The organism is Paracraurococcus lichenis (genome assembly GCF_030657435.1).
Lineage (GTDB): Bacteria > Pseudomonadota > Alphaproteobacteria > Acetobacterales > Acetobacteraceae > Paracraurococcus > Paracraurococcus lichenis.
In genome coordinates this window covers 1-46,709 of the sequence record NZ_JAUTWS010000047.1, presented here as the reverse complement: position 1 = coordinate 46,709, position 46,709 = coordinate 1, and the positions used below count along the sequence as shown (strand labels likewise).

The window sequence follows — 46,709 nt, the reverse complement described above, 5'->3', positions numbered from 1 at the left end:
GCTTCGGCGGCTTCGGCGGCTTCGGCGGCTTCGGCGGCTTCGGCGGCTTCGGCGGCTTCGGCGGGCGCTGCCGCGACCGGCGCAGCCTGTCCAGCCTCGGCCTGCACCGTCACCGCCTCCGGCAGGTCGTTGGCCGGCGGCGGCAGGTCCTCGGCGCCCGGCTCAGGCGGCTCTTGCATCGGGCACCTCCTCCACCCCGGCGGCCCGGCGGCGGACCAGGATCGGGCCGAAGCTCTGCTCCTGCCGCAGCTCGATCGCGCCGCCGCGGGCGGTCTCGAGCGCCGCGACCAGGGTGCTGGCGATGGCGGCGCGGCGCTCCACCGGGTCCTCCAGCCCCTCCGGCAGGAAGCGCTGCAGCACCGCCCAGTCCGGCAGCGCCCCGACCAGCCGGCCGAGCCGCGCCAGCGCGTCCTGCACCGTCCAGAGCTTGCGCGGCTTCGGCGTATAGGGCCGCCGCGCCAGGGCCCGGCGGCGGGCGGCGGCATAGGCCTGCAGCAGCGCCGGCAGTTCGGCCGAGATGCCGCTGCGGTCCTCCACCTTCAGGGATTCCGGCGCGCCGCGGCCGAAGACCTCGCGGCCGAGCTGCGGCCGGGCGCCGAGCCAGGCCGCAGCCTCGCGCATCCGCGCCAGCTCGGCGATCCGGTCCGTCAGCGCGAGCGCCAGCGCCTCCGCATCCTCCTCCTGCTGCGGATCCTCAGGCACCAGCAGGCGGGACTTCAGCCAGGCGAGCCAGGCGGCCATCACCAGCCAGTCCGCGGCCAGCTCCAGCCGGACCTTCCGGGCCTGCTCCAGCACCGCCAGGAACTGGTCGACGAGCTGGATGATGGAGATCTTCGCCAGATCGACCTTCTGCGCCCGCGCGAGGTCCAGCAGCAGGTCGAGCGGACCCTCGAATCCTTCCAGCCGCAGGTGCAGGCTCGGGGTGGCGGCGGGCTCGGTCACGGCCCGGTCCCGTTGCCCGAGAGGCGCAGCACGAGGTCCAGCGCCGAGGGCAGCACATGGCCGAGCGCCCAGCGCACCGGATCGGCGCCCGGCGACAGTTGCGGCAGGATCACCACCGCGAAGAGGACCAGCAGGATCCCCCAGCGCTCGAGCCGCATATAGGGCAGCGCCAGCGACCGGGGCAGCAGCCCGGCGACGATGCGGCCGCCGTCGAGCGGCGGAATGGGCAACAGGTTGAACAGTCCGAGCACCAGATTCGCCAGGATGCTGAGCGCCAGGAAGCGATAGGCGATCTCCAGCGAGTCGGGCGAGAGCAGCATCCCCCAGTTCTCCGCCGGGTGGACCAGCAGGGCGGCGAGCCAGGCCAGGGCGAAGTTCATCGCCGGGCCGGCGGCCGCGACCAGCATCATGCCCTGGCGCGGGTTGCGCAGCGCCAGGACGTCCACCGGCACCGGCTTGGCCCAGCCGAACATGAACTGCACCCGGCCGGTGGCGAGCAACTGCCCGACCAGCAGGATGCCCGGCAGCAGCAGCGTCCCGACCGGGTCCACATGGCGCAGCGGGTTCAGGCTCAGCCGGCCCATCCGCTTCGCGGTATCGTCGCCGAGGGCGAGCGCGGCATAGCCATGCGCCGCCTCGTGCAGGGTGATCGCCAGCACCGAGGCGAGCACCGCGACCACAAGCTCGGGCAACCAGGTGCCGAGGTCGCTCACGCCGCGGCCAGCCAGGCGTCGCGCTGCGCGAGGAGCGCCGCGGAGTCGAGCGGCCGGCGCATCGCCTGCATGGCCGCGCGGGCCTCGGCGAGCCGCGCCTCGGCGGCCTCCGACAGCGCGGGGCAGCCGGCAAGCGCCGCGGCGGTCTCCTCCAGCACCCCGTTGCAGTGCAGCACCAGGTCGCAGCCGGCGTCGATCGCCTCGGCCGCCAGGGCGCCCGGGTCGCCCCGCAGCGCCTTCATGCAGAGGTCGTCGCTGACCAGCACGCCGGCAAAGCCGATGGCGCCGCGGATCACCCGCTCGATCACCAGGGGCGAGAGGGTCGCGGGCCGCTCCGCATCCAGCGCCTCGTAGAGGATATGCGCCGTCATGGCCCAGGCGCCGGCGGCGGCCAGGGCGGCGAAGGGGGCGCAGTCGAGCGCGAGGTCGTCCTTGCCGGCGGTGACCCGCGGCAGGTCGAGGTGGCTGTCCACCAGCGCCCTGCCATGGCCGGGGATGTGCTTGATGACCGGGATGCAGCCGGCCTCCTGCAGCCCCTCGATGGTGGCGCGGCCGAGGCGCGCGACCTCCGCCGGGTCCTCGCCGAAGGACCGGTCGCCGATGATGTCGTGCGCGCCGGGGATTCTGAGGTCCAGCACCGGCGCGCAGACCACGTCGAAGCCGACATCGGCGCAGGCGAGGCCGAGCAGCGCGGCATTGGCGCGCGCCGCCGCCTCCGGCCCGGCGGTGAAGCCGGCGGCGGGCGGGAAGGCCGGCCACAGCGGCGGCCGCAGCCGGGCGACCTGGCCGCCCTCCTGGTCCACCAGGATCGGCGCATCGGCGCCGAGCGCCTCCCGCAGCTCGGCGGTCAGGGCGCGGAGCTGGTCGGGATCGACGATGTTGCGGGCGAAGAGGATGGCGCCGAGCGGCGGTGCGGCGCGGAACAGCGCCGCCTCAGCCGCCGTCAGCCTCGGGCCGGAGACGCCGACGATGGCCGCGCGCGGGCGTGCCACCCGGTCAGCCCCCCACCGGGTTGCAGGCTCCGCCCTTGGCTTTCACCGCCTCGCACAGGGCCTTGGCGGCGGCCGGGTCGGCCAGGCCGCCGGTGCGCAGGCGATACAGCGGCGCCTGTCCCTCGCGCTCCAGCTTCGTGACCTTCGGCTGGAAGCCGGCGAGCTCCGGCACGCGCTTCGACAGCCGCTCCCATTCGGCGCGCGCCGCCTCCTCGGAGACCAGGGCGCCGAGCTGGACCAGCGCCTTGCCGTTCGCCACCGGCCGCGGGGCCACGGCCGCGACGGGGGCCGGCGTCGCCGGCGCGGCGGCGACCGGCGGCGGAAGCTGCGGCGCGGCGAGGGGCGCGGGCGGCTGCGGCGCCGGCTCGGCGGCCGGGACGGGTGCCGGCAGGGCCTCGATGGGGGCGGGCGGCGCCGTCTGCTGCCGCAGCAGGTCGAGCTGCGGCGATTCCGGCCCGGTGCCGAGCAGGGCCTGGCCGCGGCGAAGCTCCCGCTCCCGGCGCTTCTCCGGCGGCTCCAGCACGAGCTGGTCCTGGTTCGGCACGATGAGGCCGCCCGGATTCTCCGGGCGCACCTTCAGCGGCCTCGTATCGGGCTCGATCACCGGGACCGTGCGCGGCCCCATGCGCGAGAGGCCCCAGGTCACCGCGCCCGCCACCGCCACCGCCCCCAGCAGCCCGCCGGCCACCGCGAGCAGCCGCCAGGACGGCGCCTGCTTTTCCTGGCGCGGACGCCAGGAGGGAACTGCAAGATCGCTCACCGCATCTCCTCGACGGGCGTCACCCCCATGACCGCGAGGCCCGAGCGGATGACCGTCCCCGTGGCGGCGACCAGGGCGAGCCTCGCCCGCGTCGCCTCCGGCTCATCCGCCCGGATGAATCGCAGGGTCGCGTCATCGCGGCCCTTGTTCCAGAGTACATGAAAGTCGCCGGCCAAGTCATGGAGAAAAAAGGCTATCCTGTGCGGCTCGCGGGCCAGCGCCGCCCCCTCCACCACCCGCGGCCAGGTGGTCAGGCGGCGGATCAGCGCCATCTCCGCCGGGTCAGTCAGGGCCTCGAGCGGCGCCAGCGCGAGATCGCCCACCGGCGGGTCGCCGCCCTGCCGCAGCACGCTGCGGATGCGGGCATGCGCGTATTGCACGTAGAAGACCGGGTTGTCACGCGATTGCTCGACGACCTTGTCGAGGTCGAATTCCATCTGCGCATCGGCCTTGCGCGTCAGCATGGTGAAGCGGACGGCGTCGCGCCCGACTTCGTCGATCAGGTCGCGCAAGGTCACGTAGGTGCCGGCGCGCTTGCTCATGCGCACGGGCTGGCCGTCCTTCACCACATGGACGATCTGCGCCAGCACGACGTCGAGCGGGACCGTGTTGCCCGAGAGCGCGGCGACGGCGGCCTGCATGCGCTTGACATAGCCGCCATGGTCGGCGCCCCAGACATGCACGAGCTCGGCGAAGCCGCGTTCAATCTTGTACAGGTGGTTGGCAATGTCGTTGGCGAAATAGGTGCCCGAGCCATCCGACTTGCGCAGCGGCCTATCGACCTCGTCGCCGAAATCCGTGGCACGGAACAGGGTCTGCTCGCGCGGTTCCCAGTCCTCCGGCGTCTTGCCCTTGGGCGGTTCCAGCACGCCGCGATAGATCAGCCCGCGGTCGTTGAGCAGCGTCTCCGCCTGCTCGAGCTTGCCCTCGCGCACGAGCTGCGCCTCGGAGACGAAGACGTCCTGCACCACGCCGAGGGCGGCGAGGTCCTCGCGGATCGAGTCCATCATGCGCTCGACGGTGAACTCCCGCACGGTGTCGAGCCAGTGGTCGGGGCCGAGCATGCCGAAGCCATGCTCGGGGTCCTGCGAGGCGAGCGCATTGCCGAAGCGCTCGCGCAGCGCCTGGCCGACCGGGATCAGGTACTCGCCCCGGTACTGCAGCCCGCCGGGGACGAGCTGGGCATACTGGTCCTCGGTCATGGTGGTGCCGAGGGCCTGCAGGTAGCGCCAATAGGCGGCGTAGCCGAGCGCCTGCACCTGCGCCCCGGCATCGTTGATGTAGTATTCCTTCGTCACGTTCCAGCCGGCCTTGGCGAGGAGGTTCGCCAGCGCATCGCCCACCACGGCGCCGCGGCAATGGCCGACATGCATCGGCCCGGTCGGGTTGGCCGAGACGTATTCGACATCGACCCTGCGGCCGCCGCCGGTGCGGCCGTCGCCGTAATGCTCGCCGTCCGCCAGGATCACCGGCAGTTGGGCACGCACAAAGGAATCGCGGAGCCGCAGGTTGACGAAGCCGGGGCCGGCCGGGGCGGCGCTCTCGACCTCCGGCAGGGCGGCCAGCTTTTCCGCCAGCGCGGCGGCGAGCTTCGGCGGCGCCTGCCGCGCCAGCTTCGCCACGACGAGCGCGCCATTGGTCGCCATGTCGCCATGCGCCGGGTCGCGCGGCGGCTCCACCAGCACGCGGGCGAAGGCCTCGCCGGGCAGCTCGGGCAGGAGCTCGGCGAGGGCGGCGATGGTCCGGCCGCGCAGCGCGGCGAAGATGTCGTGGTCGGTCATGTCGGGCGGGGTGTAGCAGGCCCGCCGCGGCGGCGTAAAACCTCTCTCAACCCGGCCCAATTCGCCTGAAAGCGGCTAAGGCCGACTGAGTCCGGTCCGGCCTCATTCGGGAATCCGATTGGTTTTCCAATGGTTTGGCGCAGCCGGATTTTAGAATTTTAGAATTAAATCGGCCCGTCCCGGGATGCCGCACCCCGCAGGCGCAGCGGTCCCTGCGACGATAGTCCTAATACCACCCACCGATCCGGCGATGCAAGGGCGGGGTGCGGCCCCGCCCTGCCCCGGTCAGGCCGCCAGCAGCTCGTCCGCTGGTCCGAAGAACTCGTAGTGGATGCGCTGCGCCGGCACCCCCGCCGCGGCCAGCCCGCCCACCAGCACCCGCAGGAAGGGCTTCGGGCCGCAGAGGTAGTAGTCGGCCCGGTCCAGCGGCGTATGCGCGCGCAGCCAGTCCGGCGTGATCCGGCCCGGCTCCGCCCGGCCCCGGTCCTCCGGCCGCGGCGCCTCGTGGAAGGTCGTCGCGGTCACGCCCGGCGCCGCCTGCGCCAGCGCCGCCACCCGCTCGCCGAAGGCCTGGGTCGCGCCATCCAGCGCGCCATGCGCCCAGTGCGTCTCGAGGCTTGGATGCCGCGCCGCGATCACCTCCAGCATGGAGAGCAGCGGCGTCAGCCCGACGCCGCCCGAGAGCAGCACCACCGGCCGCTCGGGCGCCTCCGGCAGCACGAACTCGCCGGCCGGCGCCGCCGCCTCCAGCACCGTCCCCGGCCCCGCCTGGTCGTGCAGCCAGTTGGAGACGGCGCCCCCCTGCTCCCGCTTCACGCTGATGCGGTAGCCGCGGTCGTCCGGTGCGGAGGAGATGCTGTAGTTGCGCTTCAGCAGCGTATGGCCCGGCAGGCCGAGGCGGAAGGTCAGGTACTGCCCCGGCTTGTGGCGCAGGACCCGGCCGCCATCCTCCGGCCGCAGGCGGAAGGAGGTGATGAGGTCGCTCTCCCGCACCCTCTCCGCGACGACGAAGCGCCGCCAGCCCTGCCATCCCCCCGGCGCCGCGGCGGTCGCGCGGTAGATCTGCGCCTCCCGCCCGATCAGGATCTCGGCCAGCGCCCAATAGGCCTCGCCCCAGGCGGCCAGGATCTCCGGCGTCGCAGCCTCCCCCAGCACGTCGCCGATCGCGCCCAGCAGCGCCTCCGCCACATGCGGGTAGTGCTCCGGCAGGATCAGCAGGCCGGCATGCTTCTGCGCGATCCGCTCCACCGCGGCGCCGAGGACGGCGAGGTTGTCGATGTTCCGCGCATAGGCCAGCACCGCCGTCGCCAGCGCCTTCGGCTGGGAGCCGGTCTCGCCGTGGTGGGACTGGTTGAAGAGGTCGCGGATCTCCGGGTTGCGGAACATCCGCTCGTACATTCGCCGGGTGATCTCCAGCCCGTGCTGCTCGAGGGCGGGGACGGTTGCCTTCACGGTTGCCTTGGTCGCGTCGCTGAGGGGCATGAGGGGCTCCAAATGTGGAATCTTCAATACCACTTATCAGCCCGGACGCCCCGCTGCCAGGAAAACCCTATGATCGAGCCATGCGCCTGACGCTGCACACCGACCTCGCCTTCCGCACCCTCATGCACCTCGCCCTGCGCCCGGGCGCGCGGGTGCAGACCGAGGAGATCGCCACCGCCTGGCGCATCTCCGCCAACCACCTGGACAAGGTGGTGCAGCGCCTGGCCGCGGCCGGCTTCATCGAGACGCGGCGTGGGCGGGGCGGCGGGATGGTGCTGGCGATGGCGCCGGAGGCGATCCGCCTGGGCGACGTGGTGCGGCGGACGGAGGACGACCTTGCTTTGGTCGCCTGCTTCAGCCCGGGCGGCGATCCCTGCGGCGACGTCAGCGGGGAGCGCTGCGTCCTGGCGGGCGCCTGCCGGCTGCAGGGCGCGCTGGGCCGGGCCATGGCCGCCTTCCTCGGCGTGCTGGACGGGATGACGCTGGCCGACCTGCTGGACCGGCCGGCGCGGGCGGCGGCGGAAGCGCGGCTTGGACTCGCGTCACTCTCCGAAATGTGATTTCGGCAAGAGACTGGCCAGCGGCGCGTGCGAGGCTGCGCCGCATGACAGCTCTCGACCTCGCCGGGATCGCGGCCGGCATCACCATGGGCCTCTGGCTCGACCGGCTGGTCGTGGCCGCGGGCAGTCGCGTGCTGCTGCTGCTCGGCCTGGCGGCGCTGGGCGCCTGCCTGCTGGCGGGGCAGGACTGGGCGGGGACGGCGATCGGCTGCCTGCTCGGGGCGCAAGTGATCGCGGCGCTGCCGTCGCGGGAGTGACGGCGCGCGGCCGAGGCATGGCACGGGTGCGGCGCGCCGGCATGCCGCACCCGCCCGGCGTCCGTCCGGGCGCAGGCCGCGAAAGGCTTGCCCGGCCGCCCTCCCCGTTCAGGCGAGCAGGAGATCCTGGCTCGTCAGGTGGTGGACGCCGGCAAGCTCGATCTCGCCGTGGAAGCGCGTCTCGCCATCCGGCAGCGGCGCGGCCAGGGTCGGGCCGAGGAACTCCACGACCGTCCGGCCATGGGCGATGTCGTAGCGCACCTGCAGGGCGGCATCCTCGCCGCTGAAGGGCGCGGTGCCGAGGAAGACCGGCAGCGCCGGGTTGGCCGGCGCCCCGAAGCTGAAGTCCCGGGTGTTGTAGGACAGCAGGATCGTGTCCTCGCCCTGCACGAAATCCAGGATGACATCCCGCTTGCCCGGGCCGAACCCGGTATCGGCATCGGCCACCTGCAGGCGCGCACTCTCGTCGTAGATGACCGTCGGCGCGAAGAAGAACCGGTCGGCCCCGGCTCCGCCGACCAGCAGGTCCGCCCCGACATTGCCTTCCAGGATGTCGTCCCCGGGACCGCCGAGCAGCGTGTCCCGGCCATAGCCGCCGAGAAGCTCGTCATTGCCCGGGCCACCGATCAGCAGGTCATCGCCCGCGAGTCCCGAGAGGACATCCGCCCCGGCGCCGCCGATCAGGCTGTCGTCGCCGGCGAGACCGGTGAGGTGGTCGCTTCCGGCCAGGCCCGCGATGATGTCGGGACCCGGCGTGCCGCTGAGGTTGTCGTCGCCCGGCGTGCCACGAAGAAAGGCCATCGGTTCCTCCCTTTTCCAGGCAGAGGAATAATAACACCAGGCATATGCTTCTGCGGAACGCTTTCGGTTCTCGCCGGCCGCACGTTCCGGCGAGGGATCTTCCCCTCCCCGCGTGGCGCGCCGCCGGCCTCAGCCGAAGGCGCCGACCTCATGCGTGATCGCCGCGCCGCAGCCGCGCACCAGGCCGAAGAGCCGCGCCATGGGCGCAAAGATCTCGGCATGCTCGCGGGCATAGCTCAGCCCCTCCCGCTGCGGCGCCGGTTCCCGGAAGTCGAGCTCCACCAGCGTGCCCGGCGCCGCGGGGAAGACCTCCTCCAGCAGCCGCAACGAGGGCTCCACATCGAGTTGCAGGATGCGCAGTACCAGCATCTCCCGCGTCGCGCCGTGCCGCGGGCTGAACTCCGGCAGGCCGGCGGCCAGCAGCCAGATCCGGTGGATGAGCGCGAGGCGGAGCGCGTGCAGCAGCACGAGGCGGTCCGGCATGGTCGGCAGGTCCGGCCAGGCATGCCGCAGCGCGAGATGATCGGCCTGCAGCCGGCGGAAGAGCCGGCGCACCGGTGCATCCAGGTCCAGCCGCTCCACCGCCCCGGCGACGGAGAGCAGCTCCTCCCGCCGGCCGGGCCGGCGGGTGAAGCCGGCGCGGTCGAGCCAGGGGCCGGGATCGAGCGTATCGACGACCGCCCGCAGCACGCCGAGATCCGAGCAGGCCACCGCCCGCGCCGCCATGGCGAGCGCCCGCTTGAAGCGCGGCGAGCGCTCCCGCAGGTCGGCGAAGGCATCCGGATTGGCCGAGGCGGCGAGGCCGAGGCCGTGGATGGAATTCGCCATCCAGCCGAGCTGCTGCAGGATGGCGTTGTTCGGGATGGCGCGGAGCTGCGAGGGATGGCTGATGCGCAGCGGCCCGCCCATGCCGTCCGACTGTCGCACCGCCGGGCGTGACCCGGTGCGGTCCAGCAGGCCGGGGCCGAAGGCGCCAAGCAGCGCGGCATAGCCGGGATCGGCGACCAGCGCCTGCATCTCCCGCCGGACCGTGGCGAAGAAATCCGCGACATAGTCGGCCTCGGCATAGACCGGGTCGTCGACCGGCCCGACCGGCGCGAAGGCATGCGCGGCGATGCCGGCGACGGTGGCGGCGGCGAGCTGCGGCGTGCCGAAGAGCAGGTAGCCGTCGCCGCCCTGGAAGGCCGTCTCCTCCCGCAGCCTGAGGCCGGCACGGTCGAGCGCGGCGCGGGCCTGCGGCGGGGAGAGATAGGCGAGCCGGTCGGCGAGGCTGTCCGGATGCCCGCCGCGCCCGACGCTCTCGCCATGGGTGTCGAAGAGCACGACCTCGATGCCGTCGAGCTTGTGCCGCCGCAGCAGCTCCACGAGCCGCAGCTTGAGGCGTTCCGCGAGATAGGACCCGGCGAGCTGGCCGACATAGCGGCCGGAATCGGAATAGCCGAATTGCAGGCAGAGCCGCCCATGCTGCCGGACATAGTCGCGGTAGTGGGGGCTGCGCAGCGCCTCCTCCAGCACCCGCTCGCCGCGGTCGAGCGCCTCGGCCGTCTCGAAGAGCGGCGAGATCTCGATGGCCTGGTCCGCACCGAACCGCTTGGCCAGCCAGAGCGCGGCGAGCAGCGTATAGCCCGTCTCGGTCTCGGCGATCAGGAAGCGGATGGGCGCGCTGCCGTCCACATGTTTGGCGATCTGGGCGCAGATCAGCATCAGCCGCGCCGCCGAGGCCTGCTCGGCGATCAGCGCGCCGAAATCGACCGGCTGCGCCGCGACCTCGCCGAGGGCGGTGTTGATCTGCGCCAGCAGGCCGCGCCGCTGCGCCATGTCATCGGCCGAGGTGGTGAGGCTGAGCCGCTGGCGGACGGCATTGTGCACCTGCGCCGCGTTCAGCCGGACATGGGTATGGGCGAGCGAGAGGCCATGCGCGGCGAGCCCGCCGCGCGCGACGGCGAGCGCCAGGCGCGCCGCATCGTCCGGCGCGGCGGCGATGGCGGCGGGGAACATCTCCAGCAGCGGCCCGGTGCCGGTCAGCGCCGCCTCCCGCCGTCCCAGCATCTCGGCGGCCAGCCGCGCGACCGCCTCGGGCTCCGGCGCCTCCGGCACCGCCGCGATCTGCGCGGCGACCGCCTCCATCGCCGCCGCGACCCGGGCGGCGATGGGCGCCGCGGCCTCGCCGAGGGGGAGGAGCTGGGCATGCAGGCGCTCGAGTTGCAGGCGCTTCATGGTCAGGCGCAGCCGCAGCGTGTCCCACCAGCCGATATCGGTGCGGCCGTCGGTGTCGTAGCCGACCCAGGAGGAGAGCAGGACCGGGCGGGGCACCAGCGTGGTCCAGCGGTCGCCCCAGACGCCCTTGGCGGCCGTCAGCAGCGCCGCCGCGAGCCCGTCCAGCGCGTCGCGCCCGCGCTGGATGGCGGCGACCGCCTGGCGGAACTCCTCGGCGAGGGTCGGCGGGCTCGGCCGGTGGAGGAGGCCGGGGGGCAGCGCCGCGCCGCTCGCTGCCTCCGCCAGCGCCGTGCCGGTCTCGGGCGGCAGGGAGAAGGTCGGGTGGGCGGTGAAGACGGCGGCAAAGCGCGGCGTCTCGAGCAGGGCGCGGTAGCGCGCGAAGGGGATCGGGCTGTCCTCGGGGTCCGGCCGGACCAGCCGCTCGGCCAGCGCCGGCAGGTCCGTCGCGGTACCGAGGCCGACATAGGCGGCCAGCCGCTTCGCCCGCTCGGCCGCCGCGGCATCCGCCAGGCGCTGGACCATGTCGGCGAGGCTGTCGAGGTCGAGCTGCCCGTCATCCATCCGCCGGCTGATGGCCAGCGCGATCAGCAGGACGGGGTCGCCGAAGGGGTCCTGCGCGGCGGCGTCGCGCGCCTCCCGCAGGCGGGCCAGGAGTTCCTCGAGGGGGTCGGGCGCGACGTCGGGCATGCCGCCATGTTGCATGTGCGAAGGGCACAAGGCCAGCCTTTCAAACAGGCAGGCGGCGTGATGTTTCGGCGTTGGCGCGTCGGATTGCCTGCGCAACGGGCAGGGCGGCGAGGCAGAGCAGCGCCATGGCCCAGAAGGCGCCGGCACCGAAGCGGCCATAGAGCAGGCCGGAGGCCAGGGTGGCGACGGCCCCCGCGAGGCCGACGCCGAGCGTCGCATAGAGCGCCTGGGCCGAGGCCGCGAGGGCGGGCGGGACGCTGCGGCCGATCACCGCCATGGCGGCCAGGTGCTGCGCCGCAAAGGTCATCCCGTGCAGCGGCTGGGCCAGGACCATCGCCGGCACCGCGGCGGTCAGCGCCATGACGGACCAGCGCAGCACGCCGGCGGCGGCGGCCAGCCCGATCAGGGCGCCGGGACCGAGCCGCGCCAGCAGCCGCGGCCCGATCCAGGCGAAGACCAGGATCTCCGAGGCGACCGAGACCGACCAGAGCAGCCCGATGGTCTCCGCCCCGATCCCGGCCTCCCGCCAGCGGATGGTCGCATAGCCCGTCGCCACGGCATGGCTGCCGCTGACGAGGGCGGTCGCCAGCAGCACCAGCCGGAAGGCGGGCAGCGCGAGCAGCGGGCGGAAGGCGCCCCGCCGCGCCCGCGGCGCCGGCGCGGCCGGCGGCACCGGCAGGGCGAGCGTCGCCAGGGCGGCGAGGAGGAAGCAGCCGGCATGCAGCCAGAGCACCACGCGGAGGTCCGCCGCGGCCGCGACGGCCTGCCCCGCCAGTGCCGTGCCGGCGACGAAGGCGGCGGAGCCGATCCCGCGCAGCAGGCCGTAGTCGAGACGCAGGCCCGGGGCGGCAGCGGCCCGCACGGCCAGCGCATCCGGCAGCGGCCCGACCGGCCCGGTCGCGCCGTGCTGCAGCAGCCCGACCAGCAGCAGCGCGCCGAAGCCCGCCGCGGCGCCGTAGCCGAGCGCGGCCAGCGCCGCGAGCAGCAGGCAGGCGAAGAGGCAGGCCCGCGGCGCCGCCCGCCGGTCCGCCACCGCGCCGACCAGGGGCGTCGCCACCAGCCGCACCGCGATGCCGCCGCCGAGGATGAGGCCGATCTCCTCCGGGCTCGCCCCCTGCCCTTCCAGCACCGCGGGGAGGAAGGGGCTCAGCACGCCCCAGCCGAGGAAGAGCGCGACGTAGAGAAGGACGTAGCGGCCGGCGCCGCCCGCCGGCCACGGCGCCATGTCAGCGCTGCGCGATGCCGCCGCCGGCGGTCACCCGCCAGATCTTGTTGCCGACATCGTCGGCGACCAGCAACCCGCCGCGCCCGTCCGGCGCGACGCCGACCGGCCGCCCCTGCGCCTGGCCCTGGGCGTCGAGGAAGCCGGTGAGGATGTCGATCGGCGCGCCGTTCGGCCGGCCGTCGCGGAAGGGCACGAAGATCACCTTGTAGCCGGAGGGCGGGCGGCGGTTCCAGGAACCGTGCTGGCCGATGAAGGCGCCGTCGTTGTAGGGCGCGGGCAGGCCGCTCTGCTGCGGCGCGAAGGCGAGGCCGAGCGAGGCGGTATGCGGCCCGAGCGCATAGTCCGGCGGGATGGCCTTCGCCACCATCCCAGGATTCGGCGGCACGCGACTGTCCACGTGCTGGCCGTAATAGCTGAAGGGCCAGCCGTAGAAGGCGCCGTCCTTCAGCCCGGTCATGTAGTCCGGCACCAGGTCGCTGCCGAGTTCGTCGCGCTCGTTCACCGCGACCCAGAGAACCTTGGTGCCCGGCTCCCAGGCGAGGCCCACCGGGTTGCGGGTGCCGGAGGCGAAGATGCGGTGCTGGCCGGTGCGCGCATCCACCTCCCAGACAGCGGCGCGCTCGCGCTCGGCCTCCAGCCCGTTCTCGCCGACATTGCTGTTGGAGCCGACGGCGACGTAGAGCTTCGTGCCGTCCGGGCTGGCGATGACGTTCTTGGTCCAGTGGTGGTTGAGCGGGCCGCCGGGCAGGTCCGTCACCTTCTCGCCCGGGGCGGTGATGCGGGTCTCGCCCTCGCGGTAGGGGAAGCGCAGCAGCGCATCGGTATTCGCCACGTAGAGCGTGTCGCCGACCAGCGCCATGCCGTAGGGCGAGCGGAGGTCCTGGACCAGCGCGGTGCGGGTCTCGGCGCGGCCGTCATGGTCGGCGTCGCGCAGCAGGGTGATGCGGTTGGCACTCGTCGCCTTGGCGCCGGCCCAGCCCTGCACCATGCCCTGGACCCAGCCGCGGATGCCCTTGCCGTCCTCCGGCCGCGGCGGGCCATTGCTCTCGGCCACCAGCACGTCGCCGTTCGGCAGGACGACGACCTGGCGCGGGTGCTCGAGGTCCTCGGCGAAGGCGGCGACCCGCAGGCCCTGGCCGGGCACCGGCGTCGCGCCCTCCGCCCAGCCGCGGGCGGGGGCGATGTTGATGGTGGGGATCCAGCTTTTCGTCGGCGGCGGCAGGGTGGGCGACGGGCCCTGGCCCTCCGCGACGCTGTGCTTCGCCTCGTCGCAGGCGACGAGGCCGAGGAGGAGCAGCAGGGCAAGCGGGGTGCGGGACATGACGGGTCCTGGATGATCCGCCTGCCCAACGCCCGAGGCCGGGCCGGGTGCCCTGCCCGGACGCTGCCGCCGGCCCTTGCGCCGCGCAGGAGGCAGCCATGCGGCAACGGGCCGCGGCCGGCGGCATTTCATGCCCCATCGGCGGACGGCACGGGCGTGCCGGCCGCAGTCATGCATGGAGACAAGGCGATGCGCTACAGGGTGGGCTGCGACCTGGACTACGAGGTGAAGGCGGATGACACGCCCTTCGTCTTCAACATCGAGGCGCAGCGGCGGCCGGGCCAGGCGGTGGCGCGGGAGAGCCTGCGCTTCTCGCAGGACCTGCCGCTCGACCGCTTCGAGATGCCGGAGAGCGGCAACCGCTATGTCCGCCTCTGCGCCGACAAGGGAAAGCTGACGGTGCGCTACGAGGCGGAGGTGACGCTGGACCCCGCCCGCTTCGACCCGGCGCTGGTGCGGGAGGTGCCGGCCGGCCGCCTGCCGCTCGAGGCACTGACGCATCTCTACCCCAGCCGCTACGTCGAGGCCGACCTGCTGCGCCCCTATGCGCAGCGCGAGTTCGGCCACCTGCCGCGCGGGCATCAGCGGGTCACGGCCATCTGCAACTGGCTGCACGACAACCTGGACTACACCCCGGGCAGCAGCGACGAGCAGACCTCGGCCCGCGACACGCTGCTGCAGCGGCAGGGCGTCTGCCGCGACTTCGCGCATCTGGCGATCGCCTTCTGCCGGGCGCTCGGCATCCCCGCGCGCTTCGTCAGCGCCTATGCTTGGCGGCTCTCGCCGCCCGACTTCCACGCGGTCATGGAGGCCTGGCTGGAGGGGCCGGAGGGCGGCGCCTGGTTCCTCTTCGACCCCACGCGGAAGTCGGCGGCGGACGGGCTGGTGCGCATCGGCATCGGCCGCGACGCGGCGGAGGTCGCCTTCTGCTCCCCCTTCGGCGAGGTCGGCTACGGCAAGCCCGCGGTTCGGATCGAGGCGCTGGACCGGCCGGCGCGGGAGGCGCTGACGACCGAGGCGGTGACCGCGGCCGTCGCGTAAGGCGCTCCGGCGTCCCTTAGCGGCCCGCCGGGCCGCAAGGCAGTGAGGGGCACGCGGCCCCTCGCCCGCGCCGTCTTGTATGTTGGGCGAGCCGATTCAGACCTCCGGGCCATCCGGGGCACCCCACGAAGCGGCGCTTCGTGGGGACCCCTTCGGCCCTTCGGTCATCGGCACGTCTTGTATGTTGGGCGAGCCGATTCAGACCTCCGGGCCATCCGGCCCTTCGGTCATCGGCACGCCTCAGCCCGCGAGGCCCCGCAGCGCCGCGCAGATGCGCTCCACCTGCGCCTCGGTCAGCTCCGGATACATCGGCAGGCTGAAGACCTCCTGCGCCGCCCGCGCCGTCTCGGCGCAGCCGGCCGGGCCGAGCGGCACGCGGTCCTCATAGGCCGGCTGCAGATGGACCGGCACGGGGTAGTGGATGCCGGTGCCGATGCCCTCCGCCCGCAGCCGCGCCATCAGGTCGGAGCGGTGTGGGCTGCGGAGCACATACTGGTGGAAGACATGCTCGGCATCCACCCGCCGCTCGGGCGCGGCGAGCGGCCCGCCGGCGAGCGCCGCGTCATAGGCCGCCGCGATCTCCCGCCGCCGGGCATTGCCGGCATCGAGCGCGGTCAGCTTGACCCTGAGGATCGCCGCCTGCACCTCGTCGAGGCGGCTGTTCACCCCGACCATGGCGGAGACGTAGCGCTCCTTCCAGCCGTATTGCCGGATGGCGGCGATGCGGTCGGCCAGCTCGAAATCGTCGGTCGCCAGCACGCCGCCATCGCCGAGCGCGCCGAGATTCTTGGTGGGATAGAGCGAGAAGGCCGCGGCCGTGCCGAAGGTGCCGAGCTTGCGGCCGTGCAGCGTCGCGCCATGCGACTGCGCGCAGTCCTCGATCAGCGCGACGCCATTGGCCGCGCAGGCCTCCAGCATCGGGTCGAGGTCGCAGGCCTGGCCGTAGAGATGCACGGCGATGGCGGCGCGGATCGGCGGCAGGCCGGGCGGCGGGTCCTCGAGCACCGCGCGGAGCTCATCCGGATCCATGGTGTAGGTATCGGGGTCGATGTCGAGCAGCAGCGGCACGGCGCCGGCCATCTCGATCGCGGCGACGGTGGCGACCGCGGTGTGGGAGACGGTGGCGACCGTCATCCCCTCCCCGATGCCCATGCCGCGCAGCACCAGCGCCAGCGCATCGGTGCCGTTGGCGCAGCCGACGGCACGGGTGGTGCCGAGCCAGGCGGCGAATTCCCGCTCGAAGGCTTCGCCCTCCTTGCCCAGGATGTACCAGCCGGAGCCGAGCGCGCGCTGCACGGCGGCGTCGATCGCCTCCTTCTGCGCGAGGTAGCCGGCACCCGGATTGGCCTGCGGAATCATGCTCTCGGTCATGGCAGCGGTCCCGGAACGCCCCCCTCAGACATAGTCCGCCAGCCGCGCGCGATACCATTCGAGCGACAGCGCCAGCCCCTCGTCCAGACCCACCAGCGGCGCCCAGCCGGTGGCGGCGCGGAAGGCGCGGTCATCGGCGTGATAGCTGCCGATGTCGATGGGCGCGCGGTCGGCCGGGAAGCTCTTCACGGCATAGTGTCCCGCTCCGCCATTGGCCGCAATCAGCCGGTCCGCGAGCTCGATCAGCGAGGCCGGCGGCGAGCCGCCGAGGTTGAAGACCCGCCCCGCGACCTCGGGCCGCGGCGCGCATTCGGCGGCCAGCAGGAAGGCGCGGACCACGTCGTCCACATAGGTCAGGTCGCGGAGCTGCTCGCCGCCCCAGACCTCGAAACCCTCGCCCTCCAGCACCCGGCGCAGCCAGATGCCGAGGAAGGTCTGCTTGGCGTCGCGGATGCGGAGCCGCGGGCCGTAGCAATTGGTCAGGCGCAGCGAGACGACGGGGCGGCCGAGCACGCGCTGCTCCAGCAGCCAGTACTGCTCGCCGGCGAATTTGGAGACGCCGTTGGCGTCGGGCGGCTGCACCGGGTGGAATTCATCGACCGGCAGGCGCAGCGGCTTGCCGTAGAACTGGCGCGTCGAGGCGTGCACGACAGTCGCCTTCGGCGCCGCCTCCCGCATCACGCCGATCAGCCGGACCTGGGCGACGGCGTTGATGGCGATGTCGGAGACCGGGTCCTTCTGCCCGCCCATGTGGCTGGTCTGGGCGGCCATGTTGAACAGCACGTCCACGTCCTGGCAGAGCGAGTGCAACTCGACCTCCCGGATGTCGCCGCGCACCAGCAGGACCGAGGCGCCCTCGAGATTGGCGATGTTCGCCCCGCCTTCCGGCATCATGGCGTCGATGGCAGTCACCCGCGCGCCGAGCGCGGCGAGCCGGTGGCAGAGCGCGCTGCCGAGGAAGCCCGCCCCGCCGGTCACGAGGACGCGCTTCCCACGCCAATGGGCGGCCCGTTCCGCGTCGGTCATCTGCTCTTCATCCTTCCATGGGCCCGAGGCGCGTGCGGCACCCCGGCCCGCTGCATAGATGGCCGCGGAATGCGGCGGAAGCGTGCCCCAGACTTGTCCGGCGATGGGCGCGGCCGCAAGGGCGCACGGCGGCCTGCCGGCGCGAGCGGCAGCGGCGGCGGCGCATCGGCCGGCAGGATCCGCCGCCGGCCTGCTCTCATGCTGCCGGGGCCCTAATCCCCGGCGGCGCCGGGGCGGGCCTCCTGCGGCGCGGCATGCGACGGCAGCGGCGCTGCGCCCTGATGTTGGCTGCGCGAGGGCGTGGAGGCCTGCGCATCCGGGTTGCCGGCCCGGCTGCCGCGCATGATTTCGTAGAAGCCGAAGAGCAGCAGCAACTGGGCGAAGAGCATCTGGATGCTGGCCAGCACGCGGATGCCGTCATCCACCGGCTGGATGTCGCCATAGCCGACGGAGGAAAGCGTGACGACGCTGAAATGCAGCGCGTCCGAGAAGTCGATGCGGATCGCGCCCTCCGGCCCGTGGAAGAGCGGGTGGGAGGAGAGCCCGTCGGCGATCCGGTAGAGCGAGCCGAAGATAACCACCAGCAGCGCCCAGAGCGAGGAGAAGGCGGCGATCGGCACCGCGAGGCGGCTGAGGCGGAGGGTGACGGCGCGGAAGATGACCGCGACATCGACCAGCAGCCGGACGACATCGGCCACCGCGGTGACGCTGATGACGGTGATCGCGCCCATGGCGGCGAGCAGCGCGGCGCCCTGCTGCGGCTCGCCGAGCCGGTTGATCGGCACGGAGAGGGAGACCACCCCGACCAGGCCGACCGCGACCAGCCAGCGGGCGAAGCGCGGCAGATGCGCGATGTCGGCCGCCTCCTCCCCCTGCGCCCAGGCGCGCAGCACGCCGCGCTTGACCCAGCAGGCCGCGACGAAGCCGGCGACCGGCAGCAGGAAGCCGATCATGCGGGCGGCCGGCGGCGCCTCCGGGAAGCCGGCGCGGCCGAGCACGGCATAGAGGCAGGCATACATCGCCAGCCCGTTGGCCGTGCCGAGGGCGAATTGCGGCCCATGCGGGTAGATCAGGTAGAGGGCGCCCACCGCCGCCGCCGCGCCGCCCAGCACCACCAGCGGGAAGACGCCGCCCTGGTCGGCGACGCCGCCCGCCACCAGCAGCATGAGCGCGAGCGACATGCCGAGCGAGGTGCCGAAGCCCTTGGGCGGCCGGCCCCGGCGGTGCGGGTAGGGCGCGATCACGCCGGCGCCGCCCCTCCGTCCAGCGCGGCGACGCCGGTGATCTCCACCTTCCAGGTGGGATCGACCAGCGCCGCCTGGATGGTCATGCGGGCCGGCTTCGCCGCGGGATCGAGCCAGCGGTCCCAGGCGCGGTTCATGGCCGGGGCATCGGCGATGTCGGCCAGGACGATCGTCACGCTCAGCAGGTTGCGCTTCGAGGTCTCGGCCTCGGCCAGCAAGGCATCGATCTGCGCCAGGATATCGGCGGTCTGCCCCTCGGCGTCCAGCGTGGCGTCGTCCGCCACCTGCCCCGCCAGCCGGACCAGCCCGCCATGCACCACCGCGCCGGAGAGCCTGCCCTCCTCCGCCAGCCGCCGGATCGCCATGGTCCCGACTCCCCTGCCCGTCTCGCGGTCCTGATAGAGCAGGCCCCGGCGGGCGGGAACCGGGTCCGCGGCGGCCCGGCGCCGCGATCAGGCGGCCGGGACGACCGCCGGCATCGCCGGCCCGGCGATCTCGATATGCACCCGCGGACGCTGGAAGGCGGGCACGATCCCGGCGACGCGCACCGTGGCGGCGTCGGGCGCGAGGCCGAGCGCCTCGAGCGCCGCCTCGTCCTCCCGCGGCAGCCAGCCGAGCGGCGCGCCCTCCGGCAGGATGACCTCGATCGAGAAGCCGCGCTGCGGCCGCCCGGCGCGGCGGAGGGCGAGCGTCAGGCCCGGGCGGAGCCTGGCCAGATCCGTGGGGGCGGCGCGCTCCCCGATGCCGGAGATGAAGCTGTGAAAAAGGGCGGGTACCGCGGCCGCGATGCCGATGGGCATGGGTGTTCCTCGCTCAGCCCCGGTGACCATCACGCGCCGATGCCTGGCCGGGCGCAACCGGATGATGGCGCCGCTGCGCCCCTTGTCTGTCTTCCATGGTCTCCTTCCCCCGCCGCCGGGCTGCCCCGCGACCCCGCCGCGCCCCATGGCAGGCGAGATATGCGTCCCGAACCATCGGTTGAACTATCCTTCGAAAATGTGAATGGCGGTGCGCCGGAGGTGCCTCAGCCTGTCCTTCGCCGCGCCGCCGTTGCGACTCCGCTGCCCGAAACGGTGCGGCGGTGGCTCGGGTGCCGCTCAAAGACTGGCGATAGTGTTAACGAGGTGCGGCGGCGGATATGCGGCCGGCACATGCCAGGATGGATGGGATGAGCACCGCCCCGATCCGCGTGAACCGCGCCCCCGTCCTCACCCTCTGGGCCGCCGTGGTGGCGGAGCGGCTGGGCCATGCGCCGGACACCGCGCTCAGCCTGGCCAGCGCCGTCGCCGGCACCGCGGCGCGGGCCAAGGCGCGGCGGCTGGGCCTCGCCGAGGAGCACGAGGCCGCCGCCCCGAAGGAAGGGCGGCCGGCGCCGCGCCGGACCGTCCGGCTGCTCGGCCGCGAGATCCCGCTGGCCGAGGGGCCGGAGGGCCCGCTGGCCGCCGAGCCGGACGGCAGGCCGGCCAAGCCCGGTGCGGTGCGGGCCTATGTCGCCCGCGCTTTCGGCGAGCGGCTGCCGGAGGTCCGGGCGGCGATGGAGGACCTCGCCGCCCGCTTCGAGCCGGAGGAACTGAACCGGATCGGCTTCCGCCTCTACGAGGCCTTCCGGCCGGAGGTCCCGCCCGATGTCAGCGGCTGGGGCGCCAGGGCGGCGCTGCACCTGGAGCGCATCCGCGCCGCCGCCGACTGACCGCGCCGGCCGCATTTCGGTTGTGCCGCCCGGCGGAAAGCCGCAGCCTGGGCGGCAGGCGGCAGGAAGGAGAGCGCGCATGCGGCACCGGATCGGCCTCGGGGTCGCCCTGCTCTGCGCAGCCCTCGCCGGGCAGACCCGTGCCGCGGAGCCGGCCGCCTCCATCCGGCTCTTCCGCTCCGACATCCTGGTCGAGGCCGATGGCCGCGCCGTGCAGACCACGCGGACGGAGATCGCCGCCGGCAACGACGCCGCTGCGCAGCGCGAGGCGCAGCAGGCCATGACCTACAGCGAGGGCGTCGAGCGCATCGACCTGGTCGAGGGCTATACGCTGAAGCCCGATGGCCGGCGCCTGCCGGTCCCGCCCGCCTCCGTCCGGCGGCAGATGGCGCCCGGCCAGGCCAACCTGCCGCAATACGCCAACCGGGTGCAGGTCATCGCCATCCTGCCGGAGGTCGCGGGGGGCGACGTCCTGGTCACGACCTGGAAGCGGACCATCGTGCGGCCGGTCTTCCCCGGCCGCTTCGCGCTCACCACCCTCTTCGCCCGCACCGCGACCTGGGAGGATGCGGAGGTGACGATCCGCCTGCCCAGGGGCATGCCGCTCGTCACCGAGGAATTCGGGCCGGCGCATGCCGTGGCGGCGGAGGGCGGAATGCAGGTGCATCGCTGGCGCTGGCGGGCGCCGGCGGTGGCGACCGATATCGCCGTCCTCGCCCCGCTCGACCGCCTGCCGCGGATCTTCGCCTCCAGCTTCCCGGACTGGCCGACCTTCAGCCGCGAATACGCGGCGCTGGTCGCGCGCAAGGTCCGCGTCACGCCGCGCATCCAGGAACTGGCGGACAGCCTCGCCGCCGGCAGCGCCGACCGGCGGGAGGAGGCGCGGCGGCTCTTCGACTGGGTCGCCCGCAACATCCGCTGGGTGGCGATCTATGTCGGCGACGGCAATTTCGTGCCGAACGATGCGGAGCTGGTGCTCTCCCGCGGGCATGGCGACTGCAAGGACCAGGTGGTGCTGCTCATGGCGCTGCTGCAGGCCCGCGGCATCGCGGCCGAGCCGGTGCTGGTCAATCTCGGCCCCACCTATCGCCTGAGCGGCCCGCCGACCCTGACCGCCTTCAACCACGTCATCGCCTGGCTGCCGGACTGGGACCTCTATGGCGACAGCACCGCCGCGGGCACGCCGCTCGGCATCCTCGCGGGCGGCCTCTACGGCAAGCCGATCCTGCACGTGACCGCGGCCGGCGCCGCGCCGCGGCGGATGCCGGCGGTGCCGCCGGGCTTCAGCACCTCGCGCCTCGTCACCCGCATGGCGCTGGACGGGGAGGGCCGCATCGCCGGCGAGAGCCTGACGGAGGCGACCGGCGCCTATGTCCCCTGGCTGCGGCGCATGGCAGCCGCGGCGCAGGCCCAGGGCGGCGAGCGCGCCGCGGCCGAGCAGTTGCGCGCCATCGGCCAGATCGGGACCGGCCTGGTCGTCCCGGCGCCGCTCGGGGCCACCGGCCCGGGCTATAGCGTCTCCGGGCGCTTCAGCCTGGAGGCGCGGCCGGGCCTGCTGGAGGGCGACGGCTTCCAGGTGCCGAGCGGCATGCGGCTGCTGCCGCGGGCGGGCGACGGCCTGCTGGGCCCTGCCCTGCTGCGCGGCCTGCCGGCGACGGAGCCGACGCCCTGCCAGGCCGGCGAGCAGGCGGAGGACCTGGAACTCACCCTGCCGCCCGGCTTCCGGCTCGCACGCCTGCCGCGCGACCGCAGCCTCAAGGGCGAGGCCTGGAGCTTCGAGGCGCGCTGGTCCCTCGAGGGCGGCACGCTGCGGGTCGCGCGGCGCATGGCCTCGCGGGTCGAGCAGCCGCTCTGCGAGGGCCCGCTGCGCACCGAGGCGGCGAAGCTGCTGGAGGAGGTGCGGCGCGACATCGACACGCGGATCGAGCTGGAGCGGGTGGACTGACGGCCCGCTGCGGCGCACCCGGGGACGGGCGCGCTGCCCGGCCGGATCCGATGCCGGCCGGGCATCGATGTGGGCGCCCTCAGTCCGCCCCGGCCGCCCGTGCCCCGGGCGGCGCGACGGTGCGCCGCGCCTGCTCGACCCGCTCCTCGAGCCAGACGCTGTGGTGCTCGCGGGCGTAGTTCACGTCCACCTCGCCGGTCTGCATGGCCTCGAAGGCGCCTTCGGTGCCGATGGTGCCGATGTAGATATGGCCGAGGATGACGGCGATCATCACCATGGCCAGCGCGGCGTGGACGAAATGCGCGACCTGCTGGTCCGTGATGTTGTCGAGGATGGCCGGCGCCATCAGCAGGTAGCCGGTGATGGCGGCCAGCACGCCGCCGCCGACCTGGAACCAGAACAGCGCCTTCTGCGCGGCATTGAAGCGGCCCGCCGGCGGATGGCCCTTGGCCGCGGGACCGCCCGCCTTCACCCAGGCGACGTCGACCCGCGTCGGCCAGTTGTCCCGCGCCCAGAGCGCGGCCATGACCAGGATGCCGAGGATGAAGGGGAAGGACAGGAACTGGTGCGCCGCCTGCCCCCACCAGGTCAGCGCCGTGAAGGCCTCCGCGCCGATGATGGGGCGGAGGACATAAACGCCGAAGGTGATGTTGAGGCCGCTGAGGCCGAGCACGACGAAGCTGGTCGCCACCATCCAGTGATTGAACCGCTCCAGCAGGTTGTAGCGGTGGATCCTCAGCCCGGCGCGCCCGGCCTCGATCGGCGTCGGCCCCTTCCAGAGATAGAGCGCGGCGAGCAGGCCGATGGTGCCAAGGACGATGAGGCCGCCGGCGATGGTCAGCACCGTGGTGCGCCAGCCGCGCCAGTCGCGGCCCTTCGGCTGGATCAGCACGCCGGCCGCCTGGTTCGGGATGCTGACGAGCCCCCGGACCATGCCGAGGCGGCGTGCCTCCTCCAGCTCGACCTCGGCCGCGACCGGCCCGCCGCGGGCGGTGAAGGGCGGCGGCGCGACCTGCGGCTGCACCGGCACCGGCGGGCGCGGCGCGATGCCCTCGGGCGAGGCGCTGCGCGGCTGGCCGGTCGCCGAGGGCCGCTGCGCCGGCTCCGGCGGCTGGGCATTCGGGCCGCCGCGCCCGGCGCCAACCTCGGGCGCGGCGGACTGCACGTCCGGCGAGGCGGCGGAGACGCCGGGCGCCTGCTGCGGCTGCGCCAGCGCGCCGCCGGCGAGCAGCAGGACGAGGCCGAAGGCGGCGAGGCGACGCGCGGTCATACCGTCAGCTCCTGCTTGTAGGCGGTGCGCCAGCCCCAGGCGCCGGAGCCGAAGCCGCGCATCTGCACGCGCTCGCGGTAGATGTCGGCGATGATGTCGCCATCGCCGGCGAGCAGCGCCTTGGTCGAGCACATCTCGGCGCAGAGCGGCAGTTTGCCCTCGGCGATGCGGTTGCTGCCGTATTGCAGGTACTCGACGGGCGTGCCGTCCTGCTGCGGGCCGCCGGCGCAATAGGTGCACTTGTCCATCTTGCCGCGGCCGCCGAAATTGCCGATGCGCGGGTATTGCGGCGCGCCGAAGGGACAGGCGTAGAAGCAGTAGCCGCAGCCGATGCAGAGGTCCTTGTCGTGCAGCACCAGGCTGTCGGCGGTGCCGTAGAAGCAGCTCACCGGGCAGACCGCGGCGCAGGGCGCATCGGTGCAGTGCATGCAGGCCATGGAGATGCTGCGCTCACCGGGATTGCCGTCGTTCAGAGTCACCACCCGGCGGCGGTTGATGCCCCAGGGCACCTCGTGCTCGTTCTTGCAGGCGGTGACGCAGGCATTGCACTCGATGCAGCGGTCGCTGTCGCAGAGGAACTTGAGTCGTGCCATGATCATGCGCTCCGGATCTGGCACAGCGTGACCTTGGTCTCCTGCATGAAGGTGACCGGGTCGTAGCCATAGGTGGTAACGGTGTTCGCGCTCTCGCCCAGCACGATGGGGTCGGCGCCGGGCGGGTAGTATTTCCGCCGGTCCTCGCCCTGCCACCAGCCGCCGAAATGATAGGGCATGAAGGCGACGCCCTTGCCGATGCGCGGGGTGACCATCGCCTTCACCTTGATCCGCGCGCTGTTCTCCGGCCCCAGCACCCAGACCCAGGCGCCGTTGCGGATGCCGCGATCGGCCGCATCGGCGGGGTTGATCTCGATGAACATCTCCTGCTGCAGCTCGGCCAGCCAGCGGTTGGAGCGCGTCTCCTCGCCGCCGCCCTCGTATTCCACCAGCCGGCCGCTGGTCAGCACGATCGGGAAGTCGCGCGCCACGCTGTGCGAGCGCATCTGCACGGAGAGGCCGAGATGCGGCACGCGGAAGCCGCGGCGGTCGCGCAGCGTCGGATAGGTGCCGGGCGGCGACGGCGCATTGGGGTCGGAGGCCATGACCGCCGCCTGGTCGATGCTCGGGATCAGGTCGGTCCGCGGGGTGTAGATCGGCTCGCGGTGCATCGGCACCGCATCCGGCAGGTTCCAGGCGACCGCGCGCGCCTTGGCATTGCCGTAGGGCACGCAGCCATGCTCCATGGCGACCCGGATGATCCCGGCCGAGAGGTCGGTCGACCAGGAGACGCGGTCGATGTTCTCGCCGCCGACGCGCGCGATCGACTCCTTCTCATGCGCCGTCAGCTCGTCGAACCAGCCGAGGCGCTTGAGGACGGCGACGGTGAACTCGGGATAGCCGTCCTGGATCTCCGAGCCCTTGGACCAGCTCCCCTCCGCCAGCAGCGTCTGGCCATTGCGCTCGACGCCGAAGCGGGCGCGGAAGGTGCCGCCGCCCTCCTTCACGTGCAGGGCGGTGTTGTAGAGGATATGGGTGCCGGGATGCTTCATCTCCGGCGTGCCCCAGCAGGGCCAGGGCAGGCCATAGACCTCGCCCGCCACCGGCGTGCCCTCGGCGCCGCGCAGCGTGGTGATGTCGAAATGCTGCTGGTTGGCCATGTGCAGCCGGAGGCGTTCCGGGGACTGGCCGGTATAGCCCAGCGCCCAGGTGCCGCGGTTGATCTCCCGCAGGATGTCCTCGACCAGCACCCGGCCGTCCTCGACCTTGATGTTCTTGAAGAGCTGGTCGGCGAAGCCGAGGCGCTTCGCCAGGTCGTACATGACGTCGTAGTCGTTGCGGCTCTCGAAGATCGGGTCCACCACCTTCTCGCCCCATTGCAGCGAGCGGTTGGAGGCGGTGCGGGTGCCCACCGTCTCGAAGCTGGTGCAGATCGGCAGCAGGTAGGTGCCGTTCCTGCGGTTCGAGATCATGGAATAGGTGGTCGGCACCGGGTCGCAGACCACCAGGAGCTCGAGCTGCTCCATCGCCCGCAGCGCTTCCGGCATGCGGGTGACGGTATTGCCGCCATGGCCCATCACGAAGATGGCCTTGCAGTTGCTGGGCTGGTCCACCTGGTCGCGCGGCAGCACGACGCTGTCGAACCAGCGGGTGCTCGGGATGCCCGGCATCTCCATCAGCTTCTTGCTGGCGAAGCGGGAGACCATCCAGTCGTAGTCCACCTGCCAGACGCGGCACCAGTGCCGCCAGGCGGCCTCGTCCAGCCCGTAATAGGCGGGCAGGGTCGAGATATCGAGGCCCATGTCCGTCGCGCCCTGGACGTTGGTATGGCCGCGGAAGATGTTGCAGCCCGTCCCGGCGGAGCCGACATTGCCGGTCGCCATGCAGAGGATGGAGAAGGCGCGCACGTTGGCGGTGCCGACGGTCTTCTGCGTCGCGCCCATGCACCAGATCAGCGTCGCCGGCTTCTGGGTGGCGAAGATCTGCGCCATGCGCTTGAGCTGCGCCTCCGGCACGCCGGTCACCCGCTCCACCTCCTGCGGGTTCCACTTCGTCACCTCGCGCCGGATCTCGTCCATGCCGTAGACGCGCTGGGCGATGAACTCCTTGTCCTCCCAGCCATTCTCGAAGATGTGCCAGAGCATGCCCCAGATGATCGGGATGTCGGTGCCCGGGCGGATGCGGACATAGTCGGTCGCATGCGCCGCCGTGCGGGTGAAGCGCGGATCGACGACGAAGAAGTTGGTCCGGTTCAGCTCTCGCCCGGCCAGGATGTGCTGGGTGGCGATGGGGTGGGATTCGGCGGGGTTGCCGCCCATGACGATGACGGTCTTGGCGTTGCGGATGTCGTTGTAGCTGTTGGTCTGCGCGCCGTAGCCGAAGGTATTGGCGACGCCCGCGACCGTGGTGCTGTGGCAGATGCGCGCCTGGTGGTCGGTGTTGTTGGTGCCCCAGAAGGCGCCGAACTTGCGGAAGAGATAGGCGGCCTCGTTGGTGAACTTCGCCGAGCCCAGCCAGAACACAGCCTCGGGCGTCGACCTCTCCCGGATCTCGAGCAGCTTGGCGGAGATCTCCGTCAGCGCCTGGTCCCAGGAGAGGCGCTGCCACTCCCCGTTCACCAGCTTCATCGGGTATTTCAGCCGGCGGTCGCCATGCGTCAGCTCGCGCACGGAGGCGCCCTTGGCGCAATGCGTGCCGCGGTTGATGGGCGATTCGAAGGCCGGCTCCTGCCCGGTCCAGACGCCGTTCTGCACCTCGGCAATCACGCTGCAGCCGACCGAGCAATGGGTGCAGACATTCTTGATGCGGGTGATCGGCACGGCGGCGTCCTGCACCACCGTCGAGGGCGGCTGCGCCTGCGCCCCCGCCAGGCGCGGCCCAAGCGTGCCCAGCGCCGCCAGCCCGGCGCCGCCGAGGCCCGCCTGCCGCAGGAAGCCGCGGCGATCGGTCCCGCCGGCCGAGAGACCCTCATAGGCCGCGGCCAGCCGCGCGCGGCCGGCCCGTCCCTCGCTCCGCCTGATCAGCATGCCAGCGCCCCCTCAGTACCGGTTGGTGCGGTAATAGGCGCGGACATGGTCGGTCTCGCGGTAGCGGGGCTTGCGCTTCTCGGCCTCCGTCTCCTTCCTCGGCGGCAGGCCGCCGGTGCTGCCATCCGCCTCGAAGGCCGCGGCCGGCGCCGCCACCGCGGCCAGGCCGAGCCCGCCCAGGAAGCGCCGGCGCGCCGGCCTCATCTCGTCCCGATCCTGCGGCATCGCCAAGCCTTTCCCACCCAAGTCCGGGACGCAACGCAGGAACGGCAGCGGGGATGCGTCCGGTGGCGAATGGTTCCCGGGCGTGATGCGGGGCAACTGCCGCGGCCGGCGGGGCGTTGGCCGCGCGTCCCCGCAGCAAAGGATCACAGGCCATGGCGGCGCTCGCCCGAACCATGCTGGCGCTCGCGCTGGCGCTGCCCTGCATCGCGCAGGCGCAGGGGACCGGCCCGATGCAGGGCACCACCCAGCCGCAGCCGCAGCCCACGCCGCCCGGCGGCCCGCCGGTGCCGCGGGCGGAGGAGATCGGCAATGGCCGGCCGCGGCAGGACCCGGGCGGCGGCCAGACCGATACCTCGCCCGGGACGACGAGCAGCCTGCCCCTGCCGCCGGCCGGACAGGCGGACCCGGTGCCGAAGAAGTAGCCGTCCCGCCGGCCTCGGGCGGCGCGGCCATCGGCGGATCGGCGGCGCGTGCCGCCCGGGGCAGCCTGATCCGGCATCCGGCACACCCCGCCTCGGCGCCTCTCGGCGGCCTGGCCGGGCCGGACGCAAGAGGTTGTTTGACCCGAATCGAAGAGCCACCATAGGTTGTGTCTGGCGGAAACACCTCGCGCCGGAGGCCAAGATGGCGACCATGCATCCCGACGACTTCCTGCCCCGCCCCAGGCCGGCCCCGCCGCGCCCGGGCCGCGCGCCCGAGGCAGCGCGGCAGGTCCTCGATGCCCTCGCGGCGCTGTCCGAACGGGCGGAGGCCGCCGGACTCGACGCCACCGCGGCGAGGCTGCGCGCCATCGGCAAGCTGGCCTGCGCGGAGGTGGTGGCGGTCAGGCTGGCAGGCCTCGTCTGAGCGGCCGGTCCGGAGCGGGCCGATGGCCGGAGCGCCGCGGGCCTGAACCGGCCCGCCCGACATGCAAGGGGATCAGGCGGGTGCCTGGCCGGTGTCGGGGCCGGTATCGGGCACGCTCGGCAGTCCCAGCCGTCCCAGGCCGGGCAGCTTCAGCGCCGGCCGCCGGAGGTCGATGCCGGCGACGGCGCCGAGGATGTTCACCTCGATCCCCTCGACCCAGGCCAGCGTGATGCCGGCATAGCCGCCGAGCGAGAGGCGGATGCCGGTGCCCGAGGCGGTCCGGCGCAGCCAGCGGCCGTCATAGGGGAAGTCCTTGCCGATGGCGGTCGGCGGCAGCACCGCGCCGGCCTCCGGCACGGCATCGAGCACGGCGGCGACGAAGGTGTTCGAGTTCGGCCCCGGCCAGGCCCGGTAGTCGCCGCGGTTGCGCCAGGCATAGCCGGCGATGGCGGCCTGCATGCGCGGGATCATCGCCGCCGCCGCCTCGCCATCCGCGGCGAAGACCAGTTCCGGCTCGCGCCCGAACCAGCGGCCGTCCGGCGCGAAGCCGTTCACGCGGACCGGCTCGCCCCAGGCGGTGTAGTCGTAGCGGGTATAGGCGGCGCCGCCCGCGGGCTTGAGGACGATCCAGCAATGCACGGCCAGGATGCCGCGCCAGCGCACCGTCGGCGCGGCGAAGACCCGCACCAGCGCGGCGGGATTGTCCCAGGCCGGCGGCAGGCGGCCGATGCTGGAGCGGTCGGCGCTCCACCAGTCCGCGCCGATGCCGGTGCGCTGGTAGAGCAGGACCGAGATGCCGAGGGGAAGCAGGTAGAGCAGCCCGAAGAGGGCCAGCGAGGATTTCGTGACGAGCATGGATGCGGGAGATGTTTGGTCGGCGGCGCGGCGCCGCAACCCCGGCCGAAAGGGCCAGGGCGCGCCGGCCGGCCGGACCGCGCGGCCCGGCCCCGCCTCGGCCGATCCGCCGCTCAGGCGGCCCGCACCTCCTGCAGGAAGCTGCCGACCTCGGCATCGAGGGTCCTGGTCTGCCGGGAGAGCTCGTCCGAGGCGCTGGCGACCTCGCCGGCCGCGGCGCTGGCTTCGGTGGCGGCGCGGCTCACCGCCCCGATCGCCCCCGTGACGCTCTGCGTCCCCGCCGCCGCCTGCTGCACGTTCCGCGCGATCTCCGCGGTCGCCGACCCCTGTTCCTCGACCGCCGCCGCGATCGCCGCCGCGATCTCGCTCACCTCGCCGATCCGCACGCCGATCGCCTGGATGGCGTCCACCGCATCGCCGGTCGCCGACTGCATCGAGCCCACCTGCGCCGCGATCTCCTCGGTCGCCTTGGCCGTCTGCTCCGCGAGCGTCTTCACCTCGGAGGCCACCACCGCGAAGCCCTTGCCCGCCTCGCCGGCGCGGGCCGCCTCGATCGTCGCGTTCAGCGCCAGCAGGTTGGTCTGCTCCGCGATGGTCGTGATCAGCCGCATCACCTCGCCGATCCGCTGCGCGCCCTCCGCCAGGCCGCGCACGACCTCATCGGTGCGGCGTGCCTCGCTGACCGCCTGGCCGGCGACCTTGGAGGACTGCGCCACCTGCCGGCTGATCTCCGCGATGGAGGCCGACAGTTCCTCGGCCGCCGCTGCCACCGTCTGCACATTGGCGCTCGTCTGGTCGGCGGCGGCGGTCACCGCCTCGGCCCGCTCCAGGGTGCCCTCGGCGGAGCCGGACATGGTGCGCGCGGTGCCCTGGAGCCTTGCGACGGCGGTCGCGAGCACCTCGACGGTGCTGCGCACCTTGCCCTCGAAGCCGCGCATCAGCACCGCCAGGCGGTCCGCCCGCGCGGCCTTCGCCGAGCGCTCCGCTTCCTGTTCCGCCGCCAGGGCGTCGGCCTGCTTCAGGCCGGTGCGGCACTCGTCGATGGCGCGCGCCAGTTCGCCGATCTCGTCCAGGCGCACCGTGCAGGGCAGGTCGAAGGCGTAGTCCTGGCGGGCGAGCTGGCGGGTGGCGCCGGCCAGCCGGACGACGCGGGAGACGACGTTGCTGTTCAGCCAGTGTGCCGAGGCGAAGGCCATGACGGCCGCGAAGAGCGTGACGCCGCCGATGACCCAGAGCGCCCGGGCATAGGTCTGGTGGGCATGCCCCGCGGCCGACCCGCCCATGCGCGAGTTGAACTCCATCAGCGGACGGATCGCGGCGATCAGTCGGTTGTAGATCGGGTAGGTCTCGAGCCCATAGACCTTCGCGGCGCCGTCGCCGTCCCCGGCCCTGAGCAGGCCGGTCACCTTGTCGGCGCTGGCCCGGTACTCCGCCAGGTCGCGCTTCACCGTATCCGCGAGCCGCTGTTCCTCGCCCGCCGTGATCAGCGGCAGGTAGCGCCGCCAGTTCTCCTCCATGATCGAGAGGGTGTTGGCTTGCGTGCGCATGGCAAGCTCGCGGACCTCCTGGTTGGGCGCGAGCAGTTCCTGACCCTGGTGCGCCCGATGGCGCGCGACGCTCATGCCGAACTGGCCCAGCGCATCGATCGATGGCATCCAGTTCGCCGCAATCTCGGTCGTTGCATCGTCCAGGATCGAGATTTGCTGGCTGGCGATGGCCCCCATGCCGGCCATCACCAGAAAGAGCGCGCCGAAGGCGCAGCGCAGCTTGGCGCCGACGGAGAGTTTCTGCAACGATAGCACGGCGTGGATCCTGTACGATGCCGGCGCTTCATCCCCGGGGAGCATCCCCGTTGATGCGCCCTGGTTCGGAAACCAAAGCCGCTGGCCTTTACCGGATTGTTTCCCGCGATCCGCGCAAGCACGCCCCGCGCCCATCCTCATATGAAAATGCGGTCGCCCCCGGCCCCCCGCATTGGCATGCAGCAGATGAGGGCCTGTCGGCCCCTGAAGGTCAGCCGGCGGCGACGAGGAGGACGGAGATCGACGGCAGCCGCCTGTCGAGGTACCTGCGGCAGGCCGCGTCGGAGCAATCGGCCAATGTTGGGCGGCCGCATGGCGAGGTGCCATTGGGCCCTGCAGAGCCCGGCAGCAGGCTGCAGGACGCCGGTCGCCTTGCGCTCCTGACGTCCCAAGGACAGGCGGTGCTGGCGTCCCCAACGGGATTCGAACCCGTGTTACCAACGTGAAAGGCTGGTGTCCTAGGCCTCTAGACGATGGGGACCGCGCGGCGGGGGAGTAGTGGGCAGGGCCGCCGCGGTCAATAGCCGGGCGGCACGGGCGCGGCATCGACCAGGTGCAGGCAGGCGCTCACCTCGTCGTTCCAGCGTTCCGCCCGCAACTGGCCGCAGAGATGCACCGGCTCCCGCGTCCGGCTCAGCAGCAGCTCGGCCAGAGGGCCCTCCTTGGCGCGGAAGCAGATCGCCTTCAGCCGCCCGCCCGATTCGCCCTCGATGAAGGCGCGGATAGTATTGCCCTCCTTGCCCACGCGGTCCGCCCGCACCACGCGGGCGCGCGGCACGGCGAAGACCGGCTCCTCGTTGCCGGCGCCGAAGGGCGAGAGCCGCGCCACCTGCTGCGCCAGCGCCGGCGTCGCGGCCGGGACCATCACCGTCCCCTCCACCACCAGGTCGGCCGCGCCCGGCAACTCGCCCGCGCGCGACAGCCGCTCGTCGAGGAAGGCGTGCAGCTCCGGCAACCGCTCGATCTTCAGGCTGAAGCCGGCCGCCATGGCATGGCCGCCGCCGGTCTCCAGCAGCCCGGCCTGGCGCGCCGCGATGACAGCCCCGCCGAGGTCGAGGCCGGGCACCGAGCGGCCGGAGCCCTTGGCCAGCCCATCCGCCACGCCGGCGACGCAGGCCGGGCGGTTGAAGCGCTCCTTCACCCGGCCGGCGACGATGCCGACCACGCCGGGATGCCAGCCCTGGCCGCTCACCAGCAGCACCGGATGGCCGGCGGCATGCTGCGCCTCGGCCTCGGCGAAGGCGGCGCCCAGCACCTCGGCCTCCACCTCCTGCCGCCGGCGGTTCACCGCGTCCAGCCGCTCGGCCATGGCCCGCGCCTCGACCGGATCGTCGCAGAGCAGCAGCCGCAGGCCGAGATCCGGCTCGTCGATCCGCCCGGCGGCATTGATCCGCGGCCCCAGCACGAAGCCCAGCGAATGCGCCGTCGGCAGGTCGCGCACCTGGCCGATCTCGAGCAGCGCGGCGAGGCCGGCATGGCCGCGCCTGCCCATCACCTTCAGCCCCTGCGCGACCAGCGCGCGGTTCACCCCCGTCAGCGGCATGACATCGCAGACGGTGGCCAGCGCGACGAAGTCGAGCAGCTCCATCAGCGGCGGCTCCGGCCGGCGCTGGAACAGCCCCTCCCGCCGCAGCACCCGGTGCAGCGCGACGCAGGCGAGGAAGGCGACGGCGGCGGCGCAGAGATGCCGGAGGCCGGAGCCGCAATCGAGCCGGTTCGGGTTGACCACCGCGGCGACGCGCGGCACCGGCCCTTCCGACTTGTGGTGGTCGAGCACCACGACATCGGCCTGGCCGCGCGCCGCCTCCAGCGCCTCATGCGCCGCGACGCCGCAATCGACGCAGACGATCAGCGTCGCGCCGCGCTCGCAGAGGGCGCGGATGGCCGCCGGGTTCGGGCCATAGCCCTCGTTCAGCCGGTGCGGGACGTAGTGGCTGACCTCGCAGCCGAGCAGGCGCAGCGCGCGCACCATCAGCGCGCCGGAACAGGCGCCGTCCACGTCGTAGTCGCCGAAGACGGCGACCGTCTCCCCTTCCCGCACCGCGCTCGCCAGCCGCGCCGCCGCGGCCTCCATGTCGAGCAGCACGGAAGGGTCGGGCAGCAGGGCGCGCAGGGTCGGCTCGAGGAAGTCGGTCACCGCCTCCAGCCCCACGCCGCGCGCGGCCAGCAGCCGCCCGACCAGCTCGGGCAGGTCCGCCCGCTGCGCGATGGCGAGGCCGAGCCGCGCATCGCCCTCCCGCCGCACCCAGCGCCGGCCGGTGACGCTGCGCGCGACCCCGAGCACGGCCTCCGGCAGCGCGCTGCCGTCCATCAGCGCCGCCCCGCCCGGTGCCGGCTCAGGCGACGAAGGCCGCGGGCTTGCGGGCGAAGTTGTGGTGCCCCTCGACGTAGCGGACGGTGCCGGACTTGCTGCGCATGATGATGGAATGCGTCACCGCCCCGGTCGCCGAGCGCTTGACGCCGTGCAGCATCGGGCCGCCGGTCACGCCGGTCGCCGCGAACATGACGTTGCCGCGCGCCATCTCGTAGATGCCGTAGATGCGCTTCGGGTCGGTCACGCCCATCTCGCGGGCGCGGGCGACCTGCTCCTCGTTCTCGAACTGCAGGCGGCCCTGCATCTGGCCGCCGATGCAGCGCAGCGCCGCCGCCGCCAGCACGCCCTCCGGCGCGCCGCCCGAGCCCATGTAGATATCGACGCCCGTGCCGGGCTGGGAGACCGCGATCACGCCCGCCACGTCGCCGTCGCCGAGCAGCATGATGCGCGCCCCGGCCTTGCGGCAGGCCTTGATCATCTCGGCATGCCGGTCGCGGTCGAGCGTGCAGACCATCAGGTCGCCGATGGAGCATTTCTTGGCCCGCGCCAGCTCGCGCAGGTTCTCCTCCGGCTTCGCGTCGAGATGCACGACGCCCTCCGGCAGGCCGGGGCCGACCGCGATCTTGTCCATGTAGATGTCGGGGGCGTGCAGGAAGCCACCGCGCTCGGCCAGCGCGACCGTGGCGATGGCATTCGGCCCGCCCTTGGCGGTGATGGAGGTGCCCTCGAGCGGATCGACGGCGATGTCCACCTCCGGCCCGCCCAGGCCGATCTTCTCGCCGATGTAGAGCATCGGCGCCTCGTCCATCTCGCCCTCGCCGATCACCACGGTGCCGCTGATCGCCACCGTGTCGAAGGCCTTGCGCATGGCGTCCACCGCGGCGCCGTCGGCGGCGTTCTTGTCGCCGCGGCCGATCCAGCGGGAGGCGGCGAGCGCCGCGGCCTCCGTCACCCGGACCAATTCGAGCGCCAGGTTGCGGTCGACCAGCAGGGTCGACGCGTCGTAGTCCGCCATGTGGGCCTCCGTGATCTTGGGCGGAGACTACACGCAGCCGGGCCGCGCCGGAAGCGGCCGGCGCGGCCCGGGATCAGGGCAGCGGGACCGGCGACCGGCGGCGGGTCAGAGCGGCTCGATCCGGATCAGCGCCGGCTTCTCCAGCACGGAGTCGAGCGCCGCGAGCCGGGCCAGGGCGGCGCGCATCGAGGCCTCCTCGCAGTCATGCGTGGTCAGCACCACCGGCACCGCCTCGCCCGGCGCCCTGCCGCGCTGCAGCATGGCCTCGAGGCTGATGACATGGTCGCGCAGGATGCCGGTGACATCGGCGATCACGCCGGGACGGTCGAGGACCATCAGGCGGAGGTAGTAGGCGCCGACATGCCGTTCCATCGGCAGGGCGGGCGCGCCGTCCAGCAGCCCCGCGGCGGCGCCCCAGACCGGGGTGACCCGGCCGCGCGCGAGGTCGATCAGGTCGGCGACCACGGCGCTCGCCGTCGGCCCCGCCCCGGCCCCACGGCCCTCCAGCACCACCCGGCCGACGAAGTCGCCCTCCGCCACCACGGCGTTGAAGACCCCGTCCACCCGGGCGATCGGCGCGGCGACCGGCACCATGCAGGGATGCACCCGGGTGGCGATGCCGGCCGCGGTGCGCTCGGCGATGCCGAGCAGCTTGATGCGGTAGCCGAGCTCCCCGGCGAGCGCGATGTCGAGCGCGCTGACCTCGCGGATGCCCTCGACATGCACAGCGGCGAAATCCACCGGCCGGCCGAAGGCGAGCGCGGCCAGGATCGCCAGCTTGTGCGCGGCATCGATCCCGTCGATGTCGAAGGAGGGATCCGCTTCCGCGTAGCCGAGCTTCTGCGCCTCCGCCAGCACCTCGGCGAATTCCCGCTTGTGCTCGCGCATCACGGTCAGGATGTAGTTGCAGGTGCCGTTCAGGATGCCGGCGACGCGGCGGATGCGGTTCGCCGCCAGCCCCTCGCGCAGCGCCTTGATCGCCGGGATGCCGCCGGCGACGGCGGCCTCGAAGGCGAGCGGCACGTTGCGTGCCTCCGCCAGTTCGGCGATCGCCGCGCCGTGCACCGCGAGCAGCGCCTTGTTGGCGGTGACCACCGGCTTGCCGGCGGCGAGCGCGGCCTCGACCAGCGCCCGCGCCGGGCCGTCGCTGCCGCCGATCAGCTCGACCACCACATCCGTTCCGGGATCGGCGGCCAGCGCCACCGGGTCGTCGTACCAGCGCAGCGCCGAGAGCGGCACGCCGCGGTCCCGCAAGCGGTCGCGGGCCGAGACGGCGCCGACCACCACCGGCCGCCCCGCACGCGCCGCGACGATCTCGGCATTCTCCGAGAGCAGCTTCAGGACGCCGGCGCCGACCGTGCCCAGGCCGGCGACCGCGATCGAAAGTGGCTTGCTCATGCGGAGACTACTTCCTTCTCGGCCTCGGCCGGGCCGAGGTTGTCGCCCTGCAGGAAGGCGCGGATGCCGCGCAGCGCCTGGCGCATGCGGTGGCTGTTCTCGACGAGCGCGATGCGGACATGGCCGTCGCCATGCTCGCCGAAGCCGAGGCCGGGCGCGACCGCGACCTTGGCGCGGGCAAGCAGGAGCTTCGAGAATTCGACGCTGCCGAGGTGGCGGAACTTCTCCGGGATCGGCGCCCAGATGAACATCGACCCCTCCGGCGAGGGCACGTCCCAGCCCGCCTGGCGCAGGCCCTTCACCAGCAGGTCGCGGCGCTCCTTGTAGAGCACCCGCATGGCGGCGACCGAATCCTGCGGCCCGTTCAGCGCCGCCGCGGCGGCGACCTGGATCGGCGTGAAGGCGCCGTAGTCGAGGTAGCTCTTCACCCGCGCCAGCGCCGCGATCAGCCGCGGGTTGCCGGCGGCGAAGCCCATGCGCCAGCCCGGCATGTTGTAGGTCTTGGACATCGAGGTGAACTCGACCGTGATGTCCTTCGCCCCCTCGACCTCCAGCACCGACGGCGGCGGCACGTCGCCGAAATAGAGCTCGGCATAGGCGAGGTCGGAGAGGATGAAGAGCTCGTGCTTGCGGCAGAGCGCGACCAGCTCGCGGTAGAACTCGATCGAGGCGAGATGGGCCGTCGGGTTCGAGGGGAAGTTGACGATCACCGCGGTCGGCTTCGGCACGGAATGCCGCACCGCCCGGTCGATCGCCGCCAGCATCTCGTCATCCGGCGTGCAGGGCAGGCTGCGCGCCGTCGCGCCGGCGATGATGAAGCCGAACTGGTGGATCGGGTAGGAGGGGTTCGGCACCAGGATGGTGTCGCCGGGCGAGGAGATGGCCTGCGCCAGGTTGGCGAGCCCTTCCTTCGAGCCGAGGGTGGCGACCACTTCCGTCTCGGGATCGAGCTTCACGCCGAAGCGGCGGGCATAGTAGCCGCAGAGCGCCTTGCGCAGGCCGGGGATGCCCTTCGACATGGAATAGCGGTGGGTGCGCGGGTCCTGCACCGCCTCGACCAGCTTGGCCACGATATGCGGTGGCGTCGGGCTGTCGGGATTGCCCATGCCGAGGTCCACGATGTCCTCTGCCGCGGCCCGCGCCTTCGCCTTCGCCGCATTCACCTCGGCGAAGACATAGGGGGGCAGGCGGCGGATACGATGGAATTCCTCGGTCATGACCTGGGTCCGTGTGCATTTGGCCCACGCCCTGGCCCGGGACCCGGCGAAGCCATGCTTCGCGGGCGCGGGCGGCGCGGCCCGCCCCTATAGGGCCGATTGCGCTGCGGTGTCAGCGATTCAGCGCATGGCCTGCGAAAAACCTGCGGCTCAGAGGCGAGGGCGGTCCGGGGCGCCGAGCAGGTCGGGCGGCGGCGGGGCCGGCGCCTCGGCCGGCATCTCCGGCAGGGCGGGCGCGGGCGCCGCGCCGGGCCGCGGCGGCGCGCCCTGGCCGGGCTCGGCGCGGGGCGCGGCCGTGGGCTGCCCGGCCGGCGCCTCGGTCAAGGGGATCCGCGGCGCGGCCGCCAGCGACGCGCGCGGCGGCGGCGCGGCGGGCATCACCTGGTCGCGGGGCGCGCCGCCCACCGCGGCGCCGGGCGCCGGGATGCTGCGGAGGAGCAACGGCTCGCGCGATCGCGTGCGGTCCTCGGCGAGTGCGGCGGAGATGGCGTTGCGCAGCTCCGGCGGCGGCCTCTCCGGCCGCGGCGGGATGCTGGCGAGGTTGGGCGAGGGCAGGTCCATGCCCGGCGGCGCCGGCCGCCGCGCGTCGTCATTGCCGGAGATGCGGTTGTAGATGGCGACCGGGTTCACCTCCTCCGGCACCGAGCAGCCGGCGAGCGCGCAGAGCAGCGCCGCCGCGGCCCACGGTCCGCGCCCTGCCCTGCCCCCGCCACGACCCGGCCATGCCCGCATGCCCGACCCTCTCACCCGCTCGCACCCCGACCCTGGGGACGGCATCCCTCCGGCCTCCATACCACCGGACCGTACCGCGGCGTTTCCGCCCAGCGGCGATATGCTCTAGAGCAAAATCGCCCAACCGGAAATGCGTCCCCGGCAAGATGCCGCGACACGCGCTTACACGTCGTCACGGGACCATCACTGGAACCGGTCTGGAGCGGACAGGCGGGAGCGCGGTAGGATAGGCCATGGACCAGGAAAAGACGCCCGAACACCCGCAGTTCCGCCTGCCCGACCCGGCGCTGGTGACCCGCACCATGTCGGAGGTGGCGGAGCGCGGCCAGCGGATCGTCACGGATTTCCTCCGCCGCCAGGCCGAGAGCGAGGCGGTGCCCGACCCGCTCAACATCGGCGGCGCCTTCCTCGAGATGACGACGCGGCTGATGGCCAATCCGGCCCGGCTGATGCAGGCCCAGCTCGGCTTCTGGCAGGACTACCTGACGCTCTGGCAGAACACCGCGCGGCGGATGCTGGGCGACGTGCCGGCACCGGTGATCGCCGAGGACCCGCGCGACCGCCGCTTCAAGGACGAGGCCTGGCGGGAGAACGAGGTCTTCGACTTCATCAAGCAGAGCTACCTGCTCTCCGCCCGCTTCTTCCAGACCGTGGTCAGCGACGTGGACGGGCTGGACCCGAAGGCGGCGCAGAAGGTCGACTTCTACACGCGGCAATTCGTCGATGCGATGAGCCCGTCCAACTTCCTGCTGACGAACCCGGAGGTGCTGCGCCGCACCGCGGAGACGGGCGGGGAGAACCTGCTGAAGGGCCTCTCGCACCTGCTGGCGGATCTCGAGCGCGGCAAGGGGCGCCTGCGCATCCGCATGACCGACGACAGCAAGTTCAGGGTCGGCGAGAACATCGCGGTCACGCCCGGCAAGGTCGTCCACCAGAACGACCTGATGCAGCTCATCCAGTACAGCCCGACCACCGCGACGGTGCTGAAGCGGCCGCTGCTGATCCTGCCGCCCTGGATCAACAAGTTCTACATCCTCGACCTCAGGCCACGGAACAGCTTCATCCGCTGGGCGGTGGACCAGGGCCACACGGTCTTCGTGGTCTCGTGGGTCAATCCGGACGAGCAGCTCGCCCAGAAGGGCTTCGACGACTACATGCAGGAGGGCATCTACGACGCCCTCTCGGCGATCGAGAAGGCGACGGGCGAGCGGGAGATTAATGCCATCGGCTACTGCCTCGGCGGCACGCTGCTGGCGACGACGCTCGCGCATATGGCGGCGAAGCGCGACACCCGCATCAAGTCGGCGACCTACTTCGTCACCATGACGGATTTCGAGGAGGCGGGCGAGCTCGGCGTCTTCATCGACGAGGAGCAGCTCCACTGCCTCGAGGAGCAGATGCAGAAGCGCGGCTATCTCGAGGGCCGCGAGATGGCGACGACCTTCAACATGCTCCGCGCCAACGACCTGATCTGGTCCTTCGTGGTGAACAACTACCTGCTTGGGCAGGAGCCCTTCCCCTTCGACCTGCTCTACTGGAACGACGACAGCACCCGCATGCCGGCGCGGATGCACAGCTTCTACCTGCGGCGGATGTACCAGCAGAACGACCTGATCAAGCCCGGCGCCATCGAGCTGCTGGGCCAGAAGATCGACCTGCGGAAGATCAAGGTGCCCTCCTACCTGATCTCGACGCGGGAGGACCATATCGCGCCCTGGAAGAGCACCTACCGCGCGACGCAGATCTATCGCGGGCCGGTGCGCTTCGTGCTGGCGGCGAGCGGCCACATCGCCGGCGTGGTGAACCCGCCCGATTCCGGCAAGTACAGCCACTGGGTGAACGAACAGCTCCCGCCCGATCCGGAGGCCTGGTTCGAGGGCGCGACCGAGCTCGCGGGGTCCTGGTGGCCGGACTGGCACCGCTGGGTCACGGCGCTCGAGAAGTCGCAGGTGCCGGCACGCCTGCCCGGCTACGGCAAGCTCAAGCCCATCGAGGACGCGCCGGGGAGCTACGTGAAGGTCATGGCGACGGACTGAGCGCCGCCGCCTTGCATGGTGGGCGAGCCGATTCAGACCTCCGGGCCATCCGGGGCACCCCACGAAGCGCCGCTTCGTGGGGACCCCTTCGGCCCTTCGGTCATCGGCGCGCCTTGTATGTTGGGCGAGCCGATTCAGACCTCCGGGCCATCCGGGGCACCCCACGAAGCGCCGCTTCGTGGGGACCCCTTCGGCCCTCCGGTCATCGGCACGCCTTGTATGTTGGGCGGGCCGATTCAGACCTCCGGGCCATCCGGCCCTTCGGGCATCGGCACGCCTCAGTAGCCGATGCTGGTGCCGGCGCCGAAGCCGAAGGTATTGCCGAGCTGGCCGCTGACCTCGCCGGGCGTGCCGCCCGGCCAGCCGCCGGTCGCATCCAGCCGCGCCACCACCTGCGCGATATTGGCGCTAGCGATCGCCCCCTGCGGCAGCGGCCCGAGCTCGCCGAGGCGGGCGACGCTGCGTGCGCCGCCGGGGAGGAACATGGGCGCCGGCAGGGCGGCCGCGGCGCGCGCCTCGTTCCTCGCCCGCAGCGCCGCCGCGGCGGCGAGCAGCGAGCGCACCACCGTCTCGGGCGGCGCGTCCTCCGCGACGCCGAGCGCATCGCGCAACTCGGCGCGCGCCAGCAGCAGGTCCCGCCGCACCGCCTCCGGCACCGGGGCGTAGCGCGGGTCGCGCGGCAGGGCGGCGGTGACGAATTCGAGCTGCGCCGCCGCCTGAGCCGCCTCGGCCGGCCGGCCGGCCAGGCCGCGCGCGCTGTAGGCGAGCGCGGGCGCCATGGCGTCGATCGCGCCGCGGATGGGATCCGCGGTCCCGGGCGTCACGGCCTGCAGCGGGACGGGCATCGGCGGCGGCGCCTGGCGCATCTCCGCGCAGCCGGCCGCGGCCAGCGCCAGCAGCAATGCCCGTCGCCGCATCAGAAGCGCCCGCGCGGCTGGCCGTCCGTCCGCCGCAGCGCATCGGTCGCCGTGACGGCGGCCTGGTTGGTCAGCGGCAGGTCCGGCAGGGAGGCGAGCCGCAGCATCGCGGTCTGGCCGCCCTGCGGGAAGACGGTGGCGGGCAGCGCCGCCGCGGCCGCATCGGGCTGGCCGCTGCGCACGGCGCGCGCTGCGGCGTAGAGCGACTCGATGACGGGCTGCGGCGGGGTCGCGTCCGGGATGCCCAGCGCCGCGCGCCATTCCCGCCGGGCCTGCTCGAACTGCGTCCCGACGGTCGGCGAGATATAGGGGTAGCGCGGATCGGTCGGGATCGCGACCGCGAGGTATTCCATCTGCGCCACCGCCTGGGCCGCGTCGGCCGGCCGGCCCGCGAGCTTGCGCGGCGAGGCGAAGGCGACGGAGGTATTCGCCACCGCGCTGCGCAGCGGATCGCCCGCGCCGACGACGGCATCGGGCGGCAGGTTGGCGCTCGGCGCCGGCGGCTGGTCGGCGCAGGCGCCGAGCGCGAGCGCCGCGAGCAGCGGCAATAGGGCCTTGGTCATGCGGACATCCCCCGTTCGCGTGCGGACGCGCGATCCATCCGCCAACGCGGTTGGGCGGTCCCGGTCTCCCAGCGGCGCGAGGATGGTCGGTTCGCGCCGAGAACGCAATTCGCCCGGGGATGACCGTTCCGCCATCCGCCCGGCGCCCCGCATCCCCGGCCGCTCAGTAGCAGCCGGCCAGCCTTGCCCGGGTGCGCAGCAGGGCCAGCACCGTCCGGCAGGTCGGGGCCGGGAGGTCCACGATGTCGGCAAGCTCCACCACGCTGCCGAGCAGCGCGTCCACCTCCATCGGCCGGCCGCGCTCGAGGTCCTGCAGCATGCTGGTCTTGTGCGCGCCGACCTCGGCACCGCCGGCGATGCGCTTGTCCACGTCGATGGCGAAGCGCACGCCGAGCTTCTCGGCCACCGCCTGGCCTTCCAGCATCATCTGCCGGCAGACCGACTTCAGCTCCGGATCGCCGGTGATGACGTCGAGCGTCGCGGTGGTCAGCGCCGAGAGCGGGTTGAAGGCCAAGTTGCCCCAGAGCTTGACCCACATCTCGTCGCGGATCCTGGGACGCACCGGCGCCTTGAAGCCGGCCGCGACCAGCGCGGCGGAGAGGGCATTGGCCCGCTCGCTGCGGCTGCCGTCCGGTTCGCCGAGGGTGAAGCGGTCGCCATAGGTATGCTCGATGAGGCCGGGCTCCGGCACCTCGGCCGCGGGATAGACGATGCAGCCGATGGCGCGGGAGGGATGCAGCAGCTCCCACAGGCTGCCGTCGGGATCGACGCTGGCGACGCGGCGGTCCTCGAAGGGCCCGGGCAGCTTGTAGAAATACCACCAGGGGATGCCGTTCACCGCCGAGACGATGGCGGTGCCGTCGTGCAGCAGCGGCTGCATCTGCCGCGCCGCGCCCGGCAGCGAATGCGCCTTCAGCGTGACGACGACGTAGTCCTGCGGCCCCGCCTCCTCGGCGGAGGCGACGCAGCGCGGGCGGACGACGGTCTCCTGGCCCTCGCTGACGAGCCTGAGGCCCTTGGCCTGCATGGCGGCGAGGTGCGGGCCGCGGGCGATGACGGTGACTTCAACATCGCCTTTGGCGGCCAGCTTCGCCGCCATGAGGCCGCCGATCGCGCCGGCGCCGAAGATGCAGATGCGCATGGTGCAGGTGTCTCCGTGCGCGTTTTGGCCCTGGTGCGCGCGGGACGCAAGCACCGCCGCCGTCAGGCGCCCTCGATGACACCGCCGAAGCGCTCCCAGGTGCTGCCCGTCCAGCGGGCGAGCTGCATCTGCCGGATCGGGTGGTAGTTGGTCGGGCTGGTGTTGATGCGGATGCCCGGCAGCAGCACCCCGACCTCCAGGTCGCGGAGGTTCGCCGCCTCGCGCATCAGCCGCTCGCGCGACAGGTCGCGGCCGCATTGCCGCAGCACCTGGGTCATGGTCGCCGCGATGCCGTAGCCGAAGATGTTGCCCGCATCGGTCAGCTCGCCTTCCGGATACCAGCGTCGCATGAAGTCGCGCCAGGCGTTCATGCCGGGATCCTCGGCCCAGGAGGGATCGGTCGGGTCCTTGAGATAGGCCGAGGTGATGACGCCCGTGCCCTTCTCCGCCCCGGCCGGGACCATGACGGCGGCGACCGAGATCGAGACGTTGCTGAGGAAGTGCAGCCGCGGCTGCCAGCCGATGTCGTAGACCTTGCGGATCGCCTGGGCGGCGAATTTCGGCGTGGTCGCGCTGATGAAGACCTCGGCGCCGGTCGCCTGCAGGGACAGCACCTGGCTGTCGATGGTCGGGTCGGTCACCTCGTAGGAGGCGGCGCGGACGACCTGGTCGTAGCGGTCCCCCAGCAGGTCGCGGAGCCCGACGAGATAGTCCTTGCCGAAATCGTCGTTCTGGTAGAGCACCGCGATGCGGGCCTGCGGCGCTTCCTGCCGCACCATCTTCAGGTAGATCTGCGCCTCGGTCCGGTAGCTGGGCTGCCAGCCGATGGTCCAGGGCGTGTCCTGGTAGTTGCCCCACTTGTCCGCGCCGCTGCCGACGAAGAGGTGCGGCACCTTGCGCTGGTTCAGGTAGCGCACGATGGCGCTGTTCGCCGCGGTGCCGATGTTCTGGAAAATGCAGGCGACCTTGTCCTGCTCGACGAGGCGGCGGACCTGCTCGACCGTCTTCGGCGGCGAGTAGCCGTCGTCGTAGCTGAGGAAGGCGATCTTCCGCCCGGCGATGCCGCCCTGGTCGTTGACCATGCGGAAATAGGCCGCCTCGGTGCGGGCGATGGTGCCGTAGGCCGAGGCGGGGCCGCTGTAGGAGGCGGTATTGCCGATGCGGATCTCGGTCTCGGTGATGCCGGTGGTGTCGGCGGCGCGGGCCAGGCGGGGCGCGGCAAGGCCCGTCGCCAGCGCCGCGAGCGCGGCGCGTCTCTCGAACATGGTGACCTCCCCAGGTCGTTTCTTTCACCCCGTTGCGTCGGGGCCGCCCAGTCTGCGCCGGAGGGCGCGGCGAATGCCACAGGGAGGTGTTGTCCGCTGCACCGGGTGCGCCGTCCGCGGCGCGTCGTGCGTCCCGGCGAGGGGCGCAGGGAGATCACGGCCAGCCCTCGCGGGGTGCCCCTGCCGTCTTGCGGCAGGCCGGGGGCCCGCGTCGGGGAGCGCGGCCCTTGCGGCGCAGCCGGGCCGCGCGGGCCGAAGCGCGGCCGACGGGTCGTCCGCCGGCCGCCCCTTCCGTCAGGCGGTGATCCCGAGCTTCTCCGCGAGGCCGATGCGCTGCAGCTTGCCCGTCGCGCCCTTCGGGATCTCCGGCAGGAAGATGACCTTCCGCGGCACCTTGAAGTCGGCGAGGTGCTTCGCCGCGAAGTCGCGCAGTTCGCGCTCGGTCACCGTCATGCCCTCGCGCAGCACCACGGCGGCGCCGACCTCCTCGCCCAGCATCGGATGCGGGATGCTGAAAGTGAGCGCCTGGGCGACCGCCGGATGCTCGGAGAGCACGCCGTCCACCTCGAGCGGGCTCACCTGCTCGCCGCCGCGCTTGATGAGCTCCTTGAGGCGCCCGGTCAGCAGCAGGTAGCCGTCCCGGTCGAACATCCCCTGGTCGCCGGTGCGGAACCAGCCGTTGGTGAAGGCCTTGGCATTCGCCTCCGGATTCGCCTCGTAGCCCTTGGTCACGTTCGGGCCGCGGATGACGACCTCGCCGATCTCGCCCTGCGGCAGGATCTGGCCGTCATCCGACATGATGGCGACCTCCGGCCCCGCCGGCAGGCCGACCAGCCCGGGCTTCTGGGCGCGCGGCGGCAGCGGGTTGCTGCACATCTGGTGGCTGGCCTCGGTCATGCCATAGGCCTCGATCACCGGCGCGTTGAAGGTGGCCGAGAGGTCCTTCATCGCCTGCGCCGGCAGGCTGGCCGAGGAGCTGCGGAGGAAGCGCAGCGGCGCGCGGGCGATGATCTCCCTGTTGCGCTCGGCGCGCTGCAGGATCGCCTGGTGCATGGTCGGCACCGCGGTGTACCAGGAGGGCCGCTCGGCATCGAGCCAGCCGAAGAACTTCAGCGCATTGAAGCCCGGCGTGCAGATCACCGCCGCGCCGGCCGAGAGCGAGGAGAGCGTCGCCGCGATCAGCCCGTGGATGTGAAAGAGCGGCATGACGTTGAGGCAGGCATCCTCCGGCGTCAGCGCCAGGGTGCGGGCGATGCTGGCGGCCGATGCCGTGACATTGGTGTGCGTCAGCGGCACGATCTTCGGCCGCGCCGTGGTGCCGGAGGTGTGCAGCACCAGCGCCACGTCCTCCGCCTCCGCCATGCCGGGCTGCGCCGCCCGGCCGGGGGTCCCGCCCGAGAAGGTGAAGGCGCCCGCCGCCTCGCCCGGGACGAGGTCCACCACCGGCACGCCGAGCCGCGCGGCGACGGCGCGCGCCGGGCTCTCCATGCCCTGCAGGATGACCAGCGCCTTCGCCTTCAGGTCGGTCAGGTAGAACTCGAATTCCTCGTCCTTGTAGGCGGGGTTCAGGGGCGCTGTCGTGGCGCCGCAGGCGATGGCGACGAAGCCAGCGGCCATCTCCGGCCCGTTCGGCAGCACGATGGCGACGCGGTCGCCGCGGCCGATGCCGATGCCGTTCAGCGCCGCGACCGTCCGCTCCGCCAGCGCCCGCAGCCCGGCATAGGTGAGCGACGCGCGCTCCGGCGCGCGGATGGCGGGGCTCTCGGCCGCACCGGTCTCGAGCAGGGCCGGGATGGTGGTGGCAGCGGACATGCGCAGGCGGACTCCTGATACGGGCAGGCCCGGCCGCTCGCGCCGGCCGGGCCCCAGGGGCGGGACGCGGCAGCCGCCGCGCCCCGGTCTCATGGCTGGAGGGGTTCTAGAGCAGATTGCGGGCGGGCGACATCACCCGCCCGGTCATGTCCTCAGCGGACCGATTCGCCGGCGATGACGGCCATGGGCGGGACATGGGCCGGCGCGGTCCCGGCGGCGGCCGGCATGCCGGCCATCCGCCGCCGCATCGGCTTGACCACGAAGAAGGCCAGCACCGCGGCGGTCAGGTCGGCGGCGATGGCGGCGATGAAGACCCCGTCCCAGCTCCCGGTCGCCTGCTGCAGCACCGCCGAGACCGGCACGAGCAGCGCGGCGGTGCCCTTCGCGGTGTAGAGCATGCCGTAATTGGCCGTGGCGAATTTCCGCCCGTAGGTATCGGTGCAGATGGAGGGGAAGAGGCTGTAGATCTCGCCCCAGGCGAAGAAGACGAAGCCCGAGAGCAGCACGAAGAGGAAGGGGTCGTGCGCCCAGTGCATCAGCGCCAGGATGCCGAAGCCCTCGAGCGCGAAGGCGATGAACATGGTGTTCTCGCGGCCGATATGGTCGGAGACCCAGCCGAAGAAGGGCCGGGTCAGGCCGTTCATCACCCGGTCGATCGAGAGCGCGAATTGCAGCGCCGGCAGGGTCAGGCCGAGGATCGAGACCGGCACGCCCGCCACCTGATAATCCTTCGCCATCGGGCCGAGCTGGGCGATCGCCATCAGGCCGCCGGCGCCGACCATGGTGAACATGGCATAAAGCACCCAGAAGAGCGGGGTCTTCAGCACCTCCTTCGGGGCGAAGTCGCGGGTGGTCTGAGCCTGCTGCACCGCCTTCGGCGCCTCCGGCGTCTCGCCCCTCTCCGGCGCGCGCAGCGCGAGGGCGGCGAGCATCACGACGAGGCCCTGGCCGAGGCCGAACCAGAAGAAGGCGGCCTTGTAGCCCTGCTCGGCGATCATGCTGGCGATCGGGATGACGGTGAGCGCCGAGCCGCCGCCGAAGCCGCCCGCGACGATGCCGGCGGCGAGGCCGCGGCGATCGGGGAACCACTTCAGCGCATTGCCGACCGAGGCGGAATAGACCACGCCTGCGCCGATGCCACCCAGCGCGGCGCCGAGATAGAGCAGCGCCAGGCTGTCGGCGATGGAGTTCAGGATCCAGGCGGCGCCGACCAGGAAGCCGCCGAGGCAGACGGCGATGCGCGGGCCGAAGCGGTCGATCAGCCAGCCCTCGACCGGGACCAGCCAGGTCTGCATCAGCACGAAGATGGTGAAGGCGACCTGGATGGCCGGCCGGCCCCAGCCATGCGCCTGGTCCATGGGGGTGACGAAGAGCGTCCAGCCATACTGCAGGTTGGCGATCATCACCATGCAGATGACGCCGAGCGCCAATTGCGCCCAGCGATAACCGTTGCTCACCCGCGCGGCGGCATCGCCGCGCTCTCCCATGCCCAAGGCCAGGCTCATACCCTCACCCTCCATATCGCGCCGCAGCAATACCGGCCCGGAACAGGAGGACAAGAAAAATGTTGCCGATTGTACATAAATAACGACTCTTTACGCCGATTTACAGGCTCTTCTTGAAATAAAATTGCGCTTGACGTCGGGAGAGATGCAGCGCGGCATCACCGATGCGGCACGAAAAAAGG

At 72.7% G+C, this 46,709-nt stretch carries 40 protein-coding genes and 1 tRNA gene; 8 read left to right on the top strand and 33 right to left on the bottom strand.

The genetic code is table 11. From position 1 onward, the window contains the following. Positions 1-162: 162 nt before the first annotated feature. The 6 genes from Q7A36_RS29110 to hmpA form a co-directional block, all read right to left on the bottom strand. Positions 163-942 carry a segregation and condensation protein A gene (locus Q7A36_RS29110; RefSeq protein ID WP_305107292.1) on the bottom strand — a complete coding sequence of 260 codons (780 nt, stop codon included), beginning with the start codon at positions 940-942 and terminating at the stop codon, positions 163-165. Beyond that, positions 939-1,655: a site-2 protease family protein gene (locus Q7A36_RS29105; protein ID WP_305107291.1), complete on the bottom strand. Its 717-nt coding sequence runs from the start codon at positions 1,653-1,655 to the stop codon at positions 939-941. Before Q7A36_RS29105 ends, Q7A36_RS29110 begins: the two co-directional genes overlap by 4 nt. Then, positions 1,652-2,647 (bottom strand): beta-N-acetylhexosaminidase, encoded by a 996-nt coding sequence (gene nagZ / locus Q7A36_RS29100; protein WP_305107290.1) that lies wholly within the window; start codon positions 2,645-2,647, stop codon positions 1,652-1,654. The genes Q7A36_RS29105 and nagZ overlap by 4 nt, the downstream gene beginning before the upstream one ends. 4 nt (positions 2,648-2,651) lie before the next feature. After that, the gene (locus tag Q7A36_RS29095; RefSeq protein ID WP_305107289.1) at positions 2,652-3,407 is read right to left on the bottom strand and encodes an SPOR domain-containing protein; all 756 of its coding nucleotides are present in this window, start codon (positions 3,405-3,407) and stop codon (positions 2,652-2,654) included. Beyond that, positions 3,404-5,188 carry an arginine--tRNA ligase gene (gene argS, locus Q7A36_RS29090; RefSeq protein WP_305107288.1) on the bottom strand — a complete coding sequence of 595 codons (1,785 nt, stop codon included), beginning with the start codon at positions 5,186-5,188 and terminating at the stop codon, positions 3,404-3,406. Before argS ends, Q7A36_RS29095 begins: the two co-directional genes overlap by 4 nt. 285 nt (positions 5,189-5,473) lie before the next feature. Further along, on the bottom strand, positions 5,474-6,670 hold the full coding sequence (hmpA, locus tag Q7A36_RS29085) for an NO-inducible flavohemoprotein (protein ID WP_305107287.1): 1,197 nt from the start codon (positions 6,668-6,670) through the stop codon (positions 5,474-5,476). An 80-nt stretch (positions 6,671-6,750) separates the two neighbouring features. Here hmpA and Q7A36_RS29080 point away from each other — a divergent pair, with 80 nt between their 5' ends. Both Q7A36_RS29080 and Q7A36_RS29075 read left to right on the top strand, forming a co-directional pair. Next, entirely contained in the window at positions 6,751-7,230 is a 480-nt protein-coding gene (locus Q7A36_RS29080) for an RrF2 family transcriptional regulator (RefSeq protein WP_305107286.1), read from the top strand. Positions 7,231-7,274: 44 nt separating this feature from the next. Next, positions 7,275-7,487, top strand: a complete 213-nt coding sequence (locus tag Q7A36_RS29075; RefSeq protein ID WP_305107285.1) for a hypothetical protein — start codon at positions 7,275-7,277, stop codon at positions 7,485-7,487. Positions 7,488-7,595: 108 nt separating this feature from the next. On the opposite strand, the gene Q7A36_RS29070 is transcribed toward Q7A36_RS29075, so the two are convergent. The 4 genes from Q7A36_RS29070 to Q7A36_RS29055 form a co-directional block, all read right to left on the bottom strand. Then, the gene (locus Q7A36_RS29070; RefSeq protein WP_305107284.1) at positions 7,596-8,288 is read right to left on the bottom strand and encodes a calcium-binding protein; all 693 of its coding nucleotides are present in this window, start codon (positions 8,286-8,288) and stop codon (positions 7,596-7,598) included. 129 nt (positions 8,289-8,417) lie between these two features. Then, positions 8,418-11,192: a phosphoenolpyruvate carboxylase gene (locus Q7A36_RS29065; protein ID WP_305107283.1), complete on the bottom strand. Its 2,775-nt coding sequence runs from the start codon at positions 11,190-11,192 to the stop codon at positions 8,418-8,420. Between the two features lie 40 nt (positions 11,193-11,232). Next, positions 11,233-12,417, bottom strand: a complete 1,185-nt coding sequence (locus tag Q7A36_RS29060) for an MFS transporter (protein ID WP_305107282.1) — start codon at positions 12,415-12,417, stop codon at positions 11,233-11,235. Position 12,418: 1 nt separating this feature from the next. After that, positions 12,419-13,738, bottom strand: a complete 1,320-nt coding sequence (locus Q7A36_RS29055) for a PQQ-dependent sugar dehydrogenase (protein WP_305107281.1) — start codon at positions 13,736-13,738, stop codon at positions 12,419-12,421. 189 nt (positions 13,739-13,927) lie between these two features. Here Q7A36_RS29055 and Q7A36_RS29050 point away from each other — a divergent pair, with 189 nt between their 5' ends. Continuing rightward, the gene (locus tag Q7A36_RS29050) at positions 13,928-14,779 is read left to right on the top strand and encodes a transglutaminase-like domain-containing protein (protein ID WP_305107280.1); all 852 of its coding nucleotides are present in this window, start codon (positions 13,928-13,930) and stop codon (positions 14,777-14,779) included. A gap of 240 nt (positions 14,780-15,019) precedes the next feature. Here Q7A36_RS29050 and Q7A36_RS29045 read toward each other — a convergent pair whose 3' ends face one another. The 5 genes from Q7A36_RS29045 to Q7A36_RS29025 form a co-directional block, all read right to left on the bottom strand. Further along, positions 15,020-16,150, bottom strand: a complete 1,131-nt coding sequence (locus tag Q7A36_RS29045) for a DegT/DnrJ/EryC1/StrS family aminotransferase (RefSeq protein ID WP_305107279.1) — start codon at positions 16,148-16,150, stop codon at positions 15,020-15,022. A gap of 24 nt (positions 16,151-16,174) precedes the next feature. Then, positions 16,175-17,176, bottom strand: a complete 1,002-nt coding sequence (locus Q7A36_RS29040; protein WP_305107278.1) for an NAD-dependent epimerase/dehydratase family protein — start codon at positions 17,174-17,176, stop codon at positions 16,175-16,177. A 212-nt stretch (positions 17,177-17,388) separates the two neighbouring features. Further along, positions 17,389-18,420, bottom strand: a complete 1,032-nt coding sequence (locus Q7A36_RS29035) for a potassium channel family protein (protein WP_305107277.1) — start codon at positions 18,418-18,420, stop codon at positions 17,389-17,391. Beyond that, positions 18,417-18,785, bottom strand: a complete 369-nt coding sequence (locus Q7A36_RS29030) for a RidA family protein (protein WP_305107276.1) — start codon at positions 18,783-18,785, stop codon at positions 18,417-18,419. Before Q7A36_RS29030 ends, Q7A36_RS29035 begins: the two co-directional genes overlap by 4 nt. Before the next feature lie 87 nt (positions 18,786-18,872). After that, positions 18,873-19,220, bottom strand: a complete 348-nt coding sequence (locus Q7A36_RS29025) for a hypothetical protein (RefSeq protein ID WP_305107275.1) — start codon at positions 19,218-19,220, stop codon at positions 18,873-18,875. Positions 19,221-19,588: 368 nt separating this feature from the next. On the opposite strand from Q7A36_RS29025, the gene Q7A36_RS29020 reads away from it, so the two are divergent. Together Q7A36_RS29020 and Q7A36_RS29015 are read left to right on the top strand one after the other, a co-directional pair. Then, positions 19,589-20,110, top strand: coding sequence for a hypothetical protein (locus Q7A36_RS29020; RefSeq protein WP_305107274.1), 522 nt, complete (start codon positions 19,589-19,591; stop codon positions 20,108-20,110). A gap of 79 nt (positions 20,111-20,189) precedes the next feature. Further along, on the top strand, positions 20,190-22,055 hold the full coding sequence (locus Q7A36_RS29015; protein ID WP_305107273.1) for a DUF3857 and transglutaminase domain-containing protein: 1,866 nt from the start codon (positions 20,190-20,192) through the stop codon (positions 22,053-22,055). Positions 22,056-22,134: 79 nt separating this feature from the next. Here the strand turns inward: Q7A36_RS29015 and Q7A36_RS29010 are convergent, their stop codons facing one another. From Q7A36_RS29010 to Q7A36_RS28995, 4 genes are read right to left on the bottom strand one after another with little or no spacing between them, the layout of a single operon-like run. Next, positions 22,135-23,325 (bottom strand): formate dehydrogenase subunit gamma, encoded by a 1,191-nt coding sequence (locus Q7A36_RS29010; RefSeq protein ID WP_305107272.1) that lies wholly within the window; start codon positions 23,323-23,325, stop codon positions 22,135-22,137. Further along, the gene (fdh3B, locus tag Q7A36_RS29005) at positions 23,322-23,918 is read right to left on the bottom strand and encodes a formate dehydrogenase FDH3 subunit beta (RefSeq protein WP_305107271.1); all 597 of its coding nucleotides are present in this window, start codon (positions 23,916-23,918) and stop codon (positions 23,322-23,324) included. The genes Q7A36_RS29010 and fdh3B overlap by 4 nt, the downstream gene beginning before the upstream one ends. Positions 23,919-23,920: 2 nt before the next feature. Beyond that, positions 23,921-26,884, bottom strand: coding sequence for a formate dehydrogenase subunit alpha (locus Q7A36_RS29000; protein WP_305107270.1), 2,964 nt, complete (start codon positions 26,882-26,884; stop codon positions 23,921-23,923). A 12-nt stretch (positions 26,885-26,896) separates the two neighbouring features. Further along, the gene (locus Q7A36_RS28995; protein ID WP_305107269.1) at positions 26,897-27,088 is read right to left on the bottom strand and encodes a hypothetical protein; all 192 of its coding nucleotides are present in this window, start codon (positions 27,086-27,088) and stop codon (positions 26,897-26,899) included. Between the two features lie 173 nt (positions 27,089-27,261). On the opposite strand from Q7A36_RS28995, the gene Q7A36_RS28990 reads away from it, so the two are divergent. Together Q7A36_RS28990 and Q7A36_RS28985 are read left to right on the top strand one after the other, a co-directional pair. Then, entirely contained in the window at positions 27,262-27,531 is a 270-nt protein-coding gene (locus tag Q7A36_RS28990; RefSeq protein ID WP_305107268.1) for a hypothetical protein, read from the top strand. 202 nt (positions 27,532-27,733) lie between these two features. Further along, a complete protein-coding gene (locus Q7A36_RS28985) occupies positions 27,734-27,955 on the top strand; it encodes a hypothetical protein (protein ID WP_305107267.1) in 222 nt (73 codons plus the stop codon). A gap of 72 nt (positions 27,956-28,027) precedes the next feature. Here the strand turns inward: Q7A36_RS28985 and Q7A36_RS28980 are convergent, their stop codons facing one another. From Q7A36_RS28980 to Q7A36_RS28945, 8 genes are all read right to left on the bottom strand, one after another. After that, positions 28,028-28,810, bottom strand: a complete 783-nt coding sequence (locus Q7A36_RS28980) for a DUF3750 domain-containing protein (RefSeq protein WP_305107266.1) — start codon at positions 28,808-28,810, stop codon at positions 28,028-28,030. Positions 28,811-28,923: 113 nt separating this feature from the next. Continuing rightward, on the bottom strand, positions 28,924-30,612 hold the full coding sequence (locus Q7A36_RS28975; protein ID WP_305107265.1) for a methyl-accepting chemotaxis protein: 1,689 nt from the start codon (positions 30,610-30,612) through the stop codon (positions 28,924-28,926). A 405-nt stretch (positions 30,613-31,017) separates the two neighbouring features. Continuing rightward, a tRNA-Glu gene (locus Q7A36_RS28970) sits at positions 31,018-31,093 on the bottom strand. A gap of 36 nt (positions 31,094-31,129) precedes the next feature. After that, the gene (recJ, locus tag Q7A36_RS28965) at positions 31,130-32,923 is read right to left on the bottom strand and encodes a single-stranded-DNA-specific exonuclease RecJ (protein WP_305107264.1); all 1,794 of its coding nucleotides are present in this window, start codon (positions 32,921-32,923) and stop codon (positions 31,130-31,132) included. 25 nt (positions 32,924-32,948) lie between these two features. Next, positions 32,949-33,941, bottom strand: a complete 993-nt coding sequence (gene glpX / locus Q7A36_RS28960) for a class II fructose-bisphosphatase (RefSeq protein ID WP_305107263.1) — start codon at positions 33,939-33,941, stop codon at positions 32,949-32,951. 105 nt (positions 33,942-34,046) lie between these two features. Beyond that, complete coding sequence (locus Q7A36_RS28955) at positions 34,047-35,339, bottom strand: homoserine dehydrogenase (protein WP_305107262.1); 1,293 nt, start codon at positions 35,337-35,339, stop codon at positions 34,047-34,049. Further along, positions 35,336-36,556 carry an LL-diaminopimelate aminotransferase gene (locus tag Q7A36_RS28950; RefSeq protein WP_305107261.1) on the bottom strand — a complete coding sequence of 407 codons (1,221 nt, stop codon included), beginning with the start codon at positions 36,554-36,556 and terminating at the stop codon, positions 35,336-35,338. The genes Q7A36_RS28955 and Q7A36_RS28950 overlap by 4 nt, the downstream gene beginning before the upstream one ends. 150 nt (positions 36,557-36,706) lie before the next feature. Further along, positions 36,707-37,288 (bottom strand): hypothetical protein, encoded by a 582-nt coding sequence (locus Q7A36_RS28945; RefSeq protein WP_305107260.1) that lies wholly within the window; start codon positions 37,286-37,288, stop codon positions 36,707-36,709. 233 nt (positions 37,289-37,521) lie between these two features. Here Q7A36_RS28945 and Q7A36_RS28940 point away from each other — a divergent pair, with 233 nt between their 5' ends. Continuing rightward, the gene (locus Q7A36_RS28940) at positions 37,522-39,324 is read left to right on the top strand and encodes a PHA/PHB synthase family protein (RefSeq protein WP_305107259.1); all 1,803 of its coding nucleotides are present in this window, start codon (positions 37,522-37,524) and stop codon (positions 39,322-39,324) included. A 278-nt stretch (positions 39,325-39,602) separates the two neighbouring features. Here Q7A36_RS28940 and Q7A36_RS28935 read toward each other — a convergent pair whose 3' ends face one another. From Q7A36_RS28935 to oxlT, 6 genes are all read right to left on the bottom strand, one after another. Beyond that, positions 39,603-40,241, bottom strand: a complete 639-nt coding sequence (locus Q7A36_RS28935; RefSeq protein ID WP_305107258.1) for a hypothetical protein — start codon at positions 40,239-40,241, stop codon at positions 39,603-39,605. Then, positions 40,241-40,804, bottom strand: coding sequence for a hypothetical protein (locus Q7A36_RS28930; protein ID WP_305107257.1), 564 nt, complete (start codon positions 40,802-40,804; stop codon positions 40,241-40,243). Before Q7A36_RS28930 ends, Q7A36_RS28935 begins: the two co-directional genes overlap by 1 nt. Before the next feature lie 163 nt (positions 40,805-40,967). Next, entirely contained in the window at positions 40,968-41,945 is a 978-nt protein-coding gene (locus Q7A36_RS28925) for a 2-dehydropantoate 2-reductase (RefSeq protein ID WP_305107256.1), read from the bottom strand. 62 nt (positions 41,946-42,007) lie between these two features. Next, positions 42,008-43,210, bottom strand: a complete 1,203-nt coding sequence (locus Q7A36_RS28920; RefSeq protein ID WP_305107255.1) for an ABC transporter substrate-binding protein — start codon at positions 43,208-43,210, stop codon at positions 42,008-42,010. 294 nt (positions 43,211-43,504) lie between these two features. Continuing rightward, positions 43,505-45,022, bottom strand: coding sequence for an acyl--CoA ligase (locus Q7A36_RS28915; RefSeq protein WP_305107254.1), 1,518 nt, complete (start codon positions 45,020-45,022; stop codon positions 43,505-43,507). Positions 45,023-45,174: 152 nt separating this feature from the next. Continuing rightward, a complete protein-coding gene (gene oxlT, locus Q7A36_RS28910) occupies positions 45,175-46,527 on the bottom strand; it encodes an oxalate/formate MFS antiporter (RefSeq protein ID WP_305107253.1) in 1,353 nt (450 codons plus the stop codon). Positions 46,528-46,709 lie beyond the last annotated feature (182 nt).

What these genes read in the sequence shown, in the direction of transcription:
- Q7A36_RS29080 (WP_305107286.1), top strand. Translation starts at nt 6,751, where the DNA reads ATGCGCCTGACGCTGCACACCGACCTCGCCTTCCGCACCCTCATGCAC.
- Q7A36_RS29045 (WP_305107279.1), bottom strand. Translation starts at nt 16,150, where the DNA reads ATGACCGAGAGCATGATTCCGCAGGCCAATCCGGGTGCCGGCTACCTC.
- Q7A36_RS29060 (WP_305107282.1), bottom strand. Translation starts at nt 12,417, where the DNA reads ATGGCGCCGTGGCCGGCGGGCGGCGCCGGCCGCTACGTCCTTCTCTAC.
- Q7A36_RS28940 (WP_305107259.1), top strand. Translation starts at nt 37,522, where the DNA reads ATGGACCAGGAAAAGACGCCCGAACACCCGCAGTTCCGCCTGCCCGAC.
- fdh3B (WP_305107271.1), bottom strand. Translation starts at nt 23,918, where the DNA reads ATGGCACGACTCAAGTTCCTCTGCGACAGCGACCGCTGCATCGAGTGC.
- Q7A36_RS29030 (WP_305107276.1), bottom strand. Translation starts at nt 18,785, where the DNA reads ATGGCGATCCGGCGGCTGGCGGAGGAGGGCAGGCTCTCCGGCGCGGTG.
- Q7A36_RS29010 (WP_305107272.1), bottom strand. Translation starts at nt 23,325, where the DNA reads ATGACCGCGCGTCGCCTCGCCGCCTTCGGCCTCGTCCTGCTGCTCGCC.
- Q7A36_RS28930 (WP_305107257.1), bottom strand. Translation starts at nt 40,804, where the DNA reads ATGACCAAGGCCCTATTGCCGCTGCTCGCGGCGCTCGCGCTCGGCGCC.
- Q7A36_RS28985 (WP_305107267.1), top strand. Translation starts at nt 27,734, where the DNA reads ATGGCGACCATGCATCCCGACGACTTCCTGCCCCGCCCCAGGCCGGCC.
- Q7A36_RS29070 (WP_305107284.1), bottom strand. Translation starts at nt 8,288, where the DNA reads ATGGCCTTTCTTCGTGGCACGCCGGGCGACGACAACCTCAGCGGCACG.
- Q7A36_RS29000 (WP_305107270.1), bottom strand. Translation starts at nt 26,884, where the DNA reads ATGCTGATCAGGCGGAGCGAGGGACGGGCCGGCCGCGCGCGGCTGGCC.
- Q7A36_RS28915 (WP_305107254.1), bottom strand. Translation starts at nt 45,022, where the DNA reads ATGTCCGCTGCCACCACCATCCCGGCCCTGCTCGAGACCGGTGCGGCC.
- Q7A36_RS29065 (WP_305107283.1), bottom strand. Translation starts at nt 11,192, where the DNA reads ATGCCCGACGTCGCGCCCGACCCCCTCGAGGAACTCCTGGCCCGCCTG.
- Q7A36_RS29050 (WP_305107280.1), top strand. Translation starts at nt 13,928, where the DNA reads ATGCGCTACAGGGTGGGCTGCGACCTGGACTACGAGGTGAAGGCGGAT.
- Q7A36_RS28950 (WP_305107261.1), bottom strand. Translation starts at nt 36,556, where the DNA reads ATGACCGAGGAATTCCATCGTATCCGCCGCCTGCCCCCCTATGTCTTC.
- argS (WP_305107288.1), bottom strand. Translation starts at nt 5,188, where the DNA reads ATGACCGACCACGACATCTTCGCCGCGCTGCGCGGCCGGACCATCGCC.
- Q7A36_RS29040 (WP_305107278.1), bottom strand. Translation starts at nt 17,176, where the DNA reads ATGACCGACGCGGAACGGGCCGCCCATTGGCGTGGGAAGCGCGTCCTC.
- Q7A36_RS28990 (WP_305107268.1), top strand. Translation starts at nt 27,262, where the DNA reads ATGGCGGCGCTCGCCCGAACCATGCTGGCGCTCGCGCTGGCGCTGCCC.
- Q7A36_RS28980 (WP_305107266.1), bottom strand. Translation starts at nt 28,810, where the DNA reads ATGCTCGTCACGAAATCCTCGCTGGCCCTCTTCGGGCTGCTCTACCTG.
- Q7A36_RS28945 (WP_305107260.1), bottom strand. Translation starts at nt 37,288, where the DNA reads ATGCGGGCATGGCCGGGTCGTGGCGGGGGCAGGGCAGGGCGCGGACCG.
- Q7A36_RS29020 (WP_305107274.1), top strand. Translation starts at nt 19,589, where the DNA reads ATGAGCACCGCCCCGATCCGCGTGAACCGCGCCCCCGTCCTCACCCTC.
- recJ (WP_305107264.1), bottom strand. Translation starts at nt 32,923, where the DNA reads ATGGACGGCAGCGCGCTGCCGGAGGCCGTGCTCGGGGTCGCGCGCAGC.
- hmpA (WP_305107287.1), bottom strand. Translation starts at nt 6,670, where the DNA reads ATGCCCCTCAGCGACGCGACCAAGGCAACCGTGAAGGCAACCGTCCCC.
- oxlT (WP_305107253.1), bottom strand. Translation starts at nt 46,527, where the DNA reads ATGAGCCTGGCCTTGGGCATGGGAGAGCGCGGCGATGCCGCCGCGCGG.
- glpX (WP_305107263.1), bottom strand. Translation starts at nt 33,941, where the DNA reads ATGGCGGACTACGACGCGTCGACCCTGCTGGTCGACCGCAACCTGGCG.
- Q7A36_RS29055 (WP_305107281.1), bottom strand. Translation starts at nt 13,738, where the DNA reads ATGTCCCGCACCCCGCTTGCCCTGCTGCTCCTCCTCGGCCTCGTCGCC.
- Q7A36_RS29015 (WP_305107273.1), top strand. Translation starts at nt 20,190, where the DNA reads ATGCGGCACCGGATCGGCCTCGGGGTCGCCCTGCTCTGCGCAGCCCTC.
- Q7A36_RS28935 (WP_305107258.1), bottom strand. Translation starts at nt 40,241, where the DNA reads ATGCGGCGACGGGCATTGCTGCTGGCGCTGGCCGCGGCCGGCTGCGCG.
- Q7A36_RS28920 (WP_305107255.1), bottom strand. Translation starts at nt 43,210, where the DNA reads ATGTTCGAGAGACGCGCCGCGCTCGCGGCGCTGGCGACGGGCCTTGCC.
- Q7A36_RS28925 (WP_305107256.1), bottom strand. Translation starts at nt 41,945, where the DNA reads ATGCGCATCTGCATCTTCGGCGCCGGCGCGATCGGCGGCCTCATGGCG.
- Q7A36_RS28995 (WP_305107269.1), bottom strand. Translation starts at nt 27,088, where the DNA reads ATGAGGCCGGCGCGCCGGCGCTTCCTGGGCGGGCTCGGCCTGGCCGCG.
- Q7A36_RS29075 (WP_305107285.1), top strand. Translation starts at nt 7,275, where the DNA reads ATGACAGCTCTCGACCTCGCCGGGATCGCGGCCGGCATCACCATGGGC.
- Q7A36_RS28955 (WP_305107262.1), bottom strand. Translation starts at nt 35,339, where the DNA reads ATGAGCAAGCCACTTTCGATCGCGGTCGCCGGCCTGGGCACGGTCGGC.
- Q7A36_RS29025 (WP_305107275.1), bottom strand. Translation starts at nt 19,220, where the DNA reads ATGCCCATCGGCATCGCGGCCGCGGTACCCGCCCTTTTTCACAGCTTC.